At 64.3% G+C, this 41,809-nt stretch carries 39 protein-coding genes and 7 tRNA genes; 37 read left to right on the top strand and 9 right to left on the bottom strand.

Annotated features, from left to right (window positions below; genetic code table 11):
- From ACQ4OD_RS21065 to ACQ4OD_RS21035, 7 genes are all read left to right on the top strand, one after another.
- Window positions 1-520, top strand: a 520-nt coding sequence (locus ACQ4OD_RS21065) for a chemotaxis protein CheB (RefSeq protein WP_430944864.1), incomplete at its 5' end; no start/stop codon positions are given.
- Entirely contained in the window at window positions 520-1,260 is a 741-nt protein-coding gene (locus ACQ4OD_RS21060) for a flagellar motor protein (RefSeq protein WP_023631606.1), read from the top strand. The genes ACQ4OD_RS21065 and ACQ4OD_RS21060, both read left to right, overlap by 1 nt.
- A 3-nt stretch (window positions 1,261-1,263) precedes the next feature.
- Window positions 1,264-2,121, top strand: coding sequence for a flagellar motor protein MotD (motD, locus tag ACQ4OD_RS21055; protein ID WP_139673281.1), 858 nt, complete (start codon window positions 1,264-1,266; stop codon window positions 2,119-2,121).
- A 78-nt stretch (window positions 2,122-2,199) separates the two neighbouring features.
- Entirely contained in the window at window positions 2,200-2,988 is a 789-nt protein-coding gene (locus ACQ4OD_RS21050) for a ParA family protein (RefSeq protein WP_023631839.1), read from the top strand.
- On the top strand, window positions 2,988-3,908 hold the full coding sequence (locus ACQ4OD_RS21045; protein WP_198755357.1) for a CheW domain-containing protein: 921 nt from the start codon (window positions 2,988-2,990) through the stop codon (window positions 3,906-3,908). The genes ACQ4OD_RS21050 and ACQ4OD_RS21045 overlap by 1 nt, the downstream gene beginning before the upstream one ends.
- Window positions 3,909-3,975: 67 nt before the next feature.
- On the top strand, window positions 3,976-4,455 hold the full coding sequence (locus ACQ4OD_RS21040; protein ID WP_023630607.1) for a chemotaxis protein CheW: 480 nt from the start codon (window positions 3,976-3,978) through the stop codon (window positions 4,453-4,455).
- A 1-nt stretch (window position 4,456) separates the two neighbouring features.
- Window positions 4,457-4,852, top strand: coding sequence for a DUF2802 domain-containing protein (locus tag ACQ4OD_RS21035; protein WP_023630608.1), 396 nt, complete (start codon window positions 4,457-4,459; stop codon window positions 4,850-4,852).
- Window positions 4,853-4,989: 137 nt separating this feature from the next.
- Here ACQ4OD_RS21035 and ACQ4OD_RS21030 read toward each other — a convergent pair whose 3' ends face one another.
- From ACQ4OD_RS21030 to ACQ4OD_RS21020, 3 genes are all read right to left on the bottom strand, one after another.
- Window positions 4,990-7,740, bottom strand: coding sequence for a dermonecrotic toxin domain-containing protein (locus ACQ4OD_RS21030; protein ID WP_430944863.1), 2,751 nt, complete (start codon window positions 7,738-7,740; stop codon window positions 4,990-4,992).
- A 66-nt stretch (window positions 7,741-7,806) separates the two neighbouring features.
- Entirely contained in the window at window positions 7,807-8,151 is a 345-nt protein-coding gene (locus tag ACQ4OD_RS21025; protein WP_102685093.1) for an EscU/YscU/HrcU family type III secretion system export apparatus switch protein, read from the bottom strand.
- A complete protein-coding gene (locus tag ACQ4OD_RS21020; protein WP_430944862.1) occupies window positions 8,148-9,704 on the bottom strand; it encodes a flagellar hook-length control protein FliK in 1,557 nt (518 codons plus the stop codon). The genes ACQ4OD_RS21025 and ACQ4OD_RS21020 overlap by 4 nt, the downstream gene beginning before the upstream one ends.
- Before the next feature lie 133 nt (window positions 9,705-9,837).
- Here ACQ4OD_RS21020 and ccmA point away from each other — a divergent pair, with 133 nt between their 5' ends.
- The 13 genes from ccmA (at window position 9,838) to ACQ4OD_RS20955 (ending at window position 19,631) form a co-directional block, all read left to right on the top strand.
- Window positions 9,838-10,470, top strand: a complete 633-nt coding sequence (gene ccmA / locus ACQ4OD_RS21015) for a cytochrome c biogenesis heme-transporting ATPase CcmA (protein ID WP_198755360.1) — start codon at window positions 9,838-9,840, stop codon at window positions 10,468-10,470.
- A complete protein-coding gene (ccmB, locus tag ACQ4OD_RS21010; RefSeq protein WP_031315999.1) occupies window positions 10,467-11,135 on the top strand; it encodes a heme exporter protein CcmB in 669 nt (222 codons plus the stop codon). The genes ccmA and ccmB overlap by 4 nt, the downstream gene beginning before the upstream one ends.
- Window positions 11,136-11,181: 46 nt before the next feature.
- Window positions 11,182-11,949 (top strand): heme ABC transporter permease, encoded by a 768-nt coding sequence (locus ACQ4OD_RS21005; RefSeq protein WP_102685090.1) that lies wholly within the window; start codon window positions 11,182-11,184, stop codon window positions 11,947-11,949.
- Window positions 11,946-12,122: a heme exporter protein CcmD gene (gene ccmD / locus ACQ4OD_RS21000; protein ID WP_198755361.1), complete on the top strand. Its 177-nt coding sequence runs from the start codon at window positions 11,946-11,948 to the stop codon at window positions 12,120-12,122. The genes ACQ4OD_RS21005 and ccmD overlap by 4 nt, the downstream gene beginning before the upstream one ends.
- Window positions 12,119-12,574 carry a cytochrome c maturation protein CcmE gene (gene ccmE / locus ACQ4OD_RS20995; RefSeq protein ID WP_023632021.1) on the top strand — a complete coding sequence of 152 codons (456 nt, stop codon included), beginning with the start codon at window positions 12,119-12,121 and terminating at the stop codon, window positions 12,572-12,574. The genes ccmD and ccmE overlap by 4 nt, the downstream gene beginning before the upstream one ends.
- An 11-nt stretch (window positions 12,575-12,585) precedes the next feature.
- Window positions 12,586-14,559: a heme lyase CcmF/NrfE family subunit gene (locus tag ACQ4OD_RS20990; protein ID WP_430944865.1), complete on the top strand. Its 1,974-nt coding sequence runs from the start codon at window positions 12,586-12,588 to the stop codon at window positions 14,557-14,559.
- Window positions 14,556-15,092: a DsbE family thiol:disulfide interchange protein gene (locus ACQ4OD_RS20985; protein WP_198755362.1), complete on the top strand. Its 537-nt coding sequence runs from the start codon at window positions 14,556-14,558 to the stop codon at window positions 15,090-15,092. The genes ACQ4OD_RS20990 and ACQ4OD_RS20985 overlap by 4 nt, the downstream gene beginning before the upstream one ends.
- Window positions 15,089-15,565 (top strand): cytochrome c-type biogenesis protein, encoded by a 477-nt coding sequence (locus tag ACQ4OD_RS20980; protein ID WP_139673259.1) that lies wholly within the window; start codon window positions 15,089-15,091, stop codon window positions 15,563-15,565. Before ACQ4OD_RS20985 ends, ACQ4OD_RS20980 begins: the two co-directional genes overlap by 4 nt.
- Window positions 15,558-16,745, top strand: a complete 1,188-nt coding sequence (ccmI, locus tag ACQ4OD_RS20975) for a c-type cytochrome biogenesis protein CcmI (protein WP_139673256.1) — start codon at window positions 15,558-15,560, stop codon at window positions 16,743-16,745. The genes ACQ4OD_RS20980 and ccmI overlap by 8 nt, the downstream gene beginning before the upstream one ends.
- 13 nt (window positions 16,746-16,758) lie before the next feature.
- Complete coding sequence (locus tag ACQ4OD_RS20970) at window positions 16,759-17,184, top strand: hypothetical protein (RefSeq protein WP_038706546.1); 426 nt, start codon at window positions 16,759-16,761, stop codon at window positions 17,182-17,184.
- 144 nt (window positions 17,185-17,328) lie between these two features.
- Window positions 17,329-18,267 (top strand): 2-hydroxyacid dehydrogenase, encoded by a 939-nt coding sequence (locus ACQ4OD_RS20965; protein ID WP_430944861.1) that lies wholly within the window; start codon window positions 17,329-17,331, stop codon window positions 18,265-18,267.
- A gap of 49 nt (window positions 18,268-18,316) precedes the next feature.
- Window positions 18,317-19,105: a PhzF family phenazine biosynthesis protein gene (locus tag ACQ4OD_RS20960; protein WP_198755364.1), complete on the top strand. Its 789-nt coding sequence runs from the start codon at window positions 18,317-18,319 to the stop codon at window positions 19,103-19,105.
- A 109-nt stretch (window positions 19,106-19,214) separates the two neighbouring features.
- Window positions 19,215-19,631, top strand: a complete 417-nt coding sequence (locus ACQ4OD_RS20955; protein ID WP_110704134.1) for a cupin domain-containing protein — start codon at window positions 19,215-19,217, stop codon at window positions 19,629-19,631.
- 54 nt (window positions 19,632-19,685) lie between these two features.
- Here ACQ4OD_RS20955 and ACQ4OD_RS20950 read toward each other — a convergent pair.
- Together ACQ4OD_RS20950 and ACQ4OD_RS20945 are read right to left on the bottom strand one after the other, a co-directional pair.
- Window positions 19,686-19,761, bottom strand: a tRNA-Asn gene (locus ACQ4OD_RS20950).
- 61 nt (window positions 19,762-19,822) lie between these two features.
- Window positions 19,823-21,019: an amino acid aminotransferase gene (locus ACQ4OD_RS20945; RefSeq protein WP_094012465.1), complete on the bottom strand. Its 1,197-nt coding sequence runs from the start codon at window positions 21,017-21,019 to the stop codon at window positions 19,823-19,825.
- Window positions 21,020-21,307: 288 nt separating this feature from the next.
- Here ACQ4OD_RS20945 and uvrB point away from each other — a divergent pair, with 288 nt between their 5' ends.
- Window positions 21,308-23,323: an excinuclease ABC subunit UvrB gene (gene uvrB, locus ACQ4OD_RS20940; protein ID WP_110704136.1), complete on the top strand. Its 2,016-nt coding sequence runs from the start codon at window positions 21,308-21,310 to the stop codon at window positions 23,321-23,323.
- 161 nt (window positions 23,324-23,484) lie between these two features.
- Here the strand turns inward: uvrB and ACQ4OD_RS20935 are convergent, their stop codons facing one another.
- Together ACQ4OD_RS20935 and ACQ4OD_RS20930 are read right to left on the bottom strand one after the other, a co-directional pair.
- Complete coding sequence (locus ACQ4OD_RS20935; protein ID WP_173862485.1) at window positions 23,485-24,975, bottom strand: MDR family MFS transporter; 1,491 nt, start codon at window positions 24,973-24,975, stop codon at window positions 23,485-23,487.
- Between the two features lie 49 nt (window positions 24,976-25,024).
- Window positions 25,025-26,080, bottom strand: coding sequence for an HlyD family secretion protein (locus tag ACQ4OD_RS20930; RefSeq protein WP_198755366.1), 1,056 nt, complete (start codon window positions 26,078-26,080; stop codon window positions 25,025-25,027).
- A 141-nt stretch (window positions 26,081-26,221) separates the two neighbouring features.
- On the opposite strand from ACQ4OD_RS20930, the gene gltX reads away from it, so the two are divergent.
- The 12 genes from gltX to ACQ4OD_RS20870 all read left to right on the top strand — a co-directional run bounded on the left by gltX (window position 26,222) and on the right by ACQ4OD_RS20870 (window position 32,372).
- On the top strand, window positions 26,222-27,703 hold the full coding sequence (gene gltX, locus ACQ4OD_RS20925; protein WP_046854712.1) for a glutamate--tRNA ligase: 1,482 nt from the start codon (window positions 26,222-26,224) through the stop codon (window positions 27,701-27,703).
- A 291-nt stretch (window positions 27,704-27,994) separates the two neighbouring features.
- Window positions 27,995-28,070: transfer RNA gene (locus ACQ4OD_RS20920), tRNA-Ala, on the top strand.
- A gap of 72 nt (window positions 28,071-28,142) precedes the next feature.
- Window positions 28,143-28,218 (top strand) — tRNA-Glu (locus tag ACQ4OD_RS20915).
- Between the two features lie 53 nt (window positions 28,219-28,271).
- A tRNA-Ala gene (locus ACQ4OD_RS20910) sits at window positions 28,272-28,347 on the top strand.
- 42 nt (window positions 28,348-28,389) lie between these two features.
- A tRNA-Glu gene (locus ACQ4OD_RS20905) sits at window positions 28,390-28,465 on the top strand.
- A gap of 66 nt (window positions 28,466-28,531) precedes the next feature.
- A tRNA-Ala gene (locus ACQ4OD_RS20900) sits at window positions 28,532-28,607 on the top strand.
- 42 nt (window positions 28,608-28,649) lie between these two features.
- Window positions 28,650-28,725: transfer RNA gene (locus tag ACQ4OD_RS20895), tRNA-Glu, on the top strand.
- A 172-nt stretch (window positions 28,726-28,897) separates the two neighbouring features.
- Window positions 28,898-29,437: a TetR/AcrR family transcriptional regulator gene (locus tag ACQ4OD_RS20890; RefSeq protein ID WP_102685389.1), complete on the top strand. Its 540-nt coding sequence runs from the start codon at window positions 28,898-28,900 to the stop codon at window positions 29,435-29,437.
- Between the two features lie 24 nt (window positions 29,438-29,461).
- Entirely contained in the window at window positions 29,462-30,295 is an 834-nt protein-coding gene (locus tag ACQ4OD_RS20885) for an alpha/beta fold hydrolase (protein ID WP_102685390.1), read from the top strand.
- Window positions 30,296-30,339: 44 nt separating this feature from the next.
- Window positions 30,340-30,774: an acyl-CoA thioesterase gene (locus ACQ4OD_RS20880; protein WP_102685391.1), complete on the top strand. Its 435-nt coding sequence runs from the start codon at window positions 30,340-30,342 to the stop codon at window positions 30,772-30,774.
- A 52-nt stretch (window positions 30,775-30,826) separates the two neighbouring features.
- Window positions 30,827-31,798, top strand: coding sequence for a tRNA dihydrouridine synthase (locus tag ACQ4OD_RS20875; protein WP_430944860.1), 972 nt, complete (start codon window positions 30,827-30,829; stop codon window positions 31,796-31,798).
- A 130-nt stretch (window positions 31,799-31,928) separates the two neighbouring features.
- Window positions 31,929-32,372: an Hsp20 family protein gene (locus ACQ4OD_RS20870; protein WP_031315058.1), complete on the top strand. Its 444-nt coding sequence runs from the start codon at window positions 31,929-31,931 to the stop codon at window positions 32,370-32,372.
- Window positions 32,373-32,447: 75 nt separating this feature from the next.
- On the opposite strand, the gene ACQ4OD_RS20865 is transcribed toward ACQ4OD_RS20870, so the two are convergent.
- Window positions 32,448-35,744, bottom strand: coding sequence for a PAS domain S-box protein (locus ACQ4OD_RS20865; RefSeq protein WP_102685393.1), 3,297 nt, complete (start codon window positions 35,742-35,744; stop codon window positions 32,448-32,450).
- A 62-nt stretch (window positions 35,745-35,806) separates the two neighbouring features.
- Complete coding sequence (locus tag ACQ4OD_RS20860) at window positions 35,807-36,685, bottom strand: LysR family transcriptional regulator (protein ID WP_139669641.1); 879 nt, start codon at window positions 36,683-36,685, stop codon at window positions 35,807-35,809.
- A 130-nt stretch (window positions 36,686-36,815) separates the two neighbouring features.
- Between ACQ4OD_RS20860 and leuC the strand changes: the two genes are divergently transcribed.
- The 4 genes from leuC (at window position 36,816) to asd (ending at window position 41,242) form a co-directional block, all read left to right on the top strand.
- Window positions 36,816-38,249: a 3-isopropylmalate dehydratase large subunit gene (gene leuC, locus ACQ4OD_RS20855; protein WP_102685395.1), complete on the top strand. Its 1,434-nt coding sequence runs from the start codon at window positions 36,816-36,818 to the stop codon at window positions 38,247-38,249.
- A complete protein-coding gene (gene leuD, locus ACQ4OD_RS20850; RefSeq protein WP_110704150.1) occupies window positions 38,246-38,887 on the top strand; it encodes a 3-isopropylmalate dehydratase small subunit in 642 nt (213 codons plus the stop codon). Before leuC ends, leuD begins: the two co-directional genes overlap by 4 nt.
- Window positions 38,888-38,983: 96 nt before the next feature.
- Complete coding sequence (gene leuB, locus ACQ4OD_RS20845) at window positions 38,984-40,066, top strand: 3-isopropylmalate dehydrogenase (RefSeq protein ID WP_139669645.1); 1,083 nt, start codon at window positions 38,984-38,986, stop codon at window positions 40,064-40,066.
- Between the two features lie 63 nt (window positions 40,067-40,129).
- On the top strand, window positions 40,130-41,242 hold the full coding sequence (gene asd, locus ACQ4OD_RS20840) for an aspartate-semialdehyde dehydrogenase (protein ID WP_023630514.1): 1,113 nt from the start codon (window positions 40,130-40,132) through the stop codon (window positions 41,240-41,242).
- Window positions 41,243-41,809: the final 567 nt, after the last annotated feature.

Here is a 41,809-nt window from a genome sequence, read left to right as displayed (position 1 = left end):
GGTGGCGCTGCAGCGGGTGCTGACCCAACTGCCCGCCGGTTTCCCGGCGCCGATCGTGCTGATCCAGCACATGCCGGCTGCCTTCACCAAGGCCTTCGCCGAGCGTTTGGACAAACTGTGCAAGATCAGCGTCAAGGAGGCCGAGGACGGTGACGTGCTGCGCCCGGGCCTGGCCCTGCTGGCCCCGGGTGGCAAGCAGATGATGGTCGATGGCCGTGGCACGGTGAAGATCCTGCCGGGCGACGAGCGCCTGAACTACAAGCCTTGCGTGGATATCACCTTCGGTTCCGCCGCCAAGTCCTACGGCGACAAGGTGCTCTCGGTGGTACTCACCGGCATGGGCGCCGATGGCCGCGAGGGCGCGCGCCTGCTCAAGCAGGGTGGCAGCACCGTGTGGGCGCAGGATGAAGCCAGCTGCGTGATCTATGGCATGCCCATGGCCATCGTCAAGGCCAACCTTGCCGACGCCGTCTACAGCCTGGACGAGATCGGCAAGCACCTGGTCGAGGCGTGCGTCTGATGGATGTGTTGAGCCTGATCGGCCTGATCCTCGCGTTTGTCGCCATTGTCGGCGGCAACTTCATGGAGGGTGGCCACGTCGGTGCGCTGATCAACGGCCCGGCGGCGCTGATCGTGCTGGGCGGTACCCTGGCGGCGGCATTGCTGCAGTCGCCGCTGTCGTCGTTCAAGCGTGCCCTGCAGATCATTCGCTGGATCTTCTTCCCGCCACGGGTCGACCTGGCCGGAGGCATCGATCGGGTGGTGAACTGGAGCCTGACGGCGCGCAAGGAAGGCTTGCTGGGCCTGGAGGGCGTGGCCGACGCCGAGCCCGACCCTTATGCGCGCAAAGGCCTGCAGTTGCTGGTCGACGGTGCCGAGCCGGAAGCCATTCGCAGCATCCTCGAAGTCGACTTTCTGACCCAGGAGTCCCGTGACATCCAGGCCGCCAAGGTGTTCGAGAGCATGGGCGGCTACGCGCCAACCATCGGCATCATCGGTGCGGTAATGGGCCTGATCCATGTGATGGGCAACCTGGCCGATCCTTCGCAGCTGGGCAACGGCATTGCCGTGGCCTTCGTCGCCACCATCTATGGCGTGGCCAGTGCCAACCTGATCCTGCTGCCGGTTGCCAACAAGCTCAAGGCCATCACCCTGCGCCAGTCGCGTTACCGGGAGATGCTGCTCGAAGGCCTGCTGTCGATCGCCGAAGGCGAGAACCCACGCTCGATCGAGCTGAAGCTGCAAGGCTTCATGGAGTAAGCCATGGCCCGCCGTCGCAAAGTCGAAGAGCACGAGAACCACGAACGCTGGCTGGTCTCGTATGCCGACTTCATCACCCTGCTGTTCGCCTTCTTCGTGGTCATGTACTCGATTTCGTCGATCAACGAAGGCAAGTACAAGCAGATTTCCCAGGCGCTGATCGGGGTGTTCAACGACCCCGAACGCAGCATGAAGCCGATCCCGATCGGCGATGAGCGCCCGCTGAGCGTCAAGCCGGCCGAGCCGCTGATCAAGGACAGCGAGCAGACCGATGCGGGCCTGGCCCAGACCAGCGCCGACCCGCTCAAGACGATTACCGACGATGTGCGCGATGCCTTTGGCGACCTGATCAAGTCCGACCAGATGACCGTGCGCGGTAACGAGTTGTGGGTGGAGATCGAACTCAATTCCTCGTTGCTGTTCGCCAGTGCCGACGCCATGCCCAGCGATGTCGCCTTCGAGATCATCGAGAAGGTGGCCAGGATCCTCAAGCCGTTCGCCAACCCAGTGCATGTGGAAGGGTTCACCGACAACCTGCCGATCCGCACCGCGCAGTACCCAACCAACTGGGAGCTTTCGTCGGCGCGGGCGGCAAGCATCGTGCGCCTGCTGGCCATGGAGGGGATCAACCCGGCCCGTATGGCCTCGGTGGGGTACGGCGAGTACCAGCCGGTGACCGGCAACGACACTGCCGAAGGCCGTGCGCGCAACCGCCGCGTGGTCTTGGTGATTTCGCGCAACCTCGAGGTGCGTCGCAGCCTGACCGGCAGCGGCAGCGCCAATGCCACCCCGGATGCGGCGATGCGCCGGGCTGGCACACAAAGTGCACCAGCCTCGCCAGCACCGAGGACCGGGGGCTGATTTCGTCAAATCCCCGTCACTGAACTTCACACCGTTCCCGGCAGGGCAGGCGGCCATACCGGGAGGAAGCAACGCACGATGAGAGTCTGGGCAGTAGCCAATCAAAAAGGTGGCGTCGGCAAGACCACCACCACCATCGCCCTGGCCGGCCTGCTGGCCGAGGCGGGCAAGCGCGTGGTCGTGGTCGACCTTGACCCGCACGGCTCGATGACCAGCTATTTTGGGCACAACCCGGATGCGCTGGAGCACAGCTGCTACGACCTGTTCCTGCACAAAGGCACGGTGCCCGACGGGCTGCCGGGTCAGCTGCTGCTACCCACCAGTGACGAGCGTATCTCGCTGCTGCCGTCGAGCACCGCGTTGGCAGTGCTCGAGCGTCAGTCGCCGGGCCAGAGTGGCCTGGGCCTGGTGATCGCCAAGAGTCTGGCGCAGCTGTGGCAGGATTTCGACTTCGCCCTGATCGACAGCCCCCCCTTGCTGGGCGTGCTGATGGTCAACGCCCTGGCCGCCAGCCAGCAGTTGGTGATCCCGGTGCAGACCGAGTTTCTCGCGGTCAAGGGCCTGGAGCGCATGGTTGGCACGCTGGGCATGATCAACCGTTCGCGCAAGCAGGCGTTGCCGTACCAGATCGTGCCGACCCTGTTCGACCGCCGCACCCAAGCTTCGCTGGGTACCTTGAAAGTGCTGCGCGACACCTATGGCGATCAAGTCTGGCAGGGCTACATCCCGGTGGACACGCGCCTGCGCGATGCCAGCCGCAATGGTGTCACGCCCTCGCAGTTCGATGGCAAAAGCCGTGGCGTGGTGGCCTACCGGGCGCTGCTCAAGCACCTGCTGACTTATCGCTCCGCGCTGCAGGTGGCCTGATGAACCAGGCACCGCACATCACCAGCAAGCCGCAGATGGCCTTGCAGTCCTACCTTGATGGATTGCTGCAGGAAGCCACCGAGCCGTTCGAGTTGCCGCCCGCGCAGGATGCGCCTGTCGCGCAGCCCGTGGAGCAGGCTCCCGGCGATGAGTTCGAAGCGGCGGTCCGCGAGGAACAGGCGCGCGATGCCCAGCGCCAGGTCACGCCAGCGGTGCCTGCGCCCCGCCCATTCGCCGAGCCGCAGGCCAAGGTCCTGCCGACCGTGCTGCCGCCCGCCACGCCTGTCATGGAACCGGTGGTGGCGGTCGTAGAGCGCGAGGTGGTGGCCGAGGCCAGCATTCCGCTGTTGACCGAGCCCCCGGCCATCGAGCCGGCGGCGCCACTGGTGGAACTGCACGTGCCGGCGGCGCCTGCCGCGCCGACACCACCGGCCACGGTCGACGGGCGCCCGGAGTGGGCCGCCGAGCCATTCGAATGCCTGCTGTTCGATGTCGCCGGGCTGACCCTGGCGGTACCGCTGGTGTGCCTGGGGTCGATCTATACCCTGGCCGGCCAGGAGCTGACGCCTCTGTTCGGCCAGCCGGACTGGTTCCTCGGCATCCTTACCTGCCAGGCGGGCAACCTCAAGGTACTGGATACCGCCCGCTGGGTCATGCCCGACCGCTACCGGGACGATTTTCGCCAGGGCTTGCAATACGTCATTTCGGTCCAGGGCTACGAATGGGGGCTGGCGGTACACCAGGTCAGCCGCTCGCTGCGCCTGGATCCGAGCGAGATCAAGTGGCGCAGCCAGCGCGGCCAGCGCCCCTGGTTGGCCGGCACGGTAATCGAACACATGTGCGCGCTGCTCGATGTTGCCGAGCTGGCCGAGCTGATCGCCAGTGGCGCGGTCAAGCAGATGAACACCAAACACAACTGAATCAACGCCGCTACTGCCGCGGCAACACAGAGCACACCGCCAATGGCGGATTTTGAGGGCTAGGGGAATGAAAAAGTCGTCTGCACAAGGTTCCGAAGATCCGATCCTGCAGTGGGTAACCTTCCGTCTGGACAACGAGTCCTACGGCATCAATGTCATGCAAGTGCAGGAAGTCCTGCGCTACACCGAGATCGCCCCGGTACCGGGTGCCCCCAGCTATGTGCTGGGCATCATCAACCTGCGCGGCAACGTGGTGACGGTGATCGACACCCGCCAGCGCTTCGGCCTGATGTCGAGCGAAGTCACCGACAACACCCGTATCGTCATCATCGAGGCGGACAAGCAGGTGGTCGGCATCCTCGTCGACAGCGTCGCTGAAGTGGTGTACCTGCGCCAGTCGGAGATCGAGACCGCGCCGAACGTCGGCAACGAAGAATCGGCCAAGTTCATCCAGGGCGTGTGCAACAAGAATGGCGAGCTGCTGATCCTGGTCGAGCTGGACAAGATGATGACCGAGGAAGAGTGGTCCGAGCTGGAGAACATCTGAGTTGATCTTCGAGGTTGCTGTCATCTTCCTGGCGCTGCTGTGGGCACTGAGCCTGTGGTTCTTCCTCAACTACAGCAAGCGCCAGCGCGAGCTGGCCGCCCAGCAGGCGCAGGGCGATGCGCTACGTGACCAGCGCATCAAGGACCTCGCCAAACGCCTGGACGACTACCAGAACGGCACCGTGCGCATGGGCGAGGCGATCCATGAACTGCGTGCGGTGGTGGCGCCGCTGCCCGAGAAGCTCCAGCAACTCGAGCAGCGCGACCCCAACAGCGTCACTTTCGCCCAGGCCGCCAAGCTGGTGGGGATGGGCGCCAGCGTCGAGGAGCTGACCCAGACCTGCGGGTTGACCCAGGCCGAGGCGCAGTTGATGAGCAAGCTGCACCGCGGCGAGTGATGAACGGGGCGATGAAAGTCGCCCTGTTTTTTTGGGCTTTCAAATCACGACGACTGGCAATCATTGTTGCGCACCCTGCTCGCGATACAGGGCCATTCAATAACTGTTTGCGGTAGTCCCCCGCACTGTACGACTGATTATTTGCTCCAGGAATGATTGCCGCCGACCTGGGCGAAACGGTTCAGCGGCAGCAGCGTGCGTATGGCCTCCTTGCCACGTTGCAGGTCGATGAACTGGTAGGCGTTGATCCGCGGCATGGCGTACAGATTGATGATCTGGCGCAAGATGCGCAGCGCCGGCAAGTGGCGGTCGACCACATCGCTGAGCAAGGCTGGGCCGGTCATGCGGCTGAGGCGGTTGGCATAGCGATAGAAGTTGGCCGGGTCATCGGCCAGGCTGGGCTTGCTGTCGTAGAAGTCCGGGTTGGTCTGGAAGCGGGCATGCATTTCTTCGGAAATCGCCTCGAGGGTGGGGTTGCCAGGGTGACTGCCGATCAGGCTGGTGTTGTAAAGGCAGTTCATGCCCATCTTTTCGTTGGACATCGGAGGCGCCAGTAGCAAGCCATCGGGTGTAGTGCTCAATTCAACCTGGTCGATGGCTTCGTTGGGGCTCTCCGCCGGTTGCCCATTGATTAGCTGCGGACGGTCCCCTTGGCTCAGCAGGGTATCGTCCACATCCATGTACAAGCCCCCTTCGTGGTGCAGCATAGGGTAGCGCAACACGTCGGATGCCGAGGCGTAGTTGCTGGCGATACCGCCATTGCCATCCAGCGCTGCATCATATTGGGCGAAGTACTTGCTCTGGCGAAATACTCTGAAGAAGGCTTGCTCTTCCAGCGGCAGAACCTGCAGCCCTGGTGCTTGCGCAGCGAGCAGCCACTGGTTTTCGGCATAGACGTCGGGGTTGGCGCGCGAAAGGAACAGGCGCAGAGAATAGTCACTGTCCTTGAGCCGTGCGGCATTCTTGCCCAGGTTGGTCAGCAGTTCAGGGTTGATGACTTTGTCGCCCACCCAGAGGCAATTGATCCTCTTCGGGATGGGGTGGCTGTCCGCGGCTTGCATCGGTACTTCCACCGGCAATGGAAGATCGATCCCCAGCGCGCGCAGGCTACGGGTGCGCATGGTGTTGGTGACTGAACGGGTGGAGGGTGCCGGCACCAGGTCCTTGCTGCCTGCCTGGGCAATGTAACCGACTGGATCGATCTCGTTGAGCTCATCCTCTTGAATGAAGACATCGCGCTCGATGTCGTAGACCACACGATTGTTGTAGCCATGGATACTCACATCGAGGTTGTCGGGTTCGCCGTTGTAGAGCGGCGTTCGTACAACGGAGTCGGTGATGGCCTGATCGCCGTCCGGCAGCGGCAGGATCGAGTCGGGTGTGTGGAAATAGCGGGCACCCTCAGGCGCTGGAAAGCGGGGTGGGGTGCTCGGGCTCAATGGGTAACCGATCTGTTCGTTCAGGCGCGTTGGCGGGACGAAGCCCTCGCTTTTGAATGCGAACAGCGCCTTGGCTCCACGGGCGCCAGCGATTGCCAATGGCACGGCATTGAACAGGCCCCAGGTGATGTTCCCGACACCGGCTTCCTTCTCTTGCAGTGTCCGGCCGTTGATCGCCTGGTCGAGCCCCAGGCCCAACTGTACGACGCCGCCCAGGGCCAGCAGCGGGGCAAGGCCCGGCACCACGAGACACAACGGTGCCAGCAGGTTGAGTGTGGTGGTCAGATAGCCGATCCAGCGGGCTTTGCTGACTTGGCTGTCGCGGGTGATGAGAAAGTCGGCATCGTCGTAACTGCGTTGGCGCTGACGCTCGGCCAGTGCCTGGAAAAGGTCGCCTTCAAGCCTTGGGTTGTATTTGCCGGGCCGATAGTCGACATAGGTCCGTGGCGGCCAGGTGCCGTCATCATTGAAGTAGCCGTGTTCGGGGGGCAATGGGTGACGGGCCGGGTAGTCGGCCAGGCCGTCGAGGGCAGTTTCCAGGCCGCTGAAGTCGACGCCTTGCGGGCGGTCGGCCAGTCGGAAGTACTGTTTAAAGGCGTGGCGCTTTGCCGGATCCTGGCACTGGCGGCCAACCCAGTCCTTCATAAGCGTCTTGCTCTTGAACTCCAGCAATGGCGAGCTGTTACCGGGCATGTAGAGTACGGTCAGGTCGCTGGCAGGGTCGTTCAGACACAACAGGTCGGTAGCGGCGTAGCCGTAGATGTTCAGCGTACTCCTGTGCAGCTGCCTGCTGCAGGGTAGCAACCCGGCGGCTTGCCAGATGAGCTTCCTGGCCGCCTCGCTGAGGCTGCCTTCGCCGACCTGCTTGTTACAGGCCGCTATGAAATTGAGCTTGCAGGCAAGCCTGTGGTCTTGCAGATGTTCGTTCCAGTATCGGTCTAGCTGGGTCTTGAAGGGCGTATGGAAGTCCAGGTCTTCTATGAACCTTTGGAAAGCTTCTGCGGCTATCGGCAGGTGAGTCGAGGTGTCATAGCGTTGTGGCGTGGTACGGCGGAACAAACCGTTGAACACCTCGAAGGCGGCACCGTTGTGATTGAAGGCGGGGGCTGGCAGTGTTTCCACCAGGCGTAGTGGACGATCGGGCATGGTGCCGGCCCACGGGTTGCCAAACAGGCTGCCGAACAGGTTGTTGTTGGATTCACCTTGCCAGTTGCTCAGTACCGCCTGGGGCAAACTCATGCGTTGGGTAACCGCGGCAAGGTAGCGATTCGGTCCATCGGGGCGGTAGTGCAGGGTGACGACGTCGATCTGCTCAGCGGCCAGGTCATGGCCCTGTTGTGCCAGCCATTGCTGAATTGCCCGGCTGGCTTCGAGGTCCGGGCGCGGCACATGGCTCAGGTGGTCGACAACGTACTGAACGCCGGCGGCGTTGATGCGGCTTGTGGGCATTTTGTTCACCTTGCTCATTTATGGGAATGGCAAGGCTGAATGGCTTATGCACGCAGGGGGCGGTAGCTAATTATCAGTGCCGCCCGGTGGCAGTAGCGCGGCTACCGGAGTCACGTCCCGTGGTGCGCTGGGCTCATCGCTGAAGCCAGGGGGTACCTTGCCACGCAGCTGCCAGGCAAAGGCGATGATCTCGGCGATGGTCAGGTACAGCGCCTCGGGGATCTGTTCGCCCAGCTCCAGGCGCGTCAGCAGCCGTACCAGCTCGGCGTTCTCGTAGATCGGCACTTCATGCTCGCGGGCCAGGGCGAGGATGGCTTCGGCCAATTCGTCGTCGCCCTTGGCGCTCAGGGTCGGGGCCTGCTGGCCGTCGTAGCTCAGGGCGATGGCCTGGCGCGGTTGCTTGTGCTTCATGCGGTCTCATCCACCCAGCGTTGTTCGAGGCGTGTGCGTGGCCCCTGAGGCGGAATACCCGGGTGGCATTCCAGGTCGCCCACATCCAGACCGCGGGCCAGCAGGCGCTCACGCAGGGCGCCAAGCTGGCTGTCGATCAGGCGCGCGGTGCGTTCCTGTTGCGCCCAGAGCTGGCCCGACAGCCGGCCCTGGAGCAGTTGCGCCTGTACCTGCAATGGGCCCAGTGGCGCGAGGTCGAAGGCCAGCTCGACACGCCACAGGGCTTCCAGCGGTTCAGACTGTTCTCGTTCCCGCTCGGCTTGCTGTTCCGGGGTTTCCTCGCGCTGTAGCTTGACCTGCAGGGGCACGAATTCCTGGCCATGGCGTACCGGTACTTCGGTTTGCCAGGTGGTCTGCTGATTGCCGTTCTCGAGCGTGCCGCTCTGTTGCAGGCTGGACAGCGAGTGGCTTTGCAATCGGGAGATGGCGGCGGCGGCCAGGCGCAGCAATTGTTGCAGATCGCCTTCGCTTTCCAGCTTCTGCAGCAGGCGTGAGGGCAGGGGGAATGCACTGGGCAGTGGTCGCGGGCTGACCTGGCCAAGCATGCCCAGGGCGCTGCGGGCCAGGCCTGGCAGGGCCTGGGCAATGGTCGCGGTGGCCAGCGGCGGGTGTCCGGAGGTACCGGGCAGTGCCTGGGCCACCAGCTTGACCAGTTGAGCCTTGAGATCGGGCGCGATACTGCTCGCCTGCCCGCCGAGAAGCTTGGACTCGAAGAACGTTCCGCTGTTGTTGAGCGCCTGCGCCAGGCCTTTGGCGTCTCCCATCTGTCGGGCATCCGGCAGGTTGGTGAGCAGGCGCTCGGCGCTGGCGCGCAACTCGGGGGGCGCATCGGGACTGCTGGCGATTCGTTGCAGGCTGGCGAGCACGCCCGGCAGCGAAGCCTGGAGACCCTGCTGGGTCGACAGGTGCTGGGTAACGGCCAACTGGTCCTGTCGGCCACTCAGGGGCACGAAACGCAGCGCCTGCTCCCCCTGCACCAGCGCGCTCAGCAGGCTGCCCACGGGGAGCTGTCGAGGGCTGTCAATGGCCAGGGTGGCACCTGCCTGACTGCTGTTGAGCAGGCTCACCAGTGAACGGAAGGTCGCGGGCAGGCCAGGGCCCTGCGACAAGGCCTGGCTGGTCAGAACCTTGGCCTGGAGCAAGGTGCCGACCGGCATCTGCCGGGTGTCGAGCTGGGTCAGGGTGGCGATGTTGCTGGCAGTGGCCTGTTGCACCATTACCGCCAGGCGGTTGGCCTCGGGCTGGCTGACCAGGATCTGGCTGCCGGGCGGCATGGGCTGGCTGGCAGTGGTCAGTACTTGTGTCTGGTTGCCGTTGGCCTGGGCAAGCCGCAGCAGCATCTGGAATTCCTGGCCGACCTGGCGCAGGGTGATGACCTCGGCCTTGGCGGTTTCTCCAGGCGGCAGCAGGCCGGGTTGGGCCTGCAGCAGGCGCAGCATCTCGCCGGTCATCGCAACCCGTGTCGCTTGGGCGCTTACCGCGGTTTGTGTGCTGAGACTATTGATTTCAGTCATGATTGTATACAACCTGTCGAACCAGCCCTCTTGGCAGTGCGGTGACGCGTGCAATAATGCCGCTCGCTCGCCATTGCCAGTATAACGGCAAGGGTTGATGCGACTTGAGACACAGACTGCATAAGGCGATACCGTGACCCTTCACCTCCAAGCCGCGGGCCTGGCCTGCGAGCGCGACTGGCGGCTGCTGTTCGAGCACCTGCACTTCGAACTGCACCCTGGCGACATGCTGCAGGTAGCCGGCCCCAATGGCAGCGGCAAGACCAGCCTGTTGCGCCTGCTGGCCGGGCTCATGCAACCCACCGCCGGGCAGATCCTGCTGGGGGGCCAGCCGTTGGCCGAACAACGCCATGCCCTGGCCAGCATCCTGCTGTGGATCGGCCATGCCGCCGGGATCAAGGACCTGCTCAGCGCCGAAGAGAACCTTGCCTGGCTCTGCGCGTTGCACCGCCCGGCCAGCCGCGAGGCGATCTGGAAGGCGCTGGAGGCCGTCGGCCTGCGCGGTTTCGAGGACGTGCCCTGTCATACCTTGTCTGCCGGCCAGCAGCGCCGTGTGGCCCTGGCCCGGCTGTACCTGGACAGCCCGCCGCTGTGGATCCTCGACGAACCGTTCACTGCCCTCGACAAGCAGGGCGTGGCGCAACTGGAAGCGCACCTTGCAGCACACTGCGAGCAGGGTGGTACCGTGGTGCTGACCACCCACCACACGCTCGAACGCAAGCCATCCGGTTATCGCGAGCTGAACCTGGGGCAATGGGCGGTATGAGCGTATTCCTTCTGCTGTTGCGCCGTGAGGCGCGGCTATTGTTCCGCCGCCCGGCGGAGCTGGCCAACCCGCTGGTGTTCTTCGCCATCGTTGTCGCCCTGTTCCCGCTGGCGGTAGGGCCCGAGACACAATTGTTGCAAACCTTGTCGCCGGGGCTGGTCTGGGTCGCGGCCTTGCTGGCGGTATTGTTGTCGCTGGACGGGTTGTTTCGCAGTGATTTCGAGGACGGCTCGCTCGAGCAGTGGGTGCTTTCGCCGCATCCACTGGCCATGCTGGTGCTGGCCAAGGTGCTGGCGCACTGGATCTTTTCCGGGTTGGCGCTGGTATTGTTGGCACCATTGCTGGCGCTGATGCTGGGCCTGCCGCCCAGTTGCCTGCCGGTGCTGCTCGCCTCCTTGCTGCTGGGCACCCCGGTGCTGAGCCTTCTGGGCGCGGTGGGCGCGGCGCTGACGGTCGGTCTCAAGCGCGGTGGCCTGCTGCTGGCGTTGCTGATTCTGCCGTTGTATATCCCTGTATTGATCCTGGGCAGTGGTGCGTTGCAGGCGGCATTGCAGAATATGCCCGCCACCGGCCATCTGCTCTGGCTCGCCAGCCTGACGGCCCTGGCGGTGACACTGGCACCCTTTGCGATCGCGGCCGGTCTGAAAATCAGCGTCGGCGAATAACGAGTGCCGGGCATTGCAGCCCGGCCAATACCCTGGATGTACCCTGATGAAAATAAGCTGGACGTGGTTCCACAAGCTGGGTTCCCCCAAATGGTTCTATGCCATCAGCGGCCGCATGCTGCCATGGCTGACCGTTTGCGCCATCGTGCTAATGCTGGTCGGCATCACCTGGGGCCTGGCCTTCGCCCCGCAGGACTACCAGCAGGGCAACAGTTTCCGCATCATCTATATCCACGTGCCGACGGCCATGCTTGCCCAGTCGTGCTACGTGATGCTTGCGGTGGCGGGCGTGGTGGGGCTGGTGTGGAAGATGAAACTGGCCGACGTCGCGCTGCAGTGCGCGGCGCCCATCGGCGCCTGGATGACCGCAGTGGCGCTGGTCACCGGGGCGATCTGGGGCAAGCCCACCTGGGGCAGTTGGTGGGTCTGGGACGCGCGCCTGACGTCCATGCTTATCCTGCTGTTCCTGTACTTCGGCATCATCGCCCTGGGCCAGGCCATCAGCAACCGCGACAGCGCGGCCAAGGCCTGTGCGGTACTGGCGATCGTCGGTGTGATCAACATCCCGATCATCAAGTACTCGGTGGAGTGGTGGAATACCCTGCACCAGGGCGCCACCTTCACCCTCACCGAAAAGCCGGCAATGCCGGTGGAAATGTGGGCGCCGCTGCTGATCACCGCGTTGGGCTTCTATTGCTTCTTCGGCGCCGTGCTGTTGCTGCGCATGCGTCTGGAAGTGCTCAAGCGCGAAGCGCGGGCCAGTTGGGTCAAGGATGAAGTGCTGAGCCAGCTTGGACGGGAGGCGGCACGATGAGCTTTGCCTCCTTCAGTGATTTCCTTGCCATGGGCCACCATGGCCTGTACGTATGGTCGGCCTACGGGATCTGTCTGGCGGTGCTGGCGCTGAATGTCGCCGCGCCTCTGCTGGCCCGTCGCCGCTACCTGCAAGAAGAGGCGCGTCGTCTGCGCCGGGAGAACAAATCGTGAATCCGCAGCGCAAGAAACGCCTGTTCATCATCCTCGGCCTGCTGGCCGGTGTCGGCGTCGCCGTGGGCTTTGCCCTGAGTGCGCTGCAGCAGAACATCAACCTGTTCTACACCCCGACGCAGATCGCCAACGGCGAGGCGCCCCTGGACACCCGCATCCGCGCTGGTGGCATGGTCGAGAAAGGCTCGGTGCAGCGCTCGGCCGACTCGCTCGACGTGCGCTTCGTGGTCACCGACTACAGCAAGTCGGTACCGATCACCTACCGCGGCATCCTCCCTGACCTGTTCCGCGAAGGGCAGGGCATCGTCGCCCTCGGCAAGCTCAATGCCGACGGCGTGGTGGTAGCCGATGAGGTACTGGCCAAGCACGACGAGAAATACATGCCGCCGGAAGTCACCAAGGCCCTGAAGGAAAGCGGCCAGGCTGCCAGCGATGCGGGGGCCAAGCCATGAACGCGGCCCTGGTGATCCCCGAACTGGGCCAGCTGGCGATGATCCTGGCCATCTGCTTCGCCGCCGTGCAGGCCAGCGTGCCGCTGCTTGGCGCCTGGCGCGGCGACAGCCTGTGGATGGGCCTGGCACGGCCGGCGGCCTGGGGGCAGTTCGCCTTCCTGGCTTTCGCCTTCGCCTGCCTTACCCACGCCTTCATGACCGACAACTTCTCGGTCGCCTATGTGGCCAGCAACTCCAACAGCGCCTTGCCCTGGTACTACAAGTTCAGTGCCGTGTGGGGCGCGCACGAAGGCTCGCTGCTGCTATGGGCGCTGATCCTCGGCGGCTGGACCTTCGCCGTGTCGATCTTCTCGCGCCAGCTGCCCCAGATGATGCTGGCCCGGGTGCTGGCGGTCATGGGCATGATCAGCGTGGGCTTCCTGAGTTTCCTGATCATCACTTCCAATCCGTTCCAGCGCCTGCTGCCGCAGGTACCGGGCGACGGTCGCGACCTCAACCCGCTGCTGCAGGACTTCGGCCTGATCGTCCACCCACCGATGCTGTACATGGGTTATGTGGGCTTTTCGGTGGCCTTCGCCTTCGCCATCGCCGCCTTGCTCGGCGGGCGCCTGGACGCGGCCTGGGCGCGCTGGTCGCGGCCCTGGACTATCGTCGCCTGGGCTTTCCTGGGCGTCGGCATCACCCTCGGCTCGTGGTGGGCCTACTACGAACTGGGCTGGGGCGGCTGGTGGTTCTGGGACCCGGTCGAAAACGCCTCGTTCATGCCTTGGCTGGTGGGCACGGCGCTGATCCACTCGCTGGCGGTCACCGAGAAGCGCGGGGTGTTCAAGAGCTGGACCGTGCTGCTGGCCATCGCCGCGTTCTCCCTGAGTCTGCTGGGCACATTCCTGGTGCGCTCCGGTGTACTGACCTCGGTGCACGCGTTCGCCGCCGACCCTTCGCGCGGCATCTTCATCCTGTTCTTCCTGTTGTTCGTGGTCGGCGGCTCGCTGACCCTGTTCGCCCTGCGCGCCCCGGTAGTCAAGAGTCAGGTGGGTTTTGCGCTGTGGTCCCGTGAAACCTTGCTGCTGGCCAACAACCTGGTGCTGGTGGTGGCGGCGTCGATGATCCTGCTCGGCACGCTGTACCCGCTGGTGCTCGATGCCCTGACCGGGGCCAAGCTGTCGGTCGGCCCGCCGTACTTCGACGCCTTGTTCCTGCCGCTGATGGCGCTGCTGATGGTGGTGCTGGGTATTGGTGTGGTGGTGCGCTGGAAGGATACCCCCGGCAAGTGGCTGGCCGGCATGTTGACCCCGGTGCTGGTTGGCAGCGTGGTGCTGGCGCCGGTCGCCGGGCTGATCGTCGATGATTTCGACTGGCCGGCCCTCAGCGTGTTCGCCCTGGCCGCCTGGGTAGTCCTGAGCGGCGTGCGCGACATTCTCGACAAGACCCGTCACAAGGGACTGGTCAAAGGCCTTGGTGCGCTCAACCGCAGCTACTGGGGCATGCACCTGGCGCACCTGGGGCTGGTGGTCTGTGCCCTGGGCGTGGTGTTGTCGAGCAATAACAGCGCCGAGCGCGACCTGCGCATGGCGCCGGGCGAGACCGTCGAGCTGGGCGGTTACCACTTCCTGTTCGAGGGCGCCAAACACTTTGAAGGCCCGAACTTCATTTCTGACAAGGGCACTATCCGCGTCTCGCGCAATGGCCGCGAAGTGTCCGTGCTGCACCCGGAAAAACGCCTGTACACCGTGCAGCAGTCGATGATGACCGAGGCCGGCATCGACGCCGGTTTCACCCGCGACCTGTATGTCGCCTTGGGCGAACCGCTGGAAAACGGCGCCTGGGCAGTGCGGGTGCATATCAAACCCTATGTCCGCTGGATCTGGCTGGGCGGTCTTCTGACCGGCCTGGGCGGCTTGCTGGCGGCCCTCGACCGGCGCTACCGCGTCAAGGTCAAGACCCGGGTGCGTGAGGCCCTGGGCGTGTCTGGAGCAACTGCATGAAGCGTTGGATCATGGTCGTGCCACTGGCGGTGTTCCTGCTGGTGGCGGTCTTTCTCTACAAGGGGTTGTTCCTCAAGCCCGACGAACTGCCTTCGGCAATGATCGGCAAGCCATTCCCGGCATTCTCCCTGGCGTCGGTGCAGGATGACCGCACCCTGACCCAGGCCGACCTGCTCGGGCGTCCGGCGCTGGTCAACGTGTGGGGTACCTGGTGCCCGTCCTGCAAGGTCGAGCACCCCTACCTGAACCAGCTGGCCGAGCAGGGCGTGGTAATCCACGGGGTCAACTACAAGGACGACAACGCCGCCGCGCTGAAGTGGCTGGCCGAGTTCCACAACCCTTACCAGCTGAACATCGCCGACCAGCAAGGCACACTGGGCCTGGACCTGGGCGTGTATGGCGCGCCGGAAACCTTCCTGATCGACGCCAAGGGCATCATCCGCTACAAGCATGTCGGTGTGGTCGATGCCACGGTATGGCGCGAGCAGTTGGCGCCGCAGTACCAAGGCCTGGTCGACGAGGGCAGGCCATGAGGCGCTGGCTTGCGGCGGCCGTGCTCGGCCTGAGCCTGGCCGGGGTGGCCAAGGCCGCCATCGACACCTATCAGTTCCGCGACGAAGCCGAGCGCGAGCGCTACCAGCAACTGACCAAGGAACTGCGCTGCCCCAAGTGCCAAAACCAGGACATCGCCGACTCCAACGCACCGATCGCCGCCGACCTGCGCCGCGAGATCTTCCGCATGCTGGGCGAAGGCAAGAACAACCAGCAGATCGTCGATTTCATGGTCGATCGCTACGGCGACTTCGTGCGCTACAAGCCGGCGCTCAGCGGGCGCACCTGGTTGCTGTGGTTCGGCCCGGGTATCCTCCTGGCCAGTGGTTTCGTGGTGTTGGCGGTGATCGTCCGCCGTCGCCGCGGGCAGGCTGTGGCCGGCAACACCGAACTGTCCGCCGACGAACGCGAACGTCTGGCCAAACTGCTGGATAAAGAACGTACCCATGACTGAATTCTGGCTTAGCGCGGGCCTGCTGCTGCTCGCCGCCCTGGCTTTCCTGCTGTTGCCGATCCTGCGTGGCCACCGCCGCCAGCAGGCCGAACAAGACCGTACCGCACTCAATGTGGCGCTCTACGAGGAGCGGGTCGCCGAGCTGGCTGCCCAGCAGGCGGCCGGGGTGCTCGATGATCGACAGCTGGCCACGGGACGTGACGAAGCCGCCCGCGAGCTGCTGGCCGACACCGAACGCGACGAGGCCGTGCGCCAGGGCCGCCTGGGCAAGGCCATCCCGCTGCTGGCGGCGGTGCTGGTGCCGGCGATGGCCCTGGGGCTCTACCTGCACTTCGGCGCAGCCGACAAGGTCGAGCTGACCCAGGAGTTCGCCAGTGCGCCGCAGTCGATGACTGAAATGACCACGCGCCTGGAGCGCGCAGTGCAGGCCCAGCCGGACTCGGCCGAGGGCCTGTACTTCCTTGGTCGAGCGTACATGGCCGAGCAGCGGCCGGCTGATGCGGCCAAGGCCTTCGAGCGTGCCGTGGCCCTTGCCGGGCGCCAACCCGAACTGCTCGGGCAATGGGCCCAGGCGCTGTACTTTGCCGCCGACAAACAGTGGTCGGCGCAACTGCAGGCGCTCACCGATGAAGCGCTGCAAGCCGACCCGCGGGAAGTTACCAGCCTTGGCCTGCGTGGCATCGCTGCATTCGAGGGCGAACGCTTCCAGGAAGCCATCGACTACTGGCAGCGCCTGTTGGCGCAATTGCCGGAGGGCGATGCCTCTCGTGCTGCGCTGCAGGGTGGCATAGATCGTGCCGCCGACAGGCTCAAGGCCGGCGGCGGCAAGGTCGCCGAGGCTGCGCGCCTGAAAGTACGGGTCGAGCTGGGCGCGGCGCTCAAGGACAAGGTGCGCCCGGATGACACCGTGTTCATCTTCGCCCGCGCCAGCAATGGCCCGCCCATGCCGCTGGCGGCCAAGCGGGTGACGGTGGCGCAGTTGCCGATCGAAGTGGAGCTGTCGGATGCCGACGCGATGATGCCGCAGATGAAACTGTCGGACTTCACCGAAGTCCAACTGGTTGCCCGAGTCTCGCGCGCAGGCGTGCCGACCCGCGGCGAGTGGAAGGGCCAGAGTGCGCCACTGGCCACCACCACCCAGGCCACCCAGCACCTGACCATCGACAGCCCCGATCCATAAGAGAGCAACCGTCATGAACAGCACCGTCCGCCTGACCCTGATCACCCTGGCCCTGGGTCTTTCCGCGTGTACGGTGCACCAGCCGGGGGAGCGTGAACCGCTGCCGCCTATCGAGACCACGCCGCCACCGCACCAGGGGCCGGTGGTCAAGCCACTGCCAGGTGGCCAGCCGGGTACCCAGCCGAGCAAGCCGGCGGCGATTCCCAAGCCCATGCCACGCACTTCTGCCAGCTTCGCGCCGCCGCCCGGTGGCGCCAGCCATTGGGACCCGAAGCTGGGGGTCTATGTGCTGGAGAAACAACCCAACACCTTCTACCGTCAGCGCACCTATTATCGCTGGAACAATGGCTGGAGCTGGTCGCTCAGCCCTAGCGGGCCTTGGCAGGAAACCGACAGCAGTGGCGTGCCGGGTGGCCTGGGCAGGGCGTTCGCGCAATAATTGCCGGTGGCCTGATCGCGGGGCAAGCTCGCTCCCACGGGAGGCCATCGTTTCGGGCTGGCGTGGGAGCGGGCTTGCCCCGCGACAGGGCCGGCGGCGCCAACAGCTGGCATAATCCCCCTTCGCATACAACCGGAGGGTGGCATGAGCAAGACAGTCCTGGTGCTGGTGGAAACCGTCGATGACTACCTGCCGCTATTGGAACAGGCCGGCTACCGGCTGATTCGCGCATCGTCACCGCAGATGCGCGCCGACGCCATCGCCCGCCATGCCGGCGAGATCGACGCCGTGCTCACCCGCGGTCCGCTGGGCCTCACGGCCGACGAAATTGCCACGTTGACCCAACTCAAGATCATCTGCGTGATCGGTGCCGGCTACGAGCAGGTCGACCTCGAGGCCGCCGCAGCGCGCGGTATTACCGTTACCAATGGCGCTGGGGCAAACGCCGGTCCCGTCGCCGACCACGCCATGGCGCTGCTGCTGGCGCTGTTGCGCGATATCCCGCGTGCCGATGCCAGTACCCGGCGCGGCGAATGGAACCGGGTGATCAGCCCCTCGGTCAGCGGCAAGCGCCTGGGCATCATCGGCCTGGGCGCGGTCGGCCAGGCCATCGCCCGCCGTGCGAGCCAGGGCTTCGACATGAATGTCAGCTACCACAGCCGCGCACCCCGCCAGGACCAACCGTATACCTGGTACGACAGCCCGTTGCACCTGGCCGATGCCGTGGACATCCTGGTGGTCGCCACGCCCGGCGGCGCTGCTACTCGGCATCTGGTCGATGCCCCGGTGCTGGCGGCCCTGGGCGCCGAGGGCTACCTGGTCAATATCGCCCGGGCCAGCGTCGTGGATACCACGGCGTTGGTCACGGCCCTTGAACAGGGCGTGATCGCGGGGGCCGCGCTGGATGTGTTCGACGACGAGCCGGCAGTGCCCGCTGCGCTGAAGGCGCTGGGCAACACGGTGCTGACCCCGCATGTGGCCGGGCAGTCGCCGGAAGCTGCGCGCGACACCGTGACCCTGGTGCTGCGCAACCTGCAGGCGTTCTTTGCCGGCGAGCCGGTGCTGACCCCGGTTCGCGGTTGAATCCTTTTCGAGTCCGCCCGGCACTGCGCCGGGCTTGAGGAGCCTTTGCATGCAACTAGAGATCTTCCAGGTCGATGCCTTTTCGTCCACGCCTTTCGGCGGCAACCCTGCGGCGGTGATTCCCCTGCAGCAGTGGTTGGCCGACGACGTTCTGCAGCGCATCGCCGAAGAGAACAACCTGTCCGAAACGGCTTACTTCGTGCGAAATGGCGAAGCGTTCGACCTGCGCTGGTTCACCCCGGCGGTGGAAGTCGATCTGTGCGGTCATGCGACATTGGCCGCGGCCTGGGTGCTGTTCGAGCAACTGGGGGAGCAGGCCGAGGTGCTGCGCTTCAATACCCGCAGCGGGGAGTTGCGGGTGAGCCGCAATGCCGATGGTCTGCTGGCGATGGATTTCCCGGCCAAGCAGCCGGTTGCCGTCGAGATTGCGCCGGGGTTGCTCGAGGCGTTGGGGTTGAGCGAGGCCCGGGCGTTGTATCGGACGGACGATTATGTGTTGGTGATTGACGATGCTTCGCTGATCGAAGGGCTCAAGCCGGATTTCGTGGCGTTGTCGTCATTCGATGTGCGGGGGATTGCAGTGACGGCGGCGGGGCGTGGGTTCGATTTCGTCACGCGGTGGTTCGGGCCGAGGGTGGGCGTCAATGAAGATCCGGTAACCGGGTCGGCCCACACTTCCCTGGCGCCTTATTGGGCTGAGCGGCTGGGCAAAAACAGCTTGCGCTGTGAGCAGGGTGGGGTGCGCAAGGGGCAGTTGCAGTGTGATGTGCCGGGCAATGGGCGAGTGATCATCAGTGGGCGGGGGGCGCTGTATCTGCGGGGTGTGATTTTTATTTGAGTGCCGCTGGCGGGCGGCCAATCGGCCTCCCGCTTTTTCCGTGAATTGGCCGTTTGCCCATGGTGACGCCGGGCTTAACCTGCAGGCAGATCCCTACAGGAGAAGCCCCATGCGATCTGTCCATTTCCCCGCGGCCCTGCTGACGCTCGGCCTGCTCGCCCCACTATCGCTGGCCTGGGCCCATGGCGAAAAGCCTGATCAGGTCAGAATCCTCCAGGAGCAGCTCCCCACCAATGCCCCCGGCAACAAAGCCGTGATGCTCACGGTGAGCTATGCCCCTGGCGAGGCATCGCCCGGCCACTGGCATCCGGGTGCGGTCATGGCCTATGTGCTGGAAGGGGCGGTGACATCCAAGCTCAATGACGAACCGGAGAAGACCTACAAGGCCGGCGAATTCTGGTACGAGGCCCCGGGGACGGTGCACAGCGTCTCACGCAATGCCAGTAAAAGCGCGCCAGCCAAGCTGCTTGTGTGGAGCCTGGTGGAGGAGGGCAAGCCGGTGACCGAGCCGTTGCCAAAGCGCTGAATCGCAGGCAATAAAAAACCTCCAGTGCTTGCGCATCTGGAGGTTTTCAGTGTTTGGCTCCGCGACCTGGACTCGAACCAGGGACCCAATGATTAACAGTCATTTGCTCTACCGACTGAGCTATCGCGGAATCTGCGCGTATCTTACTGCGTGTCTTGGGGAAGTCAAGCTTCCCCTAGACAATCAAGCAGTTACAGCACTTCCACGATGGCCTTGGTGACCACGTGGATGTTGCTCTGGTTCAGCGCGGCGACCGCGATGCGGCCAGTGTCCAGCGCGTAGATGCCGAACTCGTTCTTCAGGCGTGCCACTTGTTCAACGGTCAGGCCCGAGTAGGAGAACATGCCGCACTGGCGGCCGACAAAGCTGAAGTCACGCTTGGCGCCGTACTCGGCCAGCAGCTCGACCATCTGCTTGCGCATGCCGTGGATACGCTCGCGCATCTCGGCCAGCTCGGTTTCCCACATCTGGCGCAACTCGGGGCTGTTGAGCACCGCGGCGACGATGCTGGCGCCGTGGGTGGGCGGGTTGGAGTAGGTGGTGCGGATAACCCGCTTGACCTGCGACAGCACGCGGGTGCTCTCGTCCTTCGAGGCGGTGACGATCGACAGTGCACCAACACGCTCGCCGTACAGCGAGAACGACTTGGAGAACGAGCTGGAGACGAAGAACTCCAGGCCCGATTCGGCGAACAGGCGCACGGCGAAGGCATCTTCGTCGATGCCGGCACCGAAGCCTTGGTAGGCCATGTCGAGGAACGGGATGTGGCCTTTGGCCTTGACCACTTCCAGCACGTTCTTCCAGTCGTCCAGCGACAGGTCGACGCCGGTCGGGTTGTGGCAGCAGGCGTGCAGCACGATGACCGAGCCCGATGGCAGGCTGTTCAGGTCTTCGAGCATGCCGGCGCGGTTGACGTCCTGGCTGGCGGCATCGTAGTAGCGGTAGGTCTGTACCGGGAAACCGGCGCTCTCGAACAGGGCGCGGTGGTTTTCCCAGCTCGGGTCGCTGATGGCGACCACGGCACCCGGCTGCAGGCGCTTGAGGAAATCGGCGCCGATCTTCAGCGCGCCGGTACCGCCGACAGCCTGCACGGTGACCACGCGGCCTGCGGCCAGCAACGGCGATTCGGCGCCGAAGATCAGCTTCTGCACGGCCTGGTCGTACTGGGCGATGCCGTCGATCGGCAGATAGCCGCGGGAGGCGTGCTGGGCGGCACGGGCGGTCTCGGCTGCGATCACCGCGCGCAGCAGCGGGATGCGGCCTTCCTCATTGCAGTAGACGCCCACGCCCAGGTTCACCTTGTCGGTGCGTGGATCGGCGTTGAATGCTTCGTTGAGGCCCAGGATAGGGTCGCGGGGTGCCAGCTCGACAGCGGAAAACAGGCTCATTGTTACCTTGGCTCTGATAGGAGAGTGATAGGGTCGCCACGCTCCAGCCGAAGGCACTGAAGCGGTGCACAAACGGGGAGTCAGTATAGTGATACCCACCGGTCACTGCGACAGTCTGGCGCAGCTTTTCCGGCTGTTTGCGCAAATATTTTTCGACCATTGGTCGAATTGCCCGGTCCATTGCCTTGAAGGGGCGAGGGTCGCACTTGAATCTGGCGCCCCGGGGGCGCATTTGGGTATAGACTACTGGCTAAATTTACAGTTGCCGCGACATCCACGAGGTCCGTCATGTCCGAGTTCCAGCTCGTCACCCGCTTCCAGCCGGCCGGCGATCAGCCCGAGGCCATCCGCCAGATGGTCGAGGGCATCGACGCCGGCCTTTCGCACCAGACCCTGCTCGGGGTGACCGGCTCGGGCAAGACCTTCAGTATCGCCAACGTCATCCAGCAGGTGCAGCGCCCAACCATGGTGCTGGCGCCGAACAAGACCCTGGCCGCCCAGCTCTACGGCGAGTTCAAGGCATTCTTCCCGAACAACGCCGTCGAATACTTCGTCTCCTATTACGACTACTACCAGCCGGAAGCCTATGTGCCGTCGTCGGACACCTTCATCGAGAAGGACGCCTCGATCAACGACCATATCGAACAGATGCGCCTGTCGGCGACCAAGGCGCTGCTGGAGCGGCGCGACGCGATCATCGTCACCACCGTATCGTGCATCTACGGCCTGGGCAGCCCCGAGACGTACCTGAAGATGGTCCTGCACGTCGACCGTGGCGACAAGCTCGACCAGCGCGCTCTGCTGCGGCGCCTGGCCGATCTGCAATACACCCGCAACGAGATGGATTTCGCCCGCGCCACCTTCCGCGTGCGCGGCGACGTGATCGACATCTTCCCGGCCGAATCGGACCTGGAGGCCATCCGTATCGAGTTGTTCGATGACGAAGTGGAGAACATCGCCGCCTTCGACCCGCTCACCGGCGAGGTCATCCGCAAGCTGCCGCGGTTCACCTTCTACCCCAAGAGCCACTACGTGACCCCACGGGAAACCCTGGTCGAGGCGGTGGACGGCATCAAGGAAGAACTCAAGCAGCGCCTTGAGTACTTGAACTCGAGCAACAAGCTGGTCGAGGCGCAGCGCCTGGAGCAGCGCACCCGCTTCGATCTGGAGATGATCCTCGAGCTGGGCTACTGCAACGGCATCGAGAACTACTCGCGCTACCTCTCCGGCCGCCCGGCCGGCGCGCCGCCGCCCACGCTCTACGACTACCTGCCGGATGACGCGCTGCTGGTGATCGACGAATCCCACGTCAGCGTTCCGCAGGTCGGCGCCATGTACAAGGGCGACCGTTCGCGCAAGGAAACCCTGGTGGAGTACGGCTTCCGCCTGCCGTCGGCACTGGACAACCGGCCCATGCGTTTCGATGAGTGGGAGGCGGTCAGCCCGCAGACCATCTTCGTCTCCGCTACTCCCGGCCCCTACGAGGCCGAGCACGCCGGGCGGGTGGTGGAGCAGGTGGTGCGGCCGACCGGCCTGGTCGACCCGCAGGTCGAGGTGCGCCCGGCGCTGACCCAGGTCGACGACCTGTTGTCGGAGATCGGCAAGCGCGTCGCCCTGGGCGAGCGGGTGCTGGCCACCACGCTGACCAAGCGCATGGCCGAGGACCTCACCGACTACCTGGCCGACCACGATGTGCGGGTGCGCTACCTGCACTCGGACATCGACACCGTCGAACGGGTCGAGATCATCCGCGACCTGCGCCTGGGGACTTTCGACGTGCTGGTGGGGATCAACCTGCTGCGCGAGGGCCTGGACATGCCCGAGGTGTCGCTGGTGGCGATCCTCGACGCCGACAAGGAAGGTTTCCTGCGCTCGGAGCGCTCGCTGATCCAGACCATCGGCCGCGCTGCGCGTAACCTCAACGGCAGGGCGATTCTCTACGCCGACAACATCACCGGCTCCATGCAGCGCGCCATCGACGAGACCGAGCGACGCCGCGAGAAGCAGGTCGCCTTCAACCAGGCCAACGGCATCGTGCCCAAGGGCGTGGTCAAGGACATCACCGACATCCTTGAAGGCGCCACCGTGCCCGGAGCCCGCAGCAAGAAGCGCAAGGGCATGGCCAAGGCGGCGGAAGAGGCCGGGCGCTACGAGGTCGAGCTGCAGACCCCGGCACAGATCACCAAGCGCATCAAGCAACTGGAAGAGAAGATGTTCCAGTTTGCCCGCGACCTGGAGTTCGAGGCGGCGGCGCAATTGCGCGACGAGATCGGACAGTTGCGCGAACGCTTGCTGGCCAGTTGATGGATCAGGGTGTTATCTCTGTGGGAGACAGGGGCCGCTTCGCAGCCCATTCGCCGGCAAGCCGGCTCCCACAGGGTTTGCGCAAGTTTGGGTAAATACCTTGAAATCGACGCGGTCGGTGTGGGAGCCGGCTTGCCGGCGATGGGGCGGGTAGCGCCCCCTCAATGTGCTTCCCCGGCCTTCAACCCCTGTGGCAGCTTGCGCGTCAACAGCACTGCCAGCATGCTCACCACCAGGCCAACGCCGACAAAGTGGAAGGCATCGTTGTAGGCCATGATCAAGGCCTGCTGGTGGGTGATCTCGGACAGTTTGCCCAGTGCCGCATTGTCGCTGCCCAGGCGTTCGGCCAGTTGCGCCAGGCGTTCGGCGACCTGCGGATTGTTCGGCACCACCGCCTCGCGCAAATAGTCGAAGTACACCTTGGTCCGCGCATCCAGTAGCGTCGCCAGCAGGGCGATGCCGATGGCGCCTCCCAGGTTGCGCAGGATATTGAACAGGCTCGAAGCCGACCCTGCGTCCTGCGGCTGGATGTAGGCGGTGGCGATCAGCGAGATGGTCACCATGATCATCGGCTGGCCGAGGGCGCGGATCACCTGGATCTGGTTGAACTGCGGGCCGGCAAAATCCGGGTTGAGCACGCCGGAGCCGAAACTGGCCGCGCCGAACAGGCAGAAGCCCAGGGCGCACAGCACCTTCGGCGGGATCACCTTCATCAGTTGCGGTACCAGCGGGATCAGGAACAGCTGCGGTACGCCCATCCACATGATCACCTTGCCGATCTGCAGGGCGTTATAGCCCTGGACCTGCGCCAGGTAGAGCGGCAGCAGGTAGATCGAGCCATATAGGCCGACACCCATGCCCAGGCTGGCGATGCTCGACAGGCCGAAGTTGCGGTTGCCGAGGATGCGCAGGTTGATCAACGGGTGCGGCCGGGAGAACTGCAGGATCACGAACAGGATCAGGGCGAGCAGGGCGACGGTGCCCAGGCTGACGATCAGGCCCGACTCCAGCCAGTCCTTGCGATGGCCTTCCTCGAGAAACACCTGCAGGCAACCCAGGCCCAGGCCGAGGGTGACGATGCCGGCGTAGTCGGTGCTCTTGAGCAGTTCCCAGTGGGCTTCCTTCTTCTCCAGCCCGTAGAGCAGCCCGGCGATCATCAGCAGCCCCGGCGGGATGTTGATGTAGAAGATGTATTCCCAGCCCCAGTTCTCGGTCAGCCAGCCGCCCAGGGCTGGGCCGATGGACGGGGCGAAGGTGGCGGTCATGGCGAACATGGCCATGCCCTTGGCGCGGTGGTGCTCGGGCAGTTTGATGAGCGTCAGGGTGAAGGCCAGCGGGATCAGCGCGCCGCCGGTGAAGCCCTGCAGGGCGCGGAACACGATCATGCTCTCTAGGTTCCAGGCCATCGAGCACAGCAGTGACGACAGCAGAAAGCCCAGCGACACCCACACCGCCAGGCGTCGGGCCGAGAGCAGCTGCACCAACCAGGCGGTCAGCGGGATCATGATGATCTCGGCCACCAAGTAGGAGGTGGAGATCCACGAGCCTTCCTCCAGGGTCGCCGACAGCGCGCCCTGGATGTCCTTGAGCGAGGAGTTGGTGATCTGGATGTCCAGCACCGCCATGAAGGCGCCGAGCATCACGCTCATCACCGCGATCCAGTCGCGCCGGGTCGGCTCGGCGGTGGGGCGCAGCAGCGCGTCACCGGCCATGCTGGTCGTCGTCTTCGCCACGCAGGTCGACGGTGACGGTAACCGACATGCCTGGACGGATGCGACCGTGCAGGGGGTTGTCCGCGGCGAAGGTCAGCTTGACCGGAAGGCGCTGTACGACCTTGGTGAAGTTGCCGGTGGCGTTGTCCGGCGGCAGCAGGCTGAACTGCGCGCCGGAGGCGGCGAACAGGCTGTCGACACGGCCTTCGACCGGTGTATCGGGGTAGCTGTCGAACACCAGCTCGGCGCGTTGCCCGGGGTGCATCCTGCCGATCTGGGTTTCCTTGAAGTTGGCCTGTACCCAGATGTCTTCGTCGGGGACGATAGACAGCAGGTAGGCGCCGGCCTGCACCACCTGGCCGTTGCGTGCGTTGCGCTGGCCGATGGTGCCGCTGATCGGCGCGTGGATCGCGCAGCGGGTCAGGTTCAGCTCGGCCTGGGCCAGGTCGGCGTGGGCATTGGCGATCTGTGCGTCGAGGCGCTTGAGTTCGGCGGCCAGGGCGTCGACCTGTTGGCGCTGGCCCTTGAGGTCGGCCTGGGCCTTGTCCACCTGGGAGCGGGCGACATGGCTTTCGGCCGACAGGGTTGTCACTCGCTCTTCGGAGACGAACCCAGGTTTGCGCAGGGCCTGGGCGCGGTTGAGGTCCAGTTGCGAGCGGTCGAGGGTGGCCTGGTTGGCGGCAACCTGGGCCTGGCCCGCCGCGATCAGGCTGCCTTGCTGGGTCAGGCGGCTGCGCGCCTGGGCGAGTTCGGCCTCACGGCTGGCCAGGGCGGCGCGGGCACGCTCGACGGCCAGCTCGAAGTCGGCGGCCTCCAGGCGCACCAGCACGTCGCCTTTGCTCACGTGCTGGTTGTCCTCGACGGGCACCTCGTCGATACGCGCCCCCAGCTGGCTGGAGATACGCGTGATCTCGCCCTGCACATAGGCGTTGTCGGTGCTCTCGTAGAAGCGTCCCTTGAAGTACCAGTGGGCCAGGAAGGCGAGGCCGACCAGCAGCACCAGGGTGATGAAGACCAGCAAGCGACGTTTGAGTGGGCTAGGCATGGGGGCATTCATTGCAAAAGTGTAAGCAAATTTAACAGCGGCCGATGGCAAGGTCACAAGTGACGATAGCGCCATTGCTGGAGCCCGATGCCCGCTCCCTGCTAACATCGCGCCTTTGTTTCTCTTCGTTCGAGACTCTCAATGACCACCGTTCGCACGCGTATTGCGCCATCGCCCACCGGCGACCCCCATGTCGGCACCGCCTACATCGCCCTGTTCAACTACTGCTTCGCCAAGCAGCATGGCGGTGAGTTCATCCTGCGTATCGAAGACACCGACCAGTTGCGCTCAACCCGTGAGTCGGAGCAGCAGATCTTCGACGCACTGCGCTGGCTCGGCATCGAATGGAACGAAGGCCCGGACGTCGGCGGCCCGCATGGCCCGTACCGGCAGAGCGAGCGCGGCGAGATCTACGCCAGATATGCCAAGGAGCTGGTCGATGCAGGCCATGCCTTCTACTGCTTCTGCACCGCCGAAGAGCTGGAGCAGATGCGTGCCGAGCAGATGGCTCGCGGCGAAACCCCGCGCTATGACGGCCGCGCGCTGCTGCTGAGCGACGAGGAAGTGCAGCGCCGTCTGGCCGCTGGCGAGCCCCACGTGATTCGCATGAAGGTGCCGAGCGAAGGCATCTGCGTGGTCCCGGACATGCTGCGTGGCGATGTCGAGATTCCATGGGATCGCATGGACATGCAGGTGCTGATGAAGAACGACGGCCTGCCGACGTACTTCCTGGCCAACGTGGTCGACGACCACCTGATGGGCATCACCCATGTGCTGCGTGGTGAAGAGTGGCTGCCATCGGCGCCCAAGCTGATCAAGCTGTACGAGTACTTCGGCTGGGAGCAGCCCAAGCTGTGCTACATGCCGCTGCTGCGCAACCCGGACAAGAGCAAACTGTCCAAGCGCAAGAACCCGACCTCGGTGACCTTCTACGAGCGCATGGGCTTCATGCCCGAAGCCATGCTCAACTACTTGGGGCGCATGGGCTGGTCGATGCCGGACGAGCGCGAGAAGTTCTCGCTGGCCGAGATGGTCGAGCACTTCGACCTGTCGCGCATCTCCCTGGGCGGGCCGATTTTCGATATCGAGAAACTGTCGTGGCTCAACGGCCAATGGCTGCGTGAACTGCCGGTGGAAGAGTTCGCCGCGCGCGTGCAGAAGTGGGCGTTCAACAGCGACTACATGATGAAGATCGCCCCGCATGTTCAGGGCCGGGTCGAAACCTTCAGCCAGGTTGCCCCGCTGGGTGGCTTCTTCTTTGAAGGCGCACTGAAGCTCGATGCCAAGCTGTTCGAGAGCAAGAAACTGTCGGCCGACCAGGTACGCCAGGTGATGCAGCTGATCCTGTGGAAGCTGGAAAGCCTGCGCCAGTGGGAAAAGGACCGCATCACCGCCTGCATCCAGGCCGTGGTCGAGTCGCTGGAGCTCAAGTTGCGCGACGCCATGCCGCTGATGTTCGCCGCCATCACCGGCCAGGCCAGCTCGGTGTCGGTGCTCGACGCCATGGAAATCCTCGGCCCCGACCTGACCCGCTACCGTCTGCGCCAGGCCATCGACCTGCTCGGCGGCGTGTCGAAGAAGGAAAACAAGGAGTGGGAAAAGCTGCTGGCGAACATCGCCTGATTGCTTTCCAGCCACGTGGGAGCGGCGATGCGGCGACCCGATTTGCCCCGCGATTGCGATGTCGGATTCATGACCGCCATCGCGGGTCAAGCCCGCTCCCACGGGCCGCACTCCTCGCAGAGGGGCAGGGCAGGGCGGTAAGTGATTGTTATCTGTGAAAAAATTTTTGAATATTTTCGAAAATTCGTTTGACAGCCTTGCAATCCGATCTTAATATGCGCCCGTCCACAGCGATGAACGAAAACGAAACGCCAGGCACCCAGCCAGCGATTCGGTTCAAAGCGACATTGTGGGGCTATAGCTCAGCTGGGAGAGCGCCTGCATGGCATGCAGGAGGTCAGCGGTTCGATCCCGCTTAGCTCCACCAAATTCCGCTTGATGGCCAAGGTCGTCAGGCAAGACCGGTTCCAACGAACGGGTCTTGAAGGTAAGAAGGTTCGTCCCCTTCGTCTAGTGGCCTAGGACACCGCCCTTTCACGGCGGTAACAGGGGTTCGAGTCCCCTAGGGGACGCCAGTTTTGCACAAGCGATGTTGCATGATGTCGCTGGGCCGAGAGGCTAGAAATCCGGGGCTATAGCTCAGCTGGGAGAGCGCCTGCATGGCATGCAGGAGGTCAGCGGTTCGATCCCGCTTAGCTCCACCAATTTTGCCGCGATTCGCGAGAGCGGATCGGCACGAAGGTTACGTCCCCTTCGTCTAGTGGCCTAGGACACCGCCCTTTCACGGCGGTAACAGGGGTTCGAGTCCCCTAGGGGACGCCACTTTTACCCGCGTTTTGCGGGAGTTGAAAGGCTCATCATCCAGATCGATGAGTCTTTGTTTTACTCGGGGCTATAGCTCAGCTGGGAGAGCGCCTGCATGGCATGCAGGAGGTCAGCGGTTCGATCCCGCTTAGCTCCACCAATTCGCCACGATTCGCAACAGCGGGTCGGCACGAAGGTTAAAGTCCCCTTCGTCTAGTGGCCTAGGACACCGCCCTTTCACGGCGGTAACAGGGGTTCGAGTCCCCTAGGGGACGCCAATTTTTTACCTGCGTTTTGCAGGACTTATAAGGCTCATTCGCTTATTGAATGGGCCTTTTGTTTTTTCCGCTCTCCGAAAAAGTCCAGCTGTGCCGATCAATGGCCACAGATTCCGCTTGCCAGAAAATATTATGAGCATAATATGTTGATCATAATATTTAGAGGTGAGCCATGAGCGACAAGAAGAGCAAGACCCGCCAACGCATCCTCGATGCGGCGCGCAGCGCACTGGTCCAGCAGGGACCGGCCGATCCGAGCGTTAGCCAGGTCATGGGCGCCGCGGGGCTGACGGTCGGCGGCTTCTATGCCCACTTCGACAGCAAGGACGAGCTCATGCTCGAAGCCTTCAGCCAGCTGCTAGCCGAACGCCGTGCCTTGCTCGCTCAGCTTGATCCAGCCCTTGACGGTACTGAGCGGCGTGCCTTGGTCGCGGCCTTCTACCTGTCGCGCAAGCACCGCGATGCCGAGGTGCAGGCCTGCCCGATTCCCAATGCGCTGAGCGAAATGCAGCGCCTGCCGGACGCCTTCCGTGACGTGCTGGCCGAACACATCGAGCTGATGACCGCGCAAATGGTCGACCGCCCCGAGGACATCGACAAGGCTCTCGCCGATTTCGCCCTGATGGTTGGCGGCCTCGCCGTGGCCCGCGCCCTGGGCGATGGCGAGCTGTCCGACCGGATACTGCGTGCCGCCAAGTCGGCGGTGATCTGAGCAACCTGACCCTGGAGCAAGGCGATGACTACCCTGAGCTGGATTCGTGGCGTCAATGGCACCCTCGGCCACCTGGCCCCTGAACATGTTGCCGGCAAGATGCGCCGCGCCTTCATGACCCCGCGCAACCTGCCGCCCAAGCCATGGGAACTGCCGCTGCTGGCCAGGGCCGAGCGCATCACCTTGCGCTTCGGGTTGTCGGCATTGCGCTGGGGGCAGGGGCCGACGGTATTGCTGATGCATGGCTGGGAAGGTCGCCCCACCCAGTTCGCGGCACTGATCGAGCGGCTGGTGGACAGCGGCCATACCGTGGTGTCGCTGGAAGGGCCGGCACACGGGCGCTCGCCGGGCGAGCAAGCGCATGTGGTGGCGTTTGCCCGCGCGTTGCTCGAGGCCGCCGCCGAACTGCCGCCACTGCGCGCGGTGATCGGACACTCGATGGGGGGCGCAAGCCTGTTGCTGGCGCTGCAGTGGGGGCTGCGCACCGATGCGGCGGTGAGTATTGCCGCCCCGGCCCGCTTGCTCGGCGTGCTGCGGGGCTTTGCCCGGCGGCTTGGGTTGCCGGCCCGTGCCCGAGCGGCGTTTATCCGCCAGGTGGAGCGCGATGTCGGCGTCCAGGTGGCGCGCCTAGATGTCAGTGCCTATCAACTGGATGTGCCGGGCCTGGTGGTGCATGCCGAGGACGATCCCGTAGTGCTCGCCAGCGAGGCACCGCTGATTCACCAGGCTTGGTTCGACAGCCGCCTGCTGCTGCTCGAGGAGGGCGGCCATCAGCGGGTGCTAGCCGATCCGCGCCTGGGCCAGGCGGTGATCGAGCTGCTCGCACGCTCCACCGAGCGGGCGCGGCAAAGCGCCTGAGCATCCGGTACACTCTGCCCGTTCACTGAAAATCAGGAGCAGGCATGAGCTGGGATCTGGCGGCACCATTCATCATCGACCTTCGCGTTGGCAACGAGGATATCGACGGCCTCGGCCACGCCAACAACGCCGTCTACGTCACCTGGCTGGAGCGCTGCGCCTGGCGCCACTCCCAGCGCCTGGGGCTGGACCTGGCCGAGTATCGCCGGCTGGACCGGGCGATGGCGGTGGTCCGCCATGAGATCGACTACCTTGCCGCCGCCTATGAGGACGACGAGCTGCAACTGGCCACCTGGATCATCGACTGGGACCAGCGCCTGCGCATGACCCGGCGCTTCCAGCTCAAGCGCCCGAGCGACGGCGTGACCTTGCTGCGGGCGCAGACGACCTTTGCCTGCATCGAGCTGTCCAGCGGCAAGCCCAGGCGCATGCCGGCGGAATTCATCGACGGCTACGGCCCGGCGCTGACCGGCAGCTGACGGCTGGCGGAAGTTTGCTAGACTGCCGCCTTTTTCATGGCGAGACCCTGAAATGCAAATTGCCCTGGCCCCCATGGAGGGGCTGGTCGACAACATCCTGCGCGACGTCCTGACCCGTGTGGGGGGTATCGATTGGTGCGTCACCGAATTCATTCGTGTCTGCGACCGCCTGCTGCCGGCCTCTTCGTTCGAAAAGCTGGCGCCGGAGCTGCGCCAGGGCGCCCGCACCGCCGCCGGGGTGCCGATGCGTGTGCAATTGCTCGGCTCCGACCCGGTATGTCTGGCCGAGAACGCGGCGCTGGCCTGCGAGCTTGGCGCGCCGGTGATCGACCTGAACTTCGGCTGCCCGGCCAAGACCGTCAACAAGTCGCGGGGCGGGGCGGTGCTGCTCAAGGAGCCGGAGCTGTTGCATGCCATCGTCCGCGAAGTACGCCGAGCGGTGCCGGCGCATATCCCGGTGACCTCGAAGATGCGCCTGGGCTACGACAGCCCCGACGGCGCGCTGGACTGCGCCACGGCACTGGCCGAGGGCGGCTCGGCACACCTGGTGGTGCATGCGCGGACCAAGGTAGAGGGCTACAAGCCGCCGGCCCACTGGGAATGGGTGGCGCGGGTGCAGGATGTGGTCAAGGTGCCAGTGTTCGCCAATGGCGAGATCTGGACCGTCGATGACTGGCGGCGTTGTCGCGAGGTCAGCGGTGCGAAAGACATCATGCTGGGGCGTGGGCTGGTGTCGCGCCCGGACCTGGCCCTGCAGATCGCTGCGGCCCGCGATGACGTCGAGTACCAGCCGATGAGCTGGGAAGAACTGCTGCCGCTGCTGCGCGAGTTCTGGCGCCAGGCCCAGGACAAGCTGTCGCCACGCTACGCCCCGGGGCGGATGAAACAGTGGCTGGCGATGCTGACCCGCGGCTACCCCGAAGCGGTGACGCTGTTTGCCGAGCTACGTCGTGAGGATGACTGTCAGCGGATCAGCCGGTTGCTGGGGATGGAAATCCACGCTGTCGAGGCTTGTCTTGCCTGAGCCGGCTTGATCGCAAATTTTTTCATGCCAGCCCTTGAAAGCTCTTCGCCAGGACATATCTCTTGAGTACGCGATGCCGAAGTCGGGTCGCGTAGTGACTTAACTTGCTGAATCTCAGGAGTTCATGACCATGACTACCGCTTTCTCTCTCGCACCACTTTTCCGCAACTCCGTCGGTTTCGACCGCTTCAACGACCTGTTCGAAGCCGCCGCCCGTAACGAGGCGGGTAGCAGCTACCCACCCTACAACGTGGAAAAGCATGGCGATGACCACTACCGCATCGTGGTCGCCGCCGCCGGCTTCCAAGAGCAGGACCTCGACCTGCAGGTCGAAAAAGGCGTTCTCACCGTGACCGGCGGCAAGCGCGACGGCAGCAGCGAAGGCGTCACCTTCCTGCACCAGGGCATCGCCCAGCGCGCCTTCAAGCTGTCGTTCCGCCTGGCCGACCACATCGAGGTCAAGGGCGCGGGCCTGGCCAATGGCCTGCTCAGCATCGAACTGCTGCGCATCGTGCCGGAAGAAGCCAAGGCCAAGCGTATCCCGATCAACGGCGACAAACCGGCGTTGAACTGATTTCAGCGCAGTGAAGAAAGGGCACCTTCGGGTGCCCTTTTTGCATTCTGCGGCGCCTCCAGCCGGGTTTGCGCCTCAGTAATCCGCCGGTGCCTCCAGCAGTATCTGGCGAAACTCCGGTAACGGCAGTGGTCGGCTGTGCAGATAGCCCTGGTACAGATGGCAACCCAGCCGCTCGAGGAACTCCAGTTGCTCGGTCAGTTCCACGCCCTCGGCAATCACCGCCAGCTCCAGGCTGCGGGCCATGGCGACAATGGCGCGGACGATCTCGGCGTCGTTGGGGTCGACCGGTGCGTCGCGTACGAAGGTCTGGTCGATCTTCAACGCATCCACCGGCAGACGCTTTAGGTAGGTGAGCGACGAATAGCCCGTGCCGAAGTCGTCCATGGCGAAGCTGACGCCGTGGTGCTTGAGTTCGCGCATCTTGCTGATGGTGTCCTCGAGGTTCTGGATGACGATGCCTTCGGTGATCTCCAGTGTGAGCATGCGCCGGGGCAGGCGGTAGTCGTCGAGGCTGCGCAGCACCCGCTCGACGAAGTCGTTCTGGCGGAACTGCCGTGGGCTGATGTTGACGCACAGGCTGAAGTCGTCGGCGTCGATCAGCCCGTCTGCGAGCATGCGCGCGCAGGCGTCGCAGGCTTCGTCGAGGATCCAGCTGCCGACCTCGAGGATCAGGCCACTTTCTTCCAGAACCTGGATGAACTGCGCCGGAGGCTGCTGGCCCAGTTGCGGGTGGTGCCAGCGCAGCAGGACTTCGGCGCCGACGATACGGTTGTCGCGGGCGTCGACCTGGGGTTGGAAGTGCAGGGCCAGTTCACCGCGGGCCAGGGCCAGGCGCAGGTCGCTCTCCATGCGCAGGCGCTCGCTGGCGGCCTTCTGCATGGTGGTGTGGAACAACTGCGTAGTGTTGCGCCCGGAGTCCTTGGCGCGGTACAGGGCGATGTCGGCACGCTTGAGCAGGTCGGCGGGTGTGGCGCCATGGTCGGGTATCAACGCCACGCCGATGCTCGGCGTGACCTGCAGGCGCTGGCCGTCCAGCGACATCGGTTCGGCCAGCAGCTCGCGCAGGGTGTCGGCCAGTTCGCGAACCTTGTTTTCCACCTGCTCGCGGCTGCCTTCCAGGCCGCTGAGCAGCACCACGAACTCGTCGCCGCCCAAGCGCGCCACAGTGTCCTCCAACCGCACGCTGGCCTCGAGACGGGCAGTAATGATCTTCAGTACCGTGTCGCCCACCGGGTGCCCGAGCGAGTCGTTGATGTGCTTGAAGTGGTCCAGGTCGAGGAACAGCAGGGCGCCGCGCAGGTTGTGGCGCTTGAGCAGGGCGATCTGCTGGCTCAGGCGGTCCATCAGCAGGGCGCGGTTGGGCAGGTTGGTCAGCGGGTCGTGGTACGCCAGGTGGCGGATCTGCGCCTGGGCGTTCTTCAGCAGGCTGACATCGCGAGCGGTAAGCAGCAGGCAGTCGGTTTCGTTGAGGCTGATCGGCTCCACCGACACTTCCACGGTAAGGATGTCGCCGCGCTTGTTGCGGCCCAGCATCTCCCGGTGATGCACCCGGCCGCGCTCGCGCAGCTCGTTGAGCAGGGCGGCGCGCTGCTTCTCGTCGGCCCAGATGCCGATTTCGTAGACCGTGCGGCCGACCACCTCTTCGGGGCTGTAGCCGGTCAACCGGCTGAAACCGTCGTTGACCTCCACATAGCGCCCGCTGTGGCGCTCGGTGATGGTGATGGCGTCGGGGCTGGAATGGAACGCCTTGGCGAATTTCTCCTCGCTGGCCTTGAGCGCCGCCTCGGCGCGCTGCTGCTGGGTGATGTCGCGCAGGGTGGTGACGCTGCATGGCTGGCTGTCGACGCTGATCAGGCGGCTGGAGATCACGCAGGTCAGCGGCGTGCCGTTGCGGTGGTTGACCACCACTGCCACATTGCTCAAGGCCTGGTCGCGGATCACCCGTTCGATGCGTTGGGCGCGTTCGGCCGACTCGGCCCACAGGCCGATTTCCTCGGCGGTGTGGCCGAGGATCTGCTCCGGGGCCCAGCCGAAGGTCTGGCTGAACGCCGGGTTGATCTCGATGAACTGGCCACTGTCCTGCCGGGTCACGCAGATCGGGTCGGGGCTGACCTGGAACAGGCTGGCGAACTTTTCCTCCGAGGCAGTCAGGCGCTGCTCGCGCTCCACCTGGTCGGTGATGTCGAGCAGGGTGCCGGCCATACGCAGCGGGTTGCCCTGGTCGTCGCGGTACAGGCGGGCGCGGCTTTCGATGTAGCGCGAGGCGCCGTTGTCGAGTTGCACCCGGTAGGTGATCTGGTAGTTGCCGGCCGGCCCTTCGCGCAGGCTGCGGTAGGCCTGGCGCATGACGCTGCGCTCATGCTCGGGCACACCTTCGAAAAAGGCCTCGAACGATTCGTGGAAGGGCACCGGGTCCAGCCCGTGCAGTTGCGCGGCGCGGGCCGAGCCGTAGAGCATGCCGCTGGGGATGTGCCAGTCCCAAGTGCCCAGCTGGGCCGAGTCCAGGGCCAGGTCGAGGCGCTCCTGACTGTCCTTGAGCGCCTGTTCGGCGCGTTTGCGCTCGGTGGTGTCGACGAAGGTGCTGATCAGGTAGGTGACGCCTTCGAGCTCGATGCCCTGGGTGCAGAGAATGCCATCGTGGATCTTGCCGTTGGTGGCGCGGAACTGCACCTCGAGGGTCAACGGGCCGCTACCTGCGCGGGTGGCGTCCAGTACCTGGTGACGTTGCTCGGGGTTGACCCACAGGCCTAGTTCCACGCTGGTCTTGCCAACCACTTGAGCGCCTGGCCAGCCAAACATGTGCTCGAAGTGCTGGTTGACCTCGATGATCAGGCCGTCGTGGCGGCGGGTCAGGAGAATGGCATTGGGGCTGAGATGGAACAGGGTGGCGAAGCGCTTCTCCGAATTGATCAGTGCGGTTTCCCGCTCGCGCTGGCGGGTGATCTCGCGGATCACCCCGATCATCTGCGGCCGGCCATGGGGGTCGTGGGTCAGGCTGCCGTTGATCTCCAGCCAGTGCACGCTGCCATCGGGCCAGCGGATGCGATGGCGCATGGCCTGCTCGACCGGTTCGCCGTTGACCACGGCCTGGAACGCCTGGCGTGTGCGCGCGCGGTCCTCCTCGGGCAGCAGGTCGAGGTAGTCGACGTCGTTGGGCAGCGGGCGTTGCGGGTCGAAGCCGAACAGTGCCTGGGTGCCCCGCGACCAGCTCACCCGGCCACTCTCGATGTCCCACAGCCAGGCGCCCAGGCGTGCGGCGTTGAGCGCGGCCAGCAACTGGGGAGCGTTCTGCCAGGCCTGTTCCGACTCCTGGGGGTCGGCCGCGGGAATACGGGGCAGGCGCGGAAAGCGGTTTGCTGATTTGGGCATCGATACCAGACCTTTGGCGGAAAACGCGTCCTTGTGGAGAGAAATGCCGTGCCTGCGACCGGTCAGGCAGCCCCGGCGTGGCTGTCGAGCAGCGCCATGAAGGCCCTGGCCGCATTCGATAGCGTGCGCTCCGTGTGCAATATGTAGCCTAGCTGGCGTGACAGCTGTATGCCGGGCAGGGCGATGGGCGCAACCTGCTCATCGAGCATAGTACGTGGCAGCACGCTCCAGGCCAGGCCGATCGACACCATCATCTTGATGGTTTCCAGGTAGTTGGTGCTCATGGCGATGTTCGGCACCAGGCCCTGGCTTTCGAACAGGCGCTGGACGATGTGGTGGGTGAAGGTATTGCCGCCGGGAAACACCGCTGGGTGGCGCGCAACGTCGGCCAGGCTGACCCGCTGGTTGCTGGCCAGCGGGTGTTCGGGGGCGGCGACGAAATCCAGGGCGTCGTCCCACACCGCCACGGCCTTGACCAGGTGATGGGGCTCGGGCGCGAGGGTGATGACGGCAATTTCGGCGCGGCCATGGAGGATTTCATCGTAGGCTGCTTCCGAATCGAGGAACTGAATATCCAACGCCACCGAGGGGTACTGTCGAGTAAAAGCCCGTAATAGTGGGGGCAGGCGGTGCAAACCGATGTGATGGCTGGTGGCCAGCGTCAGGCGCCCCGTCACCTCTCCGGTCAAATTGGTCAATGCGCGACGAGTATCATCGAGGACGTTGAGGATCTGATAGGCGCGCGGCAACAGGGCCCGGCCAGCTTCGGTAAGGGTCACTTCACGGCCCAGGCGATCGAACAGGCGTACATCCAGTTGCTGCTCCAGCCCGGCGATGCGTTTGCTGATGGCGGGCTGGGTCAGGAACAGACGTTCGCCGGCTCCGGAAAAGCTCCCGGTTTCGGCAATGGCGATAAAGGCGCTGAGGTTGGCCAGGTCCACGGTTCGAATTCCTGTTGGTTATCCAAAGCATGAAAATTATGAATTTGAGTTATTCAATCTATCGCCATAGCATCGTCCGTACAAGCCAAGGGGTCTTTGGCATAGAAAGACGCTGATGAGGAACAGTCTGATGGCTGGCAAAACGCTCTACGACAAACTCTGGGAAGCTCATGAGGTCAAGCGCCGCGATGACGGCTCGTCCTTGATCTACATCGATCGCCACATCATCCACGAAGTGACTTCGCCCCAGGCTTTCGAAGGCCTGCGCCTGGCCAGCCGCAAGCCCTGGCGTATCGATGCCAACATCGCCACTCCTGACCACAACGTACCGACCACGCCGGAGCGCAAGGGCGGTATCGAGGCCATCGCCGACCAGGTGTCGCGCCTGCAGGTGCAGACCCTCGATGAGAACTGTGACGAATATGGCATCGTCGAATTCAAGATGAATGACGAGCGTCAGGGTATCGTGCACGTCATCAGTCCGGAGCAGGGCGCGACCCTGCCCGGCATGACCGTGGTCTGCGGCGACTCGCACACTTCCACCCATGGCGCGTTTGGCGCCCTGGCCCATGGCATCGGCACTTCCGAGGTCGAGCATGTGCTCGCCACCCAGTGCCTGGTGGCCAAGAAAATGAAAAACATGCTGGTGCGCGTCGAGGGTCAATTGCCCGCTGGCGTCACCGCCAAGGACATCGTCCTGGCCGTGATCGGCAAGATCGGCACCGCCGGCGGCAATGGCCATGCCATGGAGTTCGCCGGCAGCGCGATCCGCGATTTGTCGATGGAAGGCCGCATGACCATCTGCAACATGTCCATCGAGGCCGGTGCTCGTGTGGGATTGGTCGCGGTCGACGAGACGACCGTCAACTACGTCGAGGGTCGTCCCTATGCGCCGAAGGGCGAGCAGTGGACGCAGGCCATCGAGGCCTGGAAAGGATTGGTCTCCGATGGCGACGCCGTGTTCGACACCGTGGTCGAGCTCGACGCAGCACAGATCAAGCCACAAGTCAGCTGGGGCACTTCGCCGGAGATGGTCCTGGCCGTCGACCAGCGCGTGCCGGACCCGGCCGCCGAGCCCGACCTGATCAAGCGCGGCTCGATCGAGCGCGCCCTCAAGTATATGGGCCTGGCCGCCAACCAGGCGATCACCGACATCCAGCTCGACCGCGTGTTCATCGGCTCGTGCACCAACTCGCGCATCGAAGACCTGCGCGCCGCCGCTGAGATCGCCAAGGGCCGCAAGGTCGCCGCCAACGTCAAGCAGGCGCTGGTGGTGCCGGGTTCGGGTCTGGTCAAGGCCCAGGCCGAGCGCGAAGGGCTGGACAAGATTTTCCTCGAGGCCGGCTTCGAGTGGCGTGAACCGGGCTGCTCGATGTGCCTGGCGATGAACCCGGACCGCCTGGAAAGCGGCGAGCACTGCGCGTCCACCTCCAACCGCAACTTCGAAGGCCGCCAGGGCGCCGGTGGTCGTACCCACCTGGTCAGCCCGGCCATGGCCGCCGCCGCCGCGGTGACCGGCCACTTCATCGATGTCCGCGAGTTGATCCAAGGGAGCGCAGCATGAAAGCCTTTACCCAGCACACTGGCCTCGTCGCGCCTTTGGACCGTGCCAACGTCGACACCGACCAGATCATCCCCAAGCAGTTCCTCAAGTCGATCAAGCGCACCGGCTTTGGCCCCAACCTGTTCGACGAGTGGCGCTACCTGGACGTCGGCCAGCCCTACCAGGACAACAGCAAGCGCCCGCTGAACCAGGAGTTCGTGCTCAACCACGCGCGCTACCAGGGGGCCAGCGTGCTGCTGGCGCGGGAGAACTTCGGTTGCGGCTCGAGCCGCGAGCACGCCCCATGGGCGCTCGATGAGTACGGCTTCCGCAGCGTGATCGCGCCGAGCTTCGCCGATATTTTCTTCAACAACAGCTTCAAGAATGGCCTGTTGCCGATCATTCTCGACGCCGCCGAAGTCGACGAGCTGTTCAGGCAAGTCGAGGCCAACCCGGGCTACCAGTTGACCATCGATCTCGACGCCCAGGCCGTGACTCGCCCGGACGGCAAGGTGCTGAAGTTCGAAATCGACGCTTTCCGCAAGCACTGCCTGCTCAATGGCCTGGACGACATCGGCCTGACCCTGCAGGACCGCGACGCGATCAAGGCGTTCGAGGGCAAGCACCGCGCCAGCCAGCCGTGGTTGTTCCGCGATTGATGTGGCAGCGGGCTTGCTCCGCGATCAGCGCCACCGGACACTGAGTTTTATCCGGCGCGCCCGCAAGGCGCGCCGCTCGATTGGATAGAGGAAAGCATGAGCAAGCAGATTCTGATTCTCCCAGGTGATGGTATTGGTCCGGAAATCATGGCCGAAGCGGTCAAGGTGCTGGAGCTGGCCAACGACAAGTTCCAGCTCGGCTTCAGCCTCACCCACGACGTGATCGGTGGCGCGGCCATCGACAAGCACGGCGTGCCGCTGGCCGACGAGACCCTGGCGCGCGCGCGCCAGGCGGACGCCGTGCTGCTGGGCGCCGTGGGCGGCCCGAAGTGGGACAAGATCGAGCGTGACATCCGCCCGGAGCGCGGCTTGCTGAAGATCCGCTCGCAACTGGGCCTGTTCGCCAACCTGCGCCCGGCCATCCTCTATCCGCAACTGGCCGACGCCTCGTCGCTCAAGCCCGAGATCGTCGCCGGCCTGGACATCCTCATCGTCCGCGAGTTGACCGGTGGCATCTACTTCGGTGCACCACGCGGCCAGCGCGAGCTGCAGGGCGGCGAGCGCCAGGCGTACGACACCCTGCCATACAGCGAAAGCGAAGTGCGCCGTATTGCCCGCGTCGGCTTCGACATGGCCCGCGTGCGCGGCAAGAAGCTGTGCTCGGTGGACAAGGCCAACGTCCTGGCTTCCAGCCAGCTGTGGCGTGAAGTGGTCGAGGATGTGGCCAAGGACTACCCGGACGTCGAGTTGAGCCACATGTACGTCGACAACGCCGCCATGCAGTTGGTGCGCGCGCCCAAGCAGTTCGACGTGGTGGTGACCGACAACATGTTCGGCGACATCCTGTCGGATGAGGCTTCCATGCTCACCGGTTCCATCGGCATGCTGCCTTCGGCGTCGCTGGATGCCGACAACAAGGGCATGTACGAGCCGTGCCACGGCTCGGCGCCGGACATCGCCGGGCAGGGCATCGCCAACCCATTGGCAACCATTCTTTCGGTATCGATGATGCTGCGCTACAGCTTCAACCAGTCGGCCGCCGCCGAGGCGATCGAGCAGGCGGTGAGCCTGGTGCTGGACCAGGGCCTGCGCACCGGTGACATCTTCTCCGAAGGTTGCCGCAAGGTCGGTACGCAGGAAATGGGCGACGCAGTAGTCGCAGCGCTGCGGAATCTGTAATCTCTCTGGCCCGCCACCCAAAACTCCCGGTGGCGGCCCACTTTTAGCAAAGGTGTAGTTGCGATGAAACGTGTAGGTCTGATCGGTTGGCGTGGAATGGTCGGTTCCGTGCTCATGCAGCGGATGCTCGAAGAGCAGGACTTCGACCTGATCGAGCCGGTGTTCTTCACCACCTCCAATGTGGGTGGCCAGGGCCCGGCCGTGGGCAAGGACATTGCGCCGCTCAAGGATGCCTACAACATCGAAGAGCTCAAGACCCTCGACGTCATCCTGACCTGCCAGGGCGGCGACTACACCAACGAAGTGTTCCCCAAGCTGCGTGAAGCTGGCTGGCAGGGCTACTGGATCGACGCGGCCTCGTCCCTGCGCATGCAGGATGACGCGGTGATCATCCTCGACCCGGTCAACCGCAAGGTCATCGACCAGCAGCTGGATGCGGGCACCAAGAACTACATCGGCGGCAACTGCACCGTCAGCCTGATGCTGATGGGCCTGGGCGGCCTGTTCGAAGCCGGCCTGGTCGAGTGGATGAGCGCCATGACCTATCAGGCGGCCTCCGGCGCCGGCGCGCAGAACATGCGTGAGTTGATCAAGCAGATGGGCGGTATTCACGCGGCGGTCGCCGATGACCTGGCTAACCCGGCCAGCGCCATCCTCGACATCGACCGCAAGGTGGCCGAGGCCATGCGCGGCGAGGGCTTCCCGACTGACAACTTCGGCGTGCCGCTGGCCGGCAGCCTGATCCCGTGGATCGACAAGGAGCTGCCGAACGGCCAGAGCCGCGAAGAGTGGAAGGCCCAGGCCGAAACCAACAAGATCCTCGGCCGCTTCAAGAGCCCGATTCCGGTCGATGGCATCTGCGTGCGGATTGGCGCCATGCGTTGCCACAGCCAGGCGCTGACCATCAAGCTGAACAAGGACGTGCCGCTGGCGGATATCGAAGGCATGATCAGCCAGCACAACCCTTGGGTGAAGCTGGTGCCTAACCAGCGTGAGATCAGCATGCAGGAGTTGAGCCCTACCCAGGTGACCGGGACCCTGAACGTGCCTGTCGGGCGTTTGCGCAAGCTGAACATGGGGTCGCAGTACCTCGGGGCCTTCACTGTTGGCGACCAGCTGCTGTGGGGGGCTGCGGAGCCGCTGCGGCGGATGTTGCGGATTCTGCTGGAGCGGTGATCCGGGTGGTTTGAGTTTGGATTTTGAAGGACCCGCGTTGCGAGAGTGATGCGGGTTTTTTTATTGGTGCTAGATTGGTTGTTGGTTGTTGGTTGTTGGTTGTTGGTTGTTGGTTGTTGGTTGTTGGTTGTTGGTTGTTGGTTGTTGGTTGTTGGTTGTTGGTTGTTGGTTGTTTTGATTTTTTATGCGCATTCATTTGCGATGTCGACGGTTATTCACCTTTCCGCCCTTACGGCGGGTCCCTTTTTGAAGGATCAAAAAGGAACCAAAAAATCCTCGCTCCATTCATCCGGCCCCTACGCTTCGCTCCGGGGTCACCTCCCTCCGCAAGGCCTGCGTTCGGCCTCCTGAAGTCGCGAAGTTACGGGCGGCGCCTGCACTAACGCAGCTAGTCGCTAGTTGCCATCGTGGGAACTCTAGAACAACATCGCAGGGCAAGCCCGCTCTCACCATAGTTTGACTATGTGATTCAACATGGGAGCGGGCTTGCCCCGCGATAGCGTAATGAAGAACAACATAACAGCCACTAAAAAACCAACATATCTGCTCTTGATCTTGCTTCTAAGC

The organism is Pseudomonas sp. WC1 (assembly GCF_050586565.1).
In the GTDB taxonomy this organism is placed as follows: Bacteria; Pseudomonadota; Gammaproteobacteria; order Pseudomonadales; family Pseudomonadaceae; genus Aquipseudomonas.
This window is presented reverse-complemented; position numbering and strand designations above follow the sequence as displayed.

Excerpts from the sequence above, each read along its gene's own strand:
- ACQ4OD_RS21060 (WP_023631606.1), top strand. The coding sequence starts at position 520 with ATGGATGTGTTGAGCCTGATCGGCCTGATCCTCGCGTTTGTCGCCATT.
- motD (WP_139673281.1), top strand. The coding sequence starts at position 1,264 with ATGGCCCGCCGTCGCAAAGTCGAAGAGCACGAGAACCACGAACGCTGG.
- ACQ4OD_RS21050 (WP_023631839.1), top strand. The coding sequence starts at position 2,200 with ATGAGAGTCTGGGCAGTAGCCAATCAAAAAGGTGGCGTCGGCAAGACC.
- ACQ4OD_RS21045 (WP_198755357.1), top strand. The coding sequence starts at position 2,988 with ATGAACCAGGCACCGCACATCACCAGCAAGCCGCAGATGGCCTTGCAG.
- ACQ4OD_RS21040 (WP_023630607.1), top strand. The coding sequence starts at position 3,976 with ATGAAAAAGTCGTCTGCACAAGGTTCCGAAGATCCGATCCTGCAGTGG.
- ACQ4OD_RS21030 (WP_430944863.1), bottom strand. The coding sequence starts at position 7,740 with ATGCCCACAAGCCGCATCAACGCCGCCGGCGTTCAGTACGTTGTCGAC.
- ACQ4OD_RS21025 (WP_102685093.1), bottom strand. The coding sequence starts at position 8,151 with ATGAAGCACAAGCAACCGCGCCAGGCCATCGCCCTGAGCTACGACGGC.
- ACQ4OD_RS21020 (WP_430944862.1), bottom strand. The coding sequence starts at position 9,704 with ATGACTGAAATCAATAGTCTCAGCACACAAACCGCGGTAAGCGCCCAA.
- ccmB (WP_031315999.1), top strand. The coding sequence starts at position 10,467 with ATGAGCGTATTCCTTCTGCTGTTGCGCCGTGAGGCGCGGCTATTGTTC.
- ACQ4OD_RS21005 (WP_102685090.1), top strand. The coding sequence starts at position 11,182 with ATGAAAATAAGCTGGACGTGGTTCCACAAGCTGGGTTCCCCCAAATGG.
- ccmD (WP_198755361.1), top strand. The coding sequence starts at position 11,946 with ATGAGCTTTGCCTCCTTCAGTGATTTCCTTGCCATGGGCCACCATGGC.
- ACQ4OD_RS20985 (WP_198755362.1), top strand. The coding sequence starts at position 14,556 with ATGAAGCGTTGGATCATGGTCGTGCCACTGGCGGTGTTCCTGCTGGTG.
- ACQ4OD_RS20980 (WP_139673259.1), top strand. The coding sequence starts at position 15,089 with ATGAGGCGCTGGCTTGCGGCGGCCGTGCTCGGCCTGAGCCTGGCCGGG.
- ccmI (WP_139673256.1), top strand. The coding sequence starts at position 15,558 with ATGACTGAATTCTGGCTTAGCGCGGGCCTGCTGCTGCTCGCCGCCCTG.
- ACQ4OD_RS20970 (WP_038706546.1), top strand. The coding sequence starts at position 16,759 with ATGAACAGCACCGTCCGCCTGACCCTGATCACCCTGGCCCTGGGTCTT.
- ACQ4OD_RS20965 (WP_430944861.1), top strand. The coding sequence starts at position 17,329 with ATGAGCAAGACAGTCCTGGTGCTGGTGGAAACCGTCGATGACTACCTG.
- ACQ4OD_RS20960 (WP_198755364.1), top strand. The coding sequence starts at position 18,317 with ATGCAACTAGAGATCTTCCAGGTCGATGCCTTTTCGTCCACGCCTTTC.
- ACQ4OD_RS20955 (WP_110704134.1), top strand. The coding sequence starts at position 19,215 with ATGCGATCTGTCCATTTCCCCGCGGCCCTGCTGACGCTCGGCCTGCTC.
- ACQ4OD_RS20945 (WP_094012465.1), bottom strand. The coding sequence starts at position 21,019 with ATGAGCCTGTTTTCCGCTGTCGAGCTGGCACCCCGCGACCCTATCCTG.
- uvrB (WP_110704136.1), top strand. The coding sequence starts at position 21,308 with ATGTCCGAGTTCCAGCTCGTCACCCGCTTCCAGCCGGCCGGCGATCAG.
- ACQ4OD_RS20930 (WP_198755366.1), bottom strand. The coding sequence starts at position 26,080 with ATGCCTAGCCCACTCAAACGTCGCTTGCTGGTCTTCATCACCCTGGTG.
- gltX (WP_046854712.1), top strand. The coding sequence starts at position 26,222 with ATGACCACCGTTCGCACGCGTATTGCGCCATCGCCCACCGGCGACCCC.
- ACQ4OD_RS20890 (WP_102685389.1), top strand. The coding sequence starts at position 28,898 with ATGAGCGACAAGAAGAGCAAGACCCGCCAACGCATCCTCGATGCGGCG.
- ACQ4OD_RS20885 (WP_102685390.1), top strand. The coding sequence starts at position 29,462 with ATGACTACCCTGAGCTGGATTCGTGGCGTCAATGGCACCCTCGGCCAC.
- ACQ4OD_RS20880 (WP_102685391.1), top strand. The coding sequence starts at position 30,340 with ATGAGCTGGGATCTGGCGGCACCATTCATCATCGACCTTCGCGTTGGC.
- ACQ4OD_RS20875 (WP_430944860.1), top strand. The coding sequence starts at position 30,827 with ATGCAAATTGCCCTGGCCCCCATGGAGGGGCTGGTCGACAACATCCTG.
- ACQ4OD_RS20870 (WP_031315058.1), top strand. The coding sequence starts at position 31,929 with ATGACTACCGCTTTCTCTCTCGCACCACTTTTCCGCAACTCCGTCGGT.
- ACQ4OD_RS20865 (WP_102685393.1), bottom strand. The coding sequence starts at position 35,744 with ATGCCCAAATCAGCAAACCGCTTTCCGCGCCTGCCCCGTATTCCCGCG.
- leuC (WP_102685395.1), top strand. The coding sequence starts at position 36,816 with ATGGCTGGCAAAACGCTCTACGACAAACTCTGGGAAGCTCATGAGGTC.
- leuD (WP_110704150.1), top strand. The coding sequence starts at position 38,246 with ATGAAAGCCTTTACCCAGCACACTGGCCTCGTCGCGCCTTTGGACCGT.
- leuB (WP_139669645.1), top strand. The coding sequence starts at position 38,984 with ATGAGCAAGCAGATTCTGATTCTCCCAGGTGATGGTATTGGTCCGGAA.
- asd (WP_023630514.1), top strand. The coding sequence starts at position 40,130 with ATGAAACGTGTAGGTCTGATCGGTTGGCGTGGAATGGTCGGTTCCGTG.